Raw genomic sequence first — 56,654 nt, forward strand, 5'->3', positions numbered from 1 at the left:
GCGCGCAGGATCTCGTCCAGCGCGGCACCGTAGTTCTCCACCAGCTTGGTGTCGTCGAAGGACGCCTTGCCGATGACGAAATGCAGGTTGGCCTGCTTGTCGACCCGGAAGTTGATCTTGCCGCCCTTGATGTCGTTGACGGCCTTGGTCACGTCGGTGGTGACCGTGCCCGTCTTCGGGTTCGGCATCAGACCGCGCGGGCCGAGGACCCGCGCGATGCGACCGACCTTGGCCATCTGGTCCGGGGTGGCGATCGCGGCGTCGAAGTCCAGCCAGCCGCCCTGGATCCGCTCGATCAGGTCCTCGGCGCCGACGGCATCGGCGCCGGCCGCCTCGGCCTCGGCGGCCTTCTCGCCCGCGGCGAACACGATGACACGGGCGGTCTTACCGGTGCCGTGCGGCAGGTTGACGGTGCCGCGAACCATCTGGTCGGCCTTGCGGGGATCCACACCGAGACGCACGGCGACCTCGACGGTCGCGTCGGTCTTGGCAGTGGCGGTCTCCTTCGCCAGGCGCGTGGCGGCCAGCGGGGAGTAGAGCTTCGTGCGATCGACCTTCTCGGCCGCGGCAAGATATGCCTTGCTTCGTTTTGCCATGATTCTCTGTCCTTGTTCGATTGCGGTGCTCCCGGGGCTCTCCGTGGTCACCCAGGCTTGCGCCTGCGAGCCCTTCGTTCGCACCGCAGTGTTGGTGGTTCAGACGTGGTTATCGGGCCTGGCCGGCCCTCCCACCAGGGAGCGAGCACGCTCAGCCTTCGACGGTGATGCCCATCGAACGCGCGGTACCCGCGATGATCTTCGCCGCCTGATCGATGTCGTTGGCGTTCAGATCTTCCTGCTTGGTCTTGGCGATCTCGCGCACCTGGTCCATGGTCACCTTGGCGACCTTGTTGCGGTGCGGCTCGGCCGAGCCCTTCTGCACACCCGCGGCCTTGAGCAGCAGCTTGGCGGCCGGCGGGGTCTTCAGCTTGAAGTCGAAGGACCGGTCCTCGTACACCGAGATCTCGACCGGGATGACGTTGCCACGCTGCGACTCGGTCGCGGCGTTGTACGCCTTGCAGAACTCCATGATGTTGACGCCGTGCTGACCGAGCGCGGGGCCGACCGGAGGGGCCGGGTTCGCCTGGCCGGCCTGGATCTGAAGCTTGATGATCCCGGCGAGCTTCTTCTTCTTGGGGGGCATCTTTCGTTCCTAGGTGTTTGTTGTCCTTGCTCTTTGCAAGTCGTATGTTGCGATCCTCGACCGGGCGGATTCACCCCCCCGGAGCTGAGGCCGGTCTAGATCTTCGCCACCTGGGTGAACGCCAGCTCGACCGGGGTCTCACGGCCGAAGATCGACACGAGCACCTTCAGCTTCTGCTGCTCGGCGTTGACCTCGGAGATGCTGGCGGGCAGCGTGGCGAACGGACCGTCCATCACCGTCACCGACTCGCCGACCTCGAAGTCGACCTCGATGACCGGCTTCGGCGCGACCTCGCCGCCCGCGGCCTCGGCGGTCGCCGTGGCGGCCGCGGCGGGCTTCTTCTGCTGCTGCGCGGCCGGGACCAGGAACTTCACCACGTCGTTGATGGACAGCGGCGACGGGCGGGACGTGGCGCCGACAAATCCGGTGACGCCGGGGGTGTTGCGCACCGCGCCCCATGACTCGTCGTTGAGCTCCATCCGGACCAGGATGTAGCCGGGCAGCACCTTCCGGTTGACGTGCTTGCGCTGCCCGTTCTTGATCTCGGTGACCTCTTCGGTGGGCACCTCCACCTGGAAGATGTAGTCCTCCAGGTCCAGGTTCTGCACGCGGGTCTCGAGATTGGCCTTCACCTTGTTCTCGTAGCCGGCGTAGGAGTGGATCACATACCACTCGCCGGGGGCGCGCCGCAGCGCGGCCTTCATCTCGGCGACGGGATCGGCGTCCTCGGCGTCGACAGGGGCGGCGGGAGCGGGCTCAGCGGGCTCCGATTCCTCGACCGGGGACTCGTCGGTCGCGAACTCCTCGACGGAGTCGGTGGGCTCGGCCACCGCGTCGTCGGCCGGGAACTTGTCTTGTGTGCCGTTCTCCGGGGTGCTCACTGGGGCACTCGCTTCCTGTGTCGTCACGTACATCCTCTGCGTGCCGGGCCGGGCGCGCGGCGAAATCCTTTCGCCGCTGTCCGCCCGGGATCGGCTACCGGCGTCGGCGTCGTTCAGCTAGCCGAACAGCCAGCTGACACCCTTGATGAACGCCAGATCCAACCCGCTGATGAACGCGACCATGAAGATCACGAACACCAGAACAACGCTCGTATAGGTGACCATCTGCTTCCGGTTGGGCCAGATCACCTTGCGCAGTTCCGCGATGACTTCGCGCAGGAACTTGATCAAACGCTTGAACGGATTGCCCGGCTTGCGTTCGGCCCGATCGGTCTTGGCTGCCTTCCGCGACGGACGGTCGAGCGTGGCGATCGCGCCCGTATCGGTCTGCGAGGACGAGGCAGCGCGAGTACGCCGGGCGGACCGCTTGCCGCTCGGCCGAGTCACTGCGGCGGTGTCATCGCCTTCGTCGGCATGCGCACCGCGGCGAGTGTCCCGCTCGTCCACGTCGATCCTCTCTCGTCGCTGGCATCCAGGGCAGGGGCGACAGGACTTGAACCTGCAACCTGCGGTTTTGGAGACCGCTGCTCTGCCAGTTGAGCTACGCCCCTTCGGTCGGACGGTGTGGGCTGTCCAACCACTCTTCGATATTCAGTTGTGTCCTGCGGTCACACAACACGCGCGCCACTCCGGCAGTTGCCGGCCCCGTCGGCGATCCTCGCAGACCGCGTGGAACCAGCCCTACAGAGCAGCGCGCAGCGGCTGGTGACCCCAGAAACCTGAGTGTACGTTACTGTGCGCGCCATTAGCCAATCAGGGTCGAGGCGACCAGGTCAGGCCAGTTGTACCGTCGCGGTCGCGCGGCCGAAGATCTTCTTTCCCGCCGACTTCGCGACGATGGCCACAACCGCGGTCTTGGCCTCCGGATCGACCGACTTCACCTTACCGCTGTACTCGATCTCGGCGGCCTCGTCGGCGCCCACATAGACCGGGCTGGTGAAGCGAACGTTGTACTCCTTCACCGCGCCGGGATCACCCAGCCAAGAGGTGATGAAACCACCGCCGAGGCCCATGGTGAGCATGCCGTGCGCGACCACGTCGTCCAGGCCGACCAGCTTCACCACCTCGTCGCTCCAGTGAATCGGGTTGGCGTCACCGGAGACGCCCGCGTAGTTCACCAGATCGCCGCGGGTGAGCCGGACCGTACGCGAAGGCAGCTCCGCACCGACCGAGACGTCCTCGAAGCGGAGGCCGTGCTTGGTGCCTACCCCCTCGGGGGCCGGCGAGACCGGAGCGGGCGCCTGGCTCGCGGAGTCCGAGCTGCGCGGGCGGTGTTCCGGCGCCTCCTCGCCGATGCCGTGCATGAGCACGTTGCGGACGGCCGCGGCGAAATTCGGGTCGATATCGCCGCCGCTGCGGCCGACGAGCGTGGTGTACGTGGTGAGCACCAGTTCGTCGTGCTGCGCGGTGACGATGTTCTTGGTCACGATGATGTCGCCGCCGAAGGCCTGCCGGAACGAATGCAGGTGGACGTCGCAGGTGAGCTGGTCACCGACCCTGATCGGGCGGTGGAATTCCAGGATCTGGTCGGTTTGCATGATCTGGCTGAGGTCGTAGCCGGTGACGATCTGTTCGAACAGCTTGCGCTGGGCCAGGATCCCGACCAAGGAGATGAACGTGACCGGCGCGAGCAGGTTGTCGTGGCCGTACTCCTGGGCCGCGTCCTCGTCCCAGTGCACCGGGTGGTAGTCCTGCACGGCGCGGGCGTACTCCCGCACCTTTTCGCGGCCGACTTCGTAATAGTCGTCGACGCGGTAGTGGTGACCGACCATCGCCGCGGCGTGCGTCGCCGGGTCTGTCGCCTCGCCCGCCTGGACCGCTTCGTCTGTACCGGTGTTGATTGTCACGGGAGGACTGTACCTATCTGACCCCGATGCCCGGAGTCGGTGGAGCGCTCACCACCGCACCCACACCGTGAAAATGCGTCAGGGCCGGACTAATGTCCGGCCCTCGCGGTTGTCACGGCCCGAGATACCGGGATGTGACTCGCGGCGCCATTCCACGCGGCAGTTCACGCGTGGAGAAACTAGCGGGATTCGCGGTGCGCCCGGTGGGTGCCACAATTCGGGCAGAACTTCTTCAGCTCCAGCCGATCCGGATCGTTACGCCGGTTCTTCTTGGTGATGTAGTTGCGGTGCTTGCACTGCTCGCAGGCCAAGGTGATCTTTGGCCGGACATCGGTGGACTTCGCGGCCACGATATGCCTTCTTTCCGGTACCTGATGGGCTTGATCGGTTGTGGTAGCGATGGCCGGACTTGAACCGGCGACACAACGATTATGAGTCGTTTGCTCTACCGACTGAGCTACACCGCCACGGCGTCGCATTGCGATGGTGCCGAGCCCAACCCGCCAACTACGGGAGCGATGCCGAGTCGGTCACCACCGGCAATCCGGCGAGCCCCCTAACGGAATCGAACCGTTGACCTTTTCCTTACCATGGAAACGCTCTGCCGACTGAGCTAAGGGGGCATGACTGCTTCCGCACCGAGACCCGAGTACTCGACCTCAGCGCGGTGAAGTCTTGAACGAGGTTACACACTTACCGCCCTCACCACCAAACCGCGTGGTCAGAGCTGCATTTTCGGCCGCGCCCGGCGAACCGCGCAAACGCAACCAACAATGCCCCTGGCATACCAACAACCCGGATACACGGCCGACTAACGCAAGCACTGGAAGCGAAGCCCGGCCGGGCAGGGTGTGGGGGTTGCACCCCGCAAGACAAGACGAAGCGAGCCCTGTACGCATTTTCTGCGTACAGGGCTCGCCTGGTGAACGGCGGTGGCAGGTGTAGGATTCGAACCTACGTAGGCTTTCACCGACAGATTTACAGTCTGCTCCCATTGGCCGCTCGGGCAACCTGCCGTTCGCGCATTGTTTGTGCGCGGTGAGCAGAATACATCGAACCCGCACCCTGAATGCAAACCGGCTGGCTATCGGCCATGCGGCGCGACTAATCTCGAGCGGGCCGGGTAGAACTGACCGGGGGGCTGGACCCTCGTTCGGATGCCCCGATCGGACCGTCAGGACAGGAGCGCAGCGTGGCTGATTCGTCTTTCGATGTGGTGAGCAAGGTCGACCGGCAGGAGGTCGACAACGCCCTGCATCAGGCGGAGAAGGAGCTCAACACCCGCTACGACTTCCGTGGCACCGGCGCGTCCATCGAATGGTCCGGCGAGGACAAGATCGTGCTGACCGCGGAGGCCGAGGAGCGGGTCAAGGCCGCGCTGGAGGTGTTCAAGGAGAAGCTGATTCGCCGTGACATCTCGCTGAAGGCGTTCGACGCGGGCGATCCGGTCTCCTCCGGCAAGGTGTACAAGATCACCGGCTCATTGGTGCAGGGCATCGATACCGAGCATGGAAAGAAGATCTCGAAGAAGATCCGCGACGAAGGCCCCAAGGGTGTGAAGGCGCAGATTCAGGGGGACGAGCTGCGAGTGAGCAGCAAGAAGCGCGACGATCTGCAGGCCGTTATCGCCCTGCTGAAGGGGGAGGATTTCGGCATCGCGCTGCAGTTCGTCAATTACCGCTGAGTCCCGGCCGCAGCTCGGCCCGGTCGCTGGCGACTGCCCGGATCACCTCGGCTCAGTACCGGCGGGGGCCGCCGGCCATCTCCTCGAGCCGTTCGACGCGTTCGGCGATCGGCGGGTGCGTGGAAAACCAGCGTGCGGCCCGCTCACCGGGGCGGAACGGGTTGGCGATCATCAGGTGCGACTGCGCCGCCAGCTTGGGCTCCGGCGGCAGCGGGGCGCTCTGGACGCCGCGCTCGATTTTGCGCAGGGCGCCGGCGAGCGCCAGGGGGTCGCCGGTGAGTTCTGCGCCGGATTGGTCGGCCTGATACTCGCGGGAACGGGAGACCGCCAGCTTGATCAGGGTGGCGGCGATCGGGCCGAGCAGCGACACCAGCAGCACGCCCAGGATGTTCGGGCCCTGACCGTTGCGGTTGCCGCCGAACGCGGAGGCGAAGAAGGCCAGATTGGCCAGACCGGAGATGACCGCCGCGAGCGCGCCCGCGACCGACGAGATCAGAATGTCACGGTTGTACACGTGCGAGAGTTCATGGCCGAGCACGGCGCGCAGTTCTCGCTCGTCGAGAATCTGCAGAATGCCGCTGGTGCAGCAGACCGCGGCATGCCGAGGGCTGCGTCCGGTGGCGAACGCGTTCGGCGCATTCGTCGGACTGATGTACAGCCGCGGCATCGGCTGGCGGGCGGTGGTGGCCAGCTCGCGCACAATGCGGTACACGACCGGCGCTTCCAGCTCACTGACCGGCTGGGCGTGCATCGCCTTCAACGCGATCTTGTCGCTGTTGAAGTAGGCATAGGCGTTCATGCCGACCGCCAACAGGATCGCGATGACCAGGATCGCCGGACTGCGGAACATCGCGCCCGCGAACACGATCAAGGCCGAAAGACCCACCATCAGCCCGAAAGTCTTCAGCCCGTTCGCATACCCGTGCATGTGCTCTCCCGCCACTCCGCGTCTTTAGGCCGTACCAGTCGGGTGACGCGGGGTTTGCGTTCAGGTCCTGCGTTGGGTACCGCTCGAGTTCTGGGCGTACCCGGCGAGTTACCCATGTACTCATGAAATCAGCTGTCGCGTCGGCCTCGACTCTGTACCGCGTTGCACAAGGTCAACGATCGGAGGCCGGATAAAGGTTCCTGACCGTTGGGAAGGTTTGCTGTGGTGTGTCGCATGCCACGAACGCAGCGCCACGCGACATCAGGCCGTGCACGGTGACCGTGTCCCCGCACAGTGGAGCCTCGTCGTCTCGCAACGCACCGGCCCAACTCCAGCTTTCGAGCGCCGCGAGACCGAGCATCCCCCGTTCGCGGCCCGGCTCGCGTCCGAGCGGCCGCCGCGTTCGCGACGAAGTCGCCAGCGGTGGTCGCTCGGACGCGAGCCATAAGGGGCCGCGAACCCGCCGCGCGAAGGCACGGCAAATCAAACTCAGCCCACGCGTTCGATCGTGTAGCGGACCAGTCGCTCGAGTGCCTCGTTGGCAGGACCGTCGGGCAGTGCGGAGAGTTCGGTGTGCGCGAGGTCGGCGTAGCCGTGGAGTTTCTCCTTGGCCAGCACCATGCCGCGGGAGCGGGACAGCAGGTCGAGCGCCTCCGCCACCTCGTCGTCGGTCTCCAGCGGGCGGGCGAGCAGCTTGCGCAGGCGGTCGCTGTCGGCGCCCTCTTCGCGCAGCGCGTACAGCACCGGCAGGGTGTGCACGCCTTCACGCAGGTCGGTGCCGGGTGTTTTGCCGGACTGCTCGGAAGCAGAGGAAATGTCGATGATGTCATCGGAGATCTGGAACGCGGTGCCGACCGCGTCGCCGAGCCGGGCGAGGCGCTCGACATGCTCGGGGCCGGCGCCGGAGAACGTGCCGCCGAAGCGTCCGGCGGCGGCGATGAGCGAACCCGTTTTCTCCCACACCACGCGCAGGTAGTGCTCGACCGGATCGTGGGATTCGCGGGCGCCCATGGTCTCGCGCATCTGACCGGTGACGAGTTCGGCGAAGGTCTCGGCGATGATGCGAACGGCGTCCGGGCCGAGGGTGGAGGTGAGGCGTGAGGCGTGCGCGAACAAGTAGTCCCCGGCGAGGATGGCGATGTTGTTGCCCCACCTCGAGTTCACGCTGGGCGCGCCGCGCCGGATCGGGGCCTCGTCCATCACATCGTCGTGGTACAGGGTGGCCAGATGAACCAGCTCGACCACGGTGCCCGCGGTGATCAGGTCGGGATCGGTCGGCCGGGGCCCGAGCTGTCCGGTGAGGATGGTGAACAGCGGCCGGAACCGCTTGCCGCCCGCCTTGGCCAGATGCAACGCGGCTTCCTGGAGGAATTCCGCACCGTCGGACAGCTCCTCGACCAGGAGCTTTTCGACCTTCTCCAGGCCATCGCGGACCGTCGCGGCGAGTTCGTCCGCACCGAGATCGACCCCCGCCACCACCGTGCTCGCGGTGCCGCCGACACCCTCGCGCGCGTTGATGCTTGGCTCGCTGCGCTCACTCATGGCCGATCTGCTCATTTCTTCTCCCAGCGATGCGTCCGACCCCACGGTAGAGAACCTAGCGTGTCCCCGGCCGATGGCCCATGAACACCGTCACTCCGCGGCGGATCTGTCCTGCCGCCGTTCGTCGTCGTGGCCGCCCGAGCGACGGACGACGGGCCGGCGCGACCGCTTCGACGGCGCCGGGACGGCCCTGCGAGTATGGAGCGCATGGGTTCACCAGAAGCGACTCCCACGGGCGACGAGAACGCGTTGCCCAGCCGGGCCGAGGTGCTGGTCGTCGGTGCGGGTCCCGCGGGCTCGGCGTCCGCCGCTTGGGCGGCCAGAGCGGGACGGGACGTGGTGCTCCTCGATTCCGCCGTGTTCCCCAGGGACAAGACCTGCGGCGACGGCCTGACCCCGCGTGCGACCGCGGAGCTGGAGCAGCTCGGCCTCGGCGCGTGGGTGCGCGCCCACATCGTCAACCACGGTCTGCGGATGACCGGCTTCGGCCACGAGGTCCTGCTGAGCTGGCCCGGCGGTGGTTTCCCGGCCTACGGAAGCGCCGTACCGCGAACCGAACTCGATGACAAGCTGCGCGAGACAGCGGTGCGGTCCGGAGCGCGCATGGTGGACGGAACCAAGGTTGTCGACGTCATCCGGGAGGGCGATCGGGTCACCGGCGTGACGGTGCGCACAGGCGAGGGTGTGCACACGATCGCCTGCCGGACGCTGGTGGTCGCCGACGGCGTGCGGTCACCGATCGGACGGCTGCTCGGCCGCGCCTGGCACCGGCAGTACGCCTACGGCACCGCGGCGCGGGCCTACATCAAGTCCGGCCGCAGCGACGATCCGTGGATCACCTCGCACATGGAGTTGCGCGACGCCTCCGGTGGGCTGATTCCCGGCTATGGCTGGGTGTTCCCGCTCGGAAACGGCGAGGTGAACATCGGCGTCGGTTCGCTGGCGACGGAGCGCAGGCCCGCGCATATCGCGCTGAAACCGCTGCTGGCGCAGTACACCGCGGCGCGCAAGGAGGAATGGCAATTCGAGGGCGAACTGCGTGCGGTGGCCTCGGCCCTGCTGCCGATGGGCGGCGCGGTCTCGAACGTCGCCGGCCGCAACTGGGCGCTGGTCGGTGACGCCGCGGGCTGTGTGAATCCGCTCAACGGCGAAGGCATCGACTACGGCCTCGAAGGTGGCCATATGCTGGCCGACCTGCTGGATGAGCCCGACCTCAGCACGATCTGGCCGCGGCTGCTGCGCACACGCTACGGGCGCACCTTCTCGGTCGCGCGCCGGATCGCCGGCCTGGCGACCCATCCGCGCGTGGTTGCGCTGGGCGGCCCTCCGGTGATGCGCTCGAAGTTTCTCCAGCGCACAGCGGTTCGTGTGATGGGCAACCTGGTCACCGAGGAGGACGTGGATTTGACCGCGCGGGCGTGGCGAACCGCGGGCCGGACGTCGATGCGCTTCGACGAACGACAGCCGTTCGCCTAGCAGTGGCAGCACCGGGCGATCGGGACGTGCCCCGGCGCGCGCTGGGGCACCGGGCGGGTTCGTCAGTCGGTCGGTTCGGTGACCAGCCACTGCTCGATGAAGTTGCGCTCGCCGTCCAGCACGCGATGGTGCAGTTGTTCGGCGAGCGGCTCGATGGCGCCACCGACCAACGCCACCTTCACCTGCACCGCGCCGGCCACCTCGAGCTCGGAACCTTCCGCGGTGGAACGAATTTCGTAGGTCCCGGACATGGCGGTGTTGATACCGCCGGTGCTGACTTCGAAGGTGCCTTTGCCGACCTCGCCGACGAGCGGCTGCCAGTTGTCGGTGCGGGCGAAAGTGAGCTCGCTCTTGAGCACTTTGCGCACCAGCGCGGGGACCTTGTCCGTCGCGGCCTTTTCGGTCATGTGGATGCGGATGGTGCCCGCGCCATCGGGATGCGACAACTGCACTGTCGCGGTCGACGACTCGGCGAAGCGGGCATGCCAGACGTCATCGGTGGTGAGTGCCCGGTGGAGATCTTCAACCGGGACGGTGTAGGGCACGGTGAAGCTGAATTTTCGGGACATGACCGCCACCGTAGCCGAGCCGATCGGTAGCCTGTGGCGGTGTCGGAAACCAGCCAGTCCAGCAGGCGGACGATCCGCCTGCGACGGGCCAGGATCGGCGTGCTGATCGCCGCGACCGCCATCAGCGTGCTCGTCGCGCTACTGGTGCTCGCCGCATGGCGCAACGACTACCTGATCAGCTCCGACAAGGGCAGCACCACGGCAGAGGTGCTCTCGGCCGGACGGCTGCGCTCGGCTGTCATGTACGTCACCCCGGATGGGGAGACGCACAATCCCAAGGTCGGCGTGCTGTATCCGACCAACCTCACCGCGGGTGAGCGCATCCGCGTGGAATACCGTCGCAGCGACCCCGATCTGGTGCGGGTGGAGGGCCGCGACGTGCGTGTCGCGATTCCCCCCGCGTTGTCGGTCATCGTGGTGGTCTGGCTGCTCGCGCTGCCGGCGTTGTGGCTGCTTGCCCGCGTGCGCAAGCGCAGGCTCGAGCCGGTGAACTGACGCCGCCGGTACCGCGAGGTCCTGATAGTTCGCCCGAACTTTCCGTTCGCTTCACTTCGGCGTGGCGGCGCGGCGCGATGTAGCGGTCAGGCTGGGAGCGTGCGAGTAGCGATCATCGCGGAGTCGTTTCTGCCGAATATGAACGGCGTCGTCAATTCCGTGCTGCGGGTACTGGAGTACCTGGACCGGCACGGACACGACGCACTGATCATCGCGCCGGACACCCCGCGCGGGCTACCCGCCGCAGCGCGCAGCTACGAGCGGTTCCCGGTCCACCGGGTACCCGCGGTCATGGTCCCCAAGATCAGTTCGCTCCCGGTCGGGCTGCCGCAACCCGGCATCGTCTCGGCCATCGCCGACTTCGACGCCGACGTGGTCCATCTGGCCTCGCCGTTCCTGCTCGGGGCAGGCGGACTCGGCGCCGCGCTGCGCCTGGACCTGCCGACCGTCGCGGTGTACCAGACCGACGTCGCGGGGTTCGCCAAGAGTTACGGGCTCGGACTGGCCGGCCGCGCCGCCTGGAGCTGGACCCGACGCATCCACGAGGGCGCCACCCGCACCCTGGCCCCTTCTCGGGCAGCGGCGGAGGACCTGGCCCGGCACGGCATCCCGCGGGTGCACCGGTGGGGCCGCGGGGTCGATATCGCACGGTTCACACCGAGCGCCCGATCCGCCGCGCTGCGCGAGGCCTGGCTGTCCGGACGGGACCGGATGCTGGTCGGTTTCGTGGGGCGACTCGCGCCGGAGAAGCACGTCGAGCGGCTCGCGGTGCTGGCCGACGACCCGGACATCCAGCTGGTGATCGTCGGTGCCGGGCCGCAGCGCCAGCGGCTGGCGCGGATGATGCCGAACGCGGTGTTCACCGGCGAGCTCGGCGGCGAGGAGCTGGCCCAGGCCTACGCCGCCCTGGACGTGATGGTGCACGCGGGCGAGCACGAGACGTTCTGCCAGGGCGTGCAGGAGGCGCTCGCGTCCGGAGTACCGGTCATCGGCCCCGACGCGGGCGGTCCGCGCGATCTGATCGCACACTGCCGCAACGGCTACCTCCTTCCGGTGGACCGGTTCTGCGAACTGCTGCCCAGTGCTGTTGCGGCATTGCACGATCCGGCGCTGCGAGCCCGGTTCGCGGGAGCGGCCCGCAAATCGGTGCTGTCGCGTACCTGGCCGGCCATTTGCGGTCAATTGATGGGACACTACGCCGAGGTGACCGGGACGCAGATCCGCTTGCCCCATACGGCTTGAGACCGAGATCGGACGTGACCGACGTATCGTCGCGCCACGCTCGGTCCGGCCGCGGCCGGAAGCTAGGGTCGTGGCGTGGCGAAAACGCAATCCAACCGGGCTTCCTTGGACAAACAGCCGCGTGAAGTCGCGTCTATGTTCGACGGCGTCGCCCGGCGATACGACCTGACCAACACGGTGATCTCCGCGGGGCAGGATCGCTACTGGCGTTGGGCGACCCGCAGAGCGCTCGCGCCGCGACCGGGTGAACGGTTGCTCGATCTCGCGGCCGGCACCGGCGTGTCCACCCGGGAGCTGCAGAAATCCGGCGCCTGGTGCCTGGCCGCCGACTTCTCCCAGGGCATGCTCACCGCGGGCCGCTTCCGCAAGGTGCCCATGGTGGCGGCCGATGCGATGGCGCTGCCGTTCGCCGACAACTCCTTCGACGCGGTGACCATCTCGTTCGGGCTGCGCAACGTCGCGGACACCGACCTCGCGCTGCGTGAGATGCTGCGCGTGACCAAACCGGGCGGGCGACTGGTGGTTTGCGAGTTCTCCATCCCCGTCGCGCGGGTGTTCCGCACGCTGTACCTGGAGTACCTGATGAAGGCGCTGCCCAAGGTGGCGCGCATGGTGAGCAGCAATCCCGACGCATACGTCTACCTCGCCGAATCCATCTCGCAGTGGCCGAATCAGCGCAGGCTGGCGATGCGGATCGCGGCCAATGGGTGGTCGGCGGTGAAGTGGCGTAACCTCACCGGCGGCGTCGTCGCCCTGCATCGCGCGTACAAACTCGGCTGAGCCGCCCGACCGCGATCCTCACCGCCGGATCTCGGCGCGATGAGGAGGATTGTCACCTACCGATAACACTAGGTAAATTCGGCGCAATCGGCGGTCCGCATGATCGAAGGCATGTCTGACGCAGTGACCGGCCGCGGCGACGGCACCGCCCGAACGGCGTGCTCGTACTGCGGCGTCGGCTGCGGGATAACGGTGCAGACCAGCTCCGGCGCCGCGGGCAAGCCGGTAATCGCCAAGGTCAGCGGCGACAAGCTGCATCCGGCGAACGCGGGGCGGCTGTGCACCAAAGGCGCGACGCACGCGGAGTTGATGCACACCCCCGGCCGGATGGAGACCGCATACCGGCGTTCGGAGCGGGGCCAGGTCCCCGTGCCGTTCCCGGTCGACGAGGCTGTGCACGAGGCGGCCACCCGGTTGCGGGCGATCCTGGACGAGCATGGTCCGGACGCGATCGCGCTGTATGTCTCCGGGCAGATGTCGCTGGAGTCGCAGTACCTCGCGACGAAGCTCGCCAAGGGTTACCTGCGCACCGTGCACCTCGAGGCGAATTCGCGACTGTGCATGGCCAGTGCCGGGACCGGGTACAAACAGTCGCTCGGCGCGGACGGGCCGCCCGGCTCCTACGACGATTTCGAGCACGCCGATCTGTTCTTCGTGGTCGGCGCGAACATGGCCGACTGCCACCCCATCCTGTTCCTGCGCATGGCCGACCGGCTCAAAGCGGGTGCGAAGCTCATCGTGGTCGACCCGCGCCGCACCGAGACCGCCGCGCGGGCCGACCTGTTCCTCCAGATCGCGCCGGGCACTGATCTCGCGCTGCTGAACGGGCTGCTGCACCTGCTCATCGAGAACGACGATATCGACGCGGAGTTCATCGCCGAGCACACCGAGGGCTGGGACGCGATGCCGGAGTTCCTGGCCGACTATCCGCCGCGACGGGTGGCCGAGATCACCGGACTCGCCGAGGCCGACATCCGCACGGCCGCGCAGTGGATCGGCGCGGCGGGTGAGTGGATGTCGCTATGGACGATGGGACTCAACCAGTCCACGCACGGCACCTGGAACACCAATGCCCTGTGCAACCTGCACTTGGCCACCGGCGCCATCTGCCGCCCCGGCAGCGGGCCCTTTTCGCTCACCGGACAACCGAACGCGATGGGCGGACGCGAGATGGGCTATATGGGCCCCGGGCTACCCGGTCAGCGCAGCCTGCTCTCCGCCGAGGACCGCGCGTTCGTGGAAGGCCAGTGGGGTCTGGAACCGGGCACACTGCGCACCGAGGCCGGCCCGGGCACGGTGGAGATGTTCCGCGAGCTTGCCGAGGGCACGATCAAGGCGGCGTGGATCATCTGCACCAATCCCGTCGCCACCGTGTCGAACCGGAAAACGGTGATCGCGGGCCTCGAGGCGGCCGAACTGGTGATCGCCCAGGACGCCTACACCGAAACGGCGACCAACGCCTACGCCGATCTACTGCTGCCCGCCACGCTGTGGGCGGAAGCCGATGCGGTGATGGTCAATTCCGAACGCCAACTCACCTTGCTCCGGCAGTCGGTCCCGCCGACCGGCGACGCGCGGCCGGATTGGCGGCTGATCGCCGACATCGCCACCGCGATGGGGTTCCCCGGCTTCGACTTCGCCTCCAGTGCCGAGATCCTCGAAGAGATCAAGCGATTCACGAACCCGGCAACCGGCTACGACCTGCGTGGGGTGAGCTACGACGCGCTGCGCGACGGCCCGATGCAGTGGCCCTGCGCGCAGCCCGAGCGCAGGCGCAATCCGATCCGGTACCGCAATGACGGCGTCAGCCAGACGTTGTTCGTCGACGACAACGGCCATCAGCCCAGGCTCGCCTTCGCCACCCCGAGTCGCCGCGCGGTGTTCTGGCCGCGGCCGCACCTGCTGCCGCAGGAGATGCCGGACGACGACTACCCGTTCCTGCTCAACACCGGCCGCTTGCAGCATCAGTGGCACACGATGACCAAGACCGGCAAAATCGACAAGCTGACCAGGCTGAACGGCACGCCGTTCGTCGAGGTGCACCCGGCCGATGCCGAGCGCCTCGACCTGCGCAAAGATGATCAGCTCGAGATCGCCTCGCGTCGGGGGCGGGCGGTGCTGCCGGTGCAGATCAGCAACCGGGTTCGGCCCGGCGATTGCTTCGTGCCGTTCCATTGGAACGACGAGCAGGGTGAGTATCTGACCATCAACGCGGTCACCAACGACGCGGTCGACCCGGCGTCACTGCAACCGGAGTTCAAGGCGTGCGCGGTGGCCCTGCGCCGGGTCGCCGCCGTGCCGCAGCCGGAGACTTCCGCCGCGCTGCCGACGGTGGCGCCGGCGCACCCGCTGGCGACGGTGCTCGGCCTCGACAGCGGCACCGCACCCGCGCTCAGCGAGACCGAGCGGATCTACCTCAGCGGCTATCTGGCCGCACTGCAAGCGGTTCCGGTGACTGCACAGCCGGTGCTTCCGCAGTCGGCGCCGATGTCCACGCACAGCAGACTGTGGGTCGACGGTCTGCTCGCCGGCATGTATTCGCGCGACACGGCAGTGCCGGCGACCGCGCCGAGCACCAGCGCGACCGCGCGCGCGATCACTGTGCTGTGGGCTTCCCAGACCGGTACCGCGCAGGAGTTCGCCGCCGAAGCCGCCACGCGCCTGGCCGAGGGCGGTTTCGCGCCGCGGCTGCTGGATCTGGATTCCTGTGACCTGGGCGCGATCAGCGGCGACGTGTTGGTGATCAGCAGCACGTTCGGTGACGGCGGGCCGCCGGACAACGGAGCCGATTTCTGGGATCGGCTGACCGGGAGCGTCGTGCGGCTGACCGGTGTGCGGTACGCGGTGTTCGCGCTGGGCGACTCGTCCTACGACGACTTCTGCGGCTACGGCCGCAAACTCGACCAGAAACTGGCCGACCTGGGCGCGACGCGACTGCTCCCGCGCGTCGACAGCGAACCCGACTATCAAGACGCCGGCGAACGCTGGCTCGATGACGTGCTCGCCGCGCTCGGCGACGGTACGGCCGACCCGTCCGACGCTCCCGGCTCCTCCGTCGATCTTCCGGTGCGCGGCTCGAACGGCTCCAGGCACCCGGTAACCCGCCGCGGCGGGGTCGCCACGATCGACCTGCCGGCCGCCACCCCCGCCGCCAACCCCGCGCCCGGCCGCACCCGCGCCGCGCCCACCCCGTTCACCCGCAGCGCCCCGCTGCGCGCCCAACTGATGCGCAACGAGTTGCTGTCGGCCGGCGATTCGCCCAAAGAAGTCCGGCGGTTCGGGTTCGACCTGCACGGTCTCGAAGCCGGATACGAAGTGGGCGATTCGCTGGGTGTCTGGCCGGTGAACGACGCCGCGCTGGTCACCGAGTGGCTGACCGCCACCGGTATGGACGGTCGCCGCCTGGTCGAAGTCGACGAGCGAGAACTACCGCTGTCCGAGGCGCTGCGCAGGCACTACGACATCACCAAGGTCGGCCACGACCTGCTCGGCTTCCTCGCCGAACGCAACCACAGCGGCAGGCTCGCCAAGCTGCTGCGCAGGGATAATCGCCATGAGCTGGCCAACTACCTGTGGGACCGGCAAGCCGTCGACGTGCTGCGCGATTTTCCGGTGCGGGCGGATCTGGTCGAGTGGCTCGGCACGCTGAAGAAGCTGCAACCGCGGCAGTATTCGATCTCGTCGAGCCCGCTGGTCAGCCCGGATGAGGTGGAGCTGACCGTCGGCATCGTCCGCTACGGCGAACCCGCGGCCACCGGTTCGTCCGCGCGGCGTGGCGGCGTGTGCTCGACCTTCCTGGCCGACCGGGCGGGTACCGAGTTCGCCGATCCGGCGGTGCCGATCTTCTTGCAGCGTGCGCCGCATTTCCGTCCGCCCGCCGACCCGGCGGCACCGATGATCATGGTGGGACCGGGCACCGGCATCGCGCCGTTCCGCGGGTTCCTGCAGGAGCGCCGGGCCCTCGGCTGCACCGGGCGCAACTGGTTGTTTTTCGGTGACCAGCACGCGGCACACAACTTCTACTACCGCGCCGAACTGGAGGACATGTTCCGCTCCGGCTTCCTGTCCCGGCTCGACCTGGCTTTCTCCCGCGACCAGCGCGAGCGGATATACGTGCAGCACCGCATGATCGAACACGGCGCCGAGCTGTGGTCCTGGCTGCGTGACGGCGCCCACTTCTACGTCTGCGGCGACGCCAGCCGCATGGCCAAGGACGTCGACGATGCGCTGCTGCGGATCGCCCGCGTCCACGGCAAGCTCGATGAGGACGGCGCGCTGGCGTTCAAGAAGCAGCTGGTCGCCGAAAAGCGCTACATTCGGGACGTTTACTGACTGTTCATGTCCCGTTCTTCGACTAGGCGTCCTCGAGGGCTTCGCCGATCTCATGGGCGACGCGATTGTGCTGGTTCTGTACCAGCCAGTGACCGGCCGCGAGGACCAGCGCCACGGGCCAATCGATGATCTCCGCCGCGGCCAACGCGCCGAGCGCACCGTAGTACGCCAATTGCTCGGGCCGCGGGATGCGGACCCGGCCTGCCACCGGCAGGTCTACCGCGAAACCCTGCGCAGCCAGGACCCGGTCGACGGCGTTCCGATGGCTGGTGGACGAATTTTCGGCCATTTGTTGCCTCCGGGTCATGGTGTATTCGCGAATTCGACGTCTGCGGTCCGCACCCTGTCTGGTGTGATCAAAACTGTCGTAGGCGTCGGCTCGGATTCGTTGACGGGCGCGCTGACGGAGGTGCTGACCGTGCCGCTGCGCGAGCTGTACGCGGTGCTGTGGCGCCTTGGGGTCATCGAGATCGTCGGCTGATCTTCCTGTTGCCGACCGCCCGCGCCGAGCAGACGCGGAGCGATGGCCGCGACGGCGGTCGCGACGGCGGCCGTCGACAATGCCTGCAACCAGCCGACCGGGCCGAGCGGCGTGCTGCCGACCAGTTGGCTCACTCCCGGCGTGCTGATCAGCGCGCCCATTACCAACAGTGATCCGGCCGCGGTGGCGACAACCAGCGGGCTGTGTGAGTCGATGAGCGTCTGACCCAACTGCGTCGCGACCAACGCCACCAGCGCCACCGTCGACGCGCGCTGCCCTCGACCCGTCAACCTCGCCCACGCCCACGCGGCTGTCGCGGCGGAGGCGGTGGTCGCACCGCGCACCGCCACGGTGCGCCACAGCGCCGCGCGGTCGGGCCCACGGCCGGTGTATCGCCGGTCGGCACTCGGCGGGCTGACCGCGAGGGCTGCGGCCGGCAGCGCATCGGTGAGGATGTTGACCAGCAGGAATTGGCGGGTGTTCAGTGGCGCCCGGCCGGTGAGCGCGGTGCCGGCGATCGCGAAAACCACCTCGCCCGCGTTGCCGCCGAGCAGCACGGCTACGGCCGCCTGCACCCGCCGCCACAGTTGCCGGCCTTCGTCGAGCGCGTCCAGCAGCGCGCGAATCCGCCCGTCGAGCAGCATGACGTCCGCCGCGGTGCGGGCCGGGTCGCTGCCGCGGGCAGCCACGCCGATGCCGACGGTGGCGGCACGGATGGCGGCCGCGTCGTTGGAGCCGTCGCCGACCATGGCGCACACGTGCCCCAACCGCTGGATCGTCTCGACGATCTGCACCTTGTGCTCGGGTGACATCCGGGCGAACACCTGCCGGCTCTGCACCGCCTGCTCTTGTTCGCGCCGCGACAGCGCCTCCCATTCAGGTCCACTGATCACCTGATCTTCGTCGACGGGCAGGCCCACCTCGGCGGCGATCGCGGTAGCCGTCACCGGGTGGTCACCGGTGATCAGACGCACCCCGATGCCGCGCTCGGCGAGCTCCCCCAGCACCTCGGCCGCATCCGCGCGGGGGGTGTCCGCAAGGCCGAGCAGACCCGCGAACCGCAGCTCCTCACCGCACAGGTCGGCGAGGGCGTCGGCGTCGTCACGGACCGATCGGGCCTGCGCTGCCGAAAGCTGCCGTGTGGCGACGGAAATCACCCGCAACCCGTCGGCGGCCATCTTGCGCACTTGCCGCTGCACCGCCTCGTCAGCGTCCACGCACGCCGCGAGCACCACCTCCGGCGCCCCCTTGATCGACAACTGTTCGCCGTGCACGGACGCCGAGAACGGGCGACCGGACCGGAACGGCAAATGCGCCGCCGACTCGCCGCAGTCCAGCCGCTGCCCGGCCTCGGCGACCGCGCGGTCGGTCGCATGTTCGTGCGGCTCGCCGTTGGCCAGTGGTGTGGCCCGGACGGCGTGGCGGAGCACATCGTCATCGGACAATCCGCTCGCGGCGCGCACCATGGTGACCCGCAACCGGTTTTCGCTGAGCGTCCCGGTCTTGTCGAAGCACACCACGTCGACCCGGCCGAGCGCCTCGACCGACCGCGGACTGCGGACCAGCGCGCCCGTGCGGGTCAGTCGTCGCGCCGACGCCTGTTGCGCCAGCGTCGCGACCAGCGGCAGCCCCTCCGGAACAGCGGCCACGCTGACGGCCACACCGCTGCTGACAGCCTGTCGCAGGCCCGTGCGCCACAACAGCCCGAGCGCGGTGACCAATCCCCCGCCGACCAGGCTGAACGGCCACGACTGGTTCGTCAGATCTTTGAGCTGGGACTGCAAGCCCGCGGCCGAGCCGTCGGTGTGGGGGGTCGCGGCGGCCCGGCGCGCCTGAGTCTGCGCGCCGACGCCGGTGACTATCGCCACCGCCGTGCCCGCGACCACTGTCGTGGTGGCGAAGAGCATGCACGCCCGCTCCGCGACCGGCGCGGCCGGTGTGGCGTCGACCTGTTTGGTGACCGGCAGCGACTCTCCGGTCAACGACGACTCGTCGACTTCCACGTCGAGCGCGTGGATGAGCCGCGCGTCGGCGGGCACCACCTCACCAGGCCGCACCTCGATGACGTCGCCGGGGCGCAAGCGGGCGGCGTCCACCGTCGCGTAGCAATCGGCGCCGACCACCTTGCGGGCCGGTGGGTCCTGCGCCGCCAACAGTCGCCGCAGCAGCCGCTCGGCCCGGATCCGCTGGGTCGCCGCCAAGGCCGCGTTCCCGGCGAGCACTGAACCGACCAGGATCGCGTCGATGGGCGAGCCCAGCACCGCGCTGGCCGCCGATCCCACCGCCAACACCGGGATCAACGGGTCGGATAGCTCGGTGCGTATCGCGCCGGCGAAATCCTGCACCACCCGGCGCACCGGATCGACGACCGCGCGCGCCGGGCGGGCAGCAGACGCCAATCGTGACGGTTCGGGCACCGGTGCGGATTGCGGCGACTGCAGCACGCGACACACCTGGTCAACGGACATCGCGTGCCACTCGCGCACGCTCACGGCAGGCGGCGTCGGCACCCGCAGCGCTGCGCTGGCGAGCCGGTATCCCGTCCAAGCGCCGGCGGCGGCGCCGGCGGTGACCGGAGCCAAGCCACCGCCCCGCACCCCCGGAATCATCAGCAACCCACCTAAAAGGGAAGCGCCGGTGGCGATTTCGACGCCACGTTCACTGGCTCGGCGGGCCGCGGGCAGCGCGTGCACGATCCGCCACACGCTGTCCAGACCGTCGACGAGCAGGTCCGCGTGCCAGGGTGTCGGCCCGCCCACGGCAAAACCTATCGCAATGTCGGCGTCGGCCAGCGCCTGCGCCGCGGAACTCGACACCAGCGCGACCGTGCGGCCTTCCCACTGCAACCGGTGCACCGCGTGGACAAGCGCTTCGTCCAGGGACCCGTTCACCGGCTCGAGGTCGTCGAACGATGAGCGCAGCTCATCGAGCGTGTCGACATCGACGGACACCGCATCGGCACCACTACGGCGCACTTCGCCGAGCAACGCCGACGCCAGCGGATGATGCGCGTATCGCACCAGCACCGCGCTGCCACGTCCATTGCCGGACACCGACCGCGCCACCGGCTGCCATCCAGGCTGCAGTGCACCGCGATCCAATTGGTCCTGCGCCCACTGCCACACCGCCGTCCGGTTGTGCTCGGGCACGTCGCGGATGCGCGCCACCCGCAATTCGTCGCCGCACAAAGCCCGAGGGTCGAGTACCACGGCGTCGACCCGGTCGAGGCGCCGGAATACCTGCGGCCGCAAGGACAGCGCGCCGTGCCGGGCGGCCAGGCCACGGGCAAATGTCGTGGCGAACGACTCCCGGCTGGTCCGGGCCGCTTTGGGCGCGGCGACCGTGACGGCGGTGGCGGCGGCGTCGAGGTCGGCGGTGAGCATGCCGATCGCCGGTGCGGCGACCGCCTGCGCCAGTCCGCTGCGGTCCCCGTTCCGCTCGACCGGCCCCGGCGGCAGCGGCCTCGGTCGGTGTGCGGGCCGGACACCGTCGACACACGTCGCGTGCTGCGCGAGCGCCGGCTCGCGGCGTTCCCAGATGGTGGCCGCCGCGCGGGTCTCGGCGGCCTTCGCGAGGTGGATGAACAGGTCGACGCCCAGTGATGCCGGTAATTGGGTGACGGTGTACGCCGAGGCCGCGGCAAGCGCGATCGCGGTATCAGCGGCATTCGTGCCGAGGCGCTGTTCGACCGCGCGACGCAGCCGCGGCTGGTAATCGACGAGCGCGACAACGGCATTGAGACCCGCCGGCAGCCGCCGTAAACCCACCACCCGACCGGCCAACGCGATACCGATGCCGACAGCGTCCACCGCCGCCGAGGCCATGGTGCCGGCCAGCACGATACCGTCGGCAGGCAGGTCGACGGGCCGGCGACCGGAATCGGGATGCCGATTCTCGGCTGCGGTGACCACCTCGCACAGTTCGTCGACAGTTGTCGTTTCCCGCACCTCGACGATGACACGCGACAGCGGGTGGTTGAGGGTCGCCGAGATGACACCACGATGCGCACGCAGCGCGGCGAGTACCGCGGAGCCCACATCGTCGTCCGGCTCGCGCTCGGCGAGGCCGCGCACTTCGATCCAGCAGCGGTTCCCGCCGCGCCAACGGCGCCGGGCCGGCTTGCCGCCGAGCAGTTCCGTCGCGGCCTCGGTGAGCGCCTCGACCACGCGGCCGGTAGCCATGGTGCGCACCGGCAGACTCGCGAGATCCATGCCCGCGGCGGCGACAGCCGCAGCGGACCGCACGCCCATATCGAGGCCGCGCAGCGGCAGTGACACGGAGGTCCGTACCAGTCGGGTCAGGTCCACCGTCCGCGACTAACTCTTGCTCGGCGACCGCGGCGCGCTCTTACGAGCGGGGGTCACGCCTTCATCGCCTCCGCCGGCCGTTCGGTCGTCTTCCGCGGGCTGTTCGGCGACTTCAGCGTGCCCCGCGGGCGCCGCCTGTTTACCCGACCGATGGCTGAGCTCCCGGACCACCAGGGCTGTGCCACCGACGCCCAGCAGCACCGGCCACTCCACCAAACCCGCGGCGCCGATCGCCGCCAACGTCAGCGCCGCAGCCGGCGCCGAGTGGCTGCCTTTGCTCAGTCCGCTCTTCACACCGGTCGCGACACCCTGCATGCCGCCGAGCACACCGTTGACGGCGGCGCCGCCGACGGCGCCGGCCGTGGCCGTCGTGACATCAGCCGTCCAGGTGACAACTCCTACCGCGCCTTCGGAAATTTTCATATTCACTCCGTCGCGTTAACCGTTCGGACACCAGGGAGCAAACCGGAGTTTACTCCGGAGACCGAGTCATGTCGTTTGCGGCGCCGAAGCAGGACCCACCAACTCCGCGCACTTCTACTGCGGCACCGCCCATGGCCATACGACGCAATACCCAGACGTTCGCTGCATAATCAGGTCCCGAATTGCCGCCGGATGGAGCAGTTCGCGGTCCGTCGTTCGACGACGCTCAACCGGGTCGGCAGATTCCTGGCAACCGTCCAGGCAACGCGCAGCACGCTCTTCGAGAACCTGGCACCCGCTCCGGAATTGATCGAATTCCGGACTCGATCCGGGATCGTCAGCGACCGTTCGTCCAACCGGCCAGCAGGTATTCGCGGAGTTTGGCGCGGTCGGGCTTGCCCGGGCCACGCAGCGGGATCTCCTCGAGCACGGCCAGCTCGCGCGGGGCGGCGATGGCGTCGAGTTCGTCGAGCACGTACTCGCGCAGTTCGGCCAGGGTCGGGGTCGCACCCGCGGTGGGCACCACGGCGACGGCGACGCGCTGTCCGAGTCGTTCGTCCGGCACCCCGAGTACCACCACCTCGCGGATCGCGGGATGCGAGCTGAGCACCGCCTCGACCACCTGCGGCAGGACGAGCAGGCCGCCGGTCGAGATCGCATCGTCGAGCCGCCCGGTGATGGTGAGCAGGCCGTCGTCGAACGTGCCCGCGTCCTCCGTGCGGAACCAGCCCGGTTCGGCGAAGGCGGGATGGTCGGGCTGATTGCGGTAGCCGCGGGCGATCATCGCGCCGCCGATCAGCACACGGCCGTTCTCGATACGCACCTTCGTGCCGTCCAACGGCACGCCGTCGTACACGCAACCACCACAGGTTTCGCTCATGCCATAGGTGCGCACCACCCGGATACCCGCGGCTCGTGCGCGCTCGTACACCGGAAGCGGGGTGGCCGCGCCGCCGACGAGTACGCCGTCGAGCTCGGCCAGCGCCGCGGCGGCGACCGGCGCGTCGAGCGCCTTGATCAGCTGGGTGGGGACCAAGGACGTGTACCTGCGTTCGCCACGCATGCCCGCGATGGCGCCCGCGAGCGCCTCGGGGAGAAATCCGCCGGACACATCCAGCACCGTGGGCTCGGTGCCGGCCAGGATGCTGCGCAGCAGCACTTGGATGCCCGCGATGTGATGGGCGGGCAGGGCCAGCAACCAGTTGCCCGGCCCGCCGAGCCGATCGTGGGTCGCGGTGCCGCTGGCGCGCAGGGCCGCCGCGCTGAGCATCGCGCCTTTCGGCATCCCGGTGGTGCCGGAAGTGGTCACCACCAAGGCGACCTCATCATCGATCGGTTCGCCGGGCGAGAGCGCGTCGCTCAGGCGCCTCGTCTCACGCCGGTCGCTGGTCGGGATCGGCAACCACGCGGCTGCGTTCCCTTCCAGCGCGTGCCGCAGGTGCGGCATGACTTCGCCGAGAGCAGATCCGGTCGGCATCGGCAGGGTTCGCAGTGGCTTACTCATGCCCCGCCTCGCCGCACGCCTGGATCGGTCCTGCCCAGAGCCGCTGTGCCCATGGATAGCTCGCTGCGCACCCTCACGGCAGCGATCGTGTCATGCCCGCGTCGCCGCACGCGGGACGGGTCGAATTGCTGGAGTGGCGCGGAAGCGGAGCGGAAACCCGAACGGATCGGGGCGCGCGTACGACTGGCATCTGAACTGCGATTCACTCGTCGGAAAGGCCGCGCCTACGGCTGGCCCGGACACGGCTGGCCCGGACATCGGCGGTCGGGTGCCATCTGAGCGTTATCGTCCTCGCCGGTTGTCCCGTTGGCAACTCGGCACCGCCTGCCGAACCGCCGGATCGAACCGACCTCACGTTGGTGACCAGCGGGAATCACGCCTGATCGGATGCGTGGGCGGGACCTCGACGAAGACGATCGGCACACCGTCGGGATCGCGCAGCCACATCTCGACCAGCCCCCACGGTTCCTCGACGGGGCCGCGGTCGATCGCGATGCCCTTGAGTGCGAGCTCCGCGGCGGCATCGGACAGATCCCGGACCTGAAGCCAGATGGCGCCCCGGAACGACGAGCTGTCCGAGCCGCCATGCGCCGCCAGCTCGATCAGTGACTGCCCAGCGAAGAAGACCGTTCCACCCGGGTACTCCCGCGCGATGGCCAGCCCCAGTCCGTCGCGGTAGAACGCGAGCGTGGCCGCGTAGTCGGCGGGACGCAGGATGATCCGGCTGCTGAGGATGTCCATATCAGAAGTGCCAGGGATAGGGGGTCCAGTCCGGATCGCGCTTCTCCAGGAACGCGTCGCGGCCTTCGACGGCTTCGTCGGTCATGTACGCCATCCTGGTCGCCTCGCCCGCGAACAGTTGCTGGCCGACCAACCCGTCATCGAGCAAATTGAACGCGTACTTCAGCATGCGTTGCGCCTGCGGGGATTTGCCGTTGATGTCGGCCGCCCACTCCAGCGCCACGTCTTCCAGCTCGGCATGGTCGACGACCTTGTTCACCGCCCCCATCTGGTGCATCTCCTCGGCGGTGTAGGGGCGGCCGAGGAAGAAGATCTCGCGGGCGAACTTCTGCCCGACCAGCTTGGCCAGGTACGCGCTGCCGTAGCCGCCGTCGAAGCTGCCCACGTCGGCGTCGGTCTGCTTGAAGCGGGCGTGCTCGCGACTGGCCAGGGTGAGATCGCAGACCACGTGCAGGCTGTGGCCGCCGCCCGCCGCCCACCCGTTCACCAGCGCGATCACCACCTTCGGCATGAAACGGATCAACCGCTGCACCTCGAGAATGTGCAGCCGGCCCGCCCGGGCCCGGTCGACCGTGTCCGCGGTATCGCCGCTGGCGTACTGGTAGCCGCTGCGGCCGCGGATGCGCTGGTCACCGCCCGAGCAGAAGGCCCAGCCGCCGTCCTTCGGGCTCGGGCCGTTCCCGGTGATCAACACCGCGCCGACATCCGGCGTCATCCTGGCGTGGTCGAGTGCGCGATAGAGCTCGTCGACCGTATGCGGCCGGAACGCATTGCGCACCTCCGGCCGGTCGAACGCAACCCGCACCGTGCCCTGCTCGAGATGCCGGTGATAGGTGATGTCGGTCAGGTTCTCGAATCCCGGAACGGGCCGCCACAGCTTCGGATTGAACGTCACGCCTGTGATTATTGCTGTGTTGGATTTGCCGCGCCCGCGGCGCTGCGGGTTCGCGGCTGTGTCGGTTTTTCCAGCGCCTGCGGCGCTGGGTGTTCATCGCCGCCGAATTACTCGATGAGCAGGGCAATCTGCCGCCCGACCGCGAAGCGCCGGTGGTGCAGTTGCCGCCCCGGCAGCCGTAGCCGGGTGAACGCTGGCTCGGGTGCGTATAGTTGCCCTCGCTCGTTCATCAACACTGATCCGGAGGAACCTGAAAGTGGTTGCAGCACTGTCTGAATCCCTGCTCGACGACGCGAAGCGCCCGGCTTTCCTTGCCGATGCCGTCGAGGTTCTCGACGCCGAGGTCTCGGACAAGGGTGGTGCGTCCGGCCTGGCTGTGAAGGGTGGTTACGCGGCGGTCAAGAAGATCAGCCCGTCCATCGTGTCCGATGCGCTGGAGTCGTTGGCGCCCAAGCTCGTCGCACAGTTGGAGCCGTTCTGGCAGGAGTACGCCGCGTCGGGCTCCGGCACGTTCGCCGATCTGCTCGTCGCCAAGTCCGACGAGGTCGCCGAGGCATTGCTCTCGGTTACCGACGCACGGGCCGACGCCTCCACCCGGCCGGCGCTGAAGAAGGTCTACTCCTCGATGCGCTCGTCGGCGAAGAAGAACGTCATCGAGGCGCTGCCGCGGGTCGGCAACCTGGTCCAGAAGCACGCCAACTGACGTGCGAGGTCGCACATCGGGGCGCGTCGGCTGCCCGGCCCTCGATGTGCGACATACGCGCGACTCGAACTCGGCCACACCGCGAAACGTGGCCTAACAGACACTGAGACATCCCCCTCCCGGCGGCGGCGCAGGCGCAACGGTCTGCCAGTCTGGAGGCGTGAACCCGTCTACAGCACAAGCGGCGGTCGTCGTCGACGAGCTCGTGCGCGGGGGCGTACAGGATGTCGTCCTGTGCCCCGGCTCCCGGAACGCTCCGCTGGCCTTCGCTCTGCAAGCCGCCGACGCGGCCGGGCGGCTACGGCTGCACATGCGGATCGACGAACGAACGGCGGGCTTCCTCGCCGTCGGACTCGCGCTCGCGAGCAGGCTCCCGGTGCCGGTCGTGATGACCTCGGGCACCGCGGTGGCCAACCTCGGCCCCGCCGTGCTGGAGGCCAACTACGCCAGGGTCCCGCTGGTGGTGCTCAGCGCCAACCGGCCCTACGAACTGCTCGGTTCCGGCGCCAACCAGACCGTCGAGCAATCCGGCCTGTTCGGCAGCCAGGTCCGGGCCGCCATTTCGCTCGGCCTGGCGGAGCAGGAGGCGGGCGACGCCGACCATCCGCCCTACGGCCAGCAGAACAGTCAGTGGCGCTCGGCGGTCTGCCGAGTGCTCGCGGCGGCGCGCGGCACCCGCTCCGGCAATGCGGGACCGGTGCACTTCGACGTCCCGCTGCGCGAGCCCCTCGTCCCCGACCGGGCGCCGAACGAGGCGGCTCCCGCGGGTCGCGCGGGCGAGTGCGCCTGGACCGAGACCCAGTACGCGACGCTGGACGTGCCGCTCGATCTCGATCTTTCGCCCGACACCGTGGTGATCTCCGGACACGGCGCCGGGCTGCGGCCGGAATTGGCTGCGGTGCCCACCGTCGCCGAACCCACCGCGCCCATGCACGGCCCCGCGCTGCATCCGCTGGCGCTGCCACTGCTGCGGCCCAAGCAGGCGATCATCACCGGACGACCCACGCTGCACCGTCAGGTGTCGAAGGTGCTCGCCGACCCGGATGTCCGCGTGTACGCGCTCACTACGGGTCCACGCTGGCCCGACGTGTCCGGCAACGTGATCGGCACCGGCACTCGCGCGGTGGGCGTCGGCGCGCCGAGCGCCGCGTGGCTGAATCAGTGCCACGAACTGAACGCGAAGGCCGGCCACGCGGTCCGCACCGAACTCGCACGACACCCCAAGCCGACCGGACTGCACGTCGCCGCGGTCGTGATGGACGCGCTACGTGACGGCGACCAACTGCTGCTCGGCGCGTCGAACCCGGTACGCGACGCGGCACTGGTCGCCCACCCCCGCCCACGGATCAAGGTGCTGTCGAATCGAGGCGTTGCCGGTATCGACGGCACGGTGTCGACAGCGGTCGGCGCCGCGCTGCACCACCCGGGCCGCACCATCGCGCTGATCGGCGACCTGACATTCCTGCACGACGCTTCCGGCCTGCTCATCGGCCCCGGGGAACCGCGGCCCGCCGATTTGACCATCGTGGTGGCCAACGACGACGGCGGCGGCATCTTCGAGTTGCTCGAGCAGGGCGATCCGCACTACGCGGGCGTGTTCGAGCGGGTTTTCGGCACCCCACACGGCATGGATTTGGCCGCGCTGTGCGCCGCGTACCGCATCCCGCACCGACAGGTCGATCCAGCGCAGCTGGCCGTCGAGCTGACCGGGCACGCGCACGGCATGCGGGTCCTGGAGGTCGCCACCGAGCGGTCGAGCCTGCGGGAACTGCACGCGTCGGTGCGGGCGAAGATCCAGCCTTGACCGGCGGCGACATCCGAACGGGTCAGTAGCCTTCGTCCTCGAGCTCGTCGTCCAGCGGAACCGAGATGGACTGCTCGACCACGTCCGCCGGATTGGCGTTCCAGATGTCGCGCTCGATGACCACCCGCTCGACGCCTTCTTCCGACTCCGATACGTCATCGGGTAACACCGGCTCCTGGGGATACGCCGGGATGGACTGCTCCGCGAGATCGGCCTCGGGAACCGCGTCAGCAAGGGGATCTGTCATCGTGCGCTCCTCTCCACGTGGGCCCCACGATCGGCATACCCCACATGGCACACCGCAATCAAGGCGTACGAACACTGGACAAAGCCGGCGCCACCACCCCCTATCCCTACTACCGGCCTGCCGGATTTCACCCGCCTGAATCCGCCCGCGGGGTGAGCGGACGCGCGGTCATCGCCTGATCGGCGAGACCGTGCTCGCCGGTCGCGATGACGCGAGCCATCGACGACAGAGCCGTGCAAGGGTGGTGCAAGCGGAGCCCGGCACTGTCATCGGCATGACTTCTTTCGCACCACATTCAGCGCTCGCCGTAGAGGCGAACAGCCTGGTCAAGGTGTTCGGGGAACAGCGCGCCGTCGACGGTGTGAGCCTGGCGGTGCCGCGGGGCTCGGTGTACGGCGTGCTCGGACCGAACGGCGCGGGCAAGACCACGACCATTCGCATGCTGGCGACGCTCTTGCGGCCGGATGGCGGCAGCGCCCGGATCTTCGGCCACGACGTGGTCGCCGAGCCAACGGCGGTCCGCTCGCTGCTCGGCGTCACCGGACAGTACGCCTCGGTCGACGAGGACTTGACCGCCACCGAGAACCTGATCGTCTTCTCCCGACTGCTCGGCCTGAGCCGGATCGACGCCCAGCGCAGGACAGCCGAACTGCTGGAGGAATTCGACCTCGTCGAGGCGGCGACCAAACCGCTGCGCAACTTCTCCGGCGGCATGCGGCGCAGACTCGATCTGGCGGCCAGCCTGATCGCGACGCCGCCGCTGCTGTTCCTGGACGAACCGACCACCGGCCTCGACCCGCGGACCCGCGCCCAGATGTGGGAGACCATCCGCCGCCTCGTGCGCGAGGGCGCCACGGTGCTGCTCACCACGCAGTATCTGGACGAGGCCGATCAGCTGGCCGACCGGATCGCGGTGATCGACCGCGGCAAGGTGATCGCCGACGGCACGGCCGACGAACTCAAAGCGTCGGTGGGCGGCTCCTCCCTGCACTTGACCCTGGTCGATCGCGGCCAGTTGGACGAGGCGCGCCGCATCATCGGCGATTTCCTCGGCATCGAAATTCAAATCACCCCGGAGGTGGGACGGCTCACCGCACCACTGCCCGACGCCGGTGTCGCCGCCGATCTGTTGATCCGCCTGCGCGAGTGGGAGATCAACGTCGACGAGTTCACCGTGAACAAGCCGAGCCTGGACGAAGTCTTCCTCAGCATCACCGGCCACCCGGCCGACGACACCACCGACGAGTCCGACAGGAGCGCGGCATGAGCGGTCAGGCCCGGAGGAGGCAGCACAGCGTAACCACGCAGGGCCCCGCTCATGCCGACACAGGACACAGCATGAGCGGTCAGGCCAGCAGGCGGCAGCACAGCGTAACCACGCAGAGCCCCGCTCATGCCGACACAGGACACAGCATGAGCGGTCAGGCCCGCAGGCGGCAGCACAGCGTAACCACGCAGGGCCCCGCTCACGCCGACAAAGGACACAGCATGAGCGGTCAGGCCCGCAGGCGGCAGCTTGCGTGACCACGGAGGGCCCACACATGCCGACAGAGGACCGCTGAACGGACCGATAGAAGGACACAGCATGACCACCATCACCCCGACCGAAACCGCGGCGCACCATGCCGCGCCGACCCCGCTTCCCGAAGTGAGCAACCGGATTCCGATCGCGCAGGCGGTGGCGAACTCGTTCACCATGGCCTACCGCGGCCTGCTGAAGATCAAGCACAAGCCCGAGCAGCTGTTCGACGTCACCATTCAGCCGATCCTGTTCACCGCCTTGTTCGCCTACATCTTCGGCGGCGCCATCGGCGGCAGTGTGCGGGACTACCTGCCGATCCTGATTCCCGGCATCCTGGTGCAGACCGTGGTGCTCACGTCGGTCGTCACCGGCACCCAGTTGCGCGAGGACATGGACAAGGGCGTCTTCGATCGGTTCAAATCCCTTCCGATCGCCCGTATCTCGCCCCTGGCCGGGGCATTGATCGCGGACATGGTGCGCTACATCATCGCGACCGTGCTGACCATCATCGTCGGACTTTGCATCGGCTATCGGCCCGAAGGCGGCGTGTTCGGTGTCGCCGCGGCGAGTCTGGTCATCGTGGTCTGCTCGTTTGCGATCAGCTGGATCTGGGCGCTGGTCGGGGTCACCGGTAAGAGCGCGGCGGGGGTGCAAGGCATCTCGATGATGATCATGTTTCCGCTGACGTTCATGTCCGGCGCATTCGCGCTGGTGCGCACCATGCCGGGCTGGATGCAGGGGCTCAACCACGCGAATCCCGTGTACTACATGGTGAACGCCTGCCGCGAGTTGATGAACGGCGGCGCGTACGGCGGCGACCTGGCTTGGTCGCTGATCGGCTCGCTGGTCGTGATCGCGATCTTCGCCCCCCTCACCGTCAAGGCGTACATGCGCCGGGCCTGAAGCGCGCGAAGATCTGCACGCCGGGTGACGACCAGTTGCCCGGCGTGCCGTCACGTGTGCAAGCTCTCGGAGTTTGCCACTGCGCCGCGCCGATATATGGCCGCCCAACCATCGCGGGAACGCGCAGAGTGCACCGCCATTCCGTCGCAGTGCACCGAGCAGGGCCCCGATTTCCCGAGACCGACGAAAGGCACCGAGGCGATCGGCATGACACTCGGCCCGATCGTGCGGGGGAAGCGACGTCGACACCGACCTGTCGCCGAAAGCGCCGAGTCGGCCGTCGCGTGGTCTGGCCTGCTCGCTGCGGGTGGGGCCGTCACCATCGATCCCGCCGCCGCGAACACCGTGCGGATCAGCGAGCGTCGTTCAGTTCCTGGATCATCCGCATGATCCGGTCGGCCGAGTCCCTGCGGCGCAGGTGGCCGACCCGGTCGCGTTCCGCCCCGACTCGCTCGGCGCCGAGTATCGTGGCTGCGGCGGCCAGGTGCCGATCCCAGCGCATCGTGGGAAAGTCCTGGCGGCAGAACACATTCGGAGCCAGAACGAGCAGCTCGAGACCACGCGAAACGTGCTGGCCGACAGCCATGAGGTACGAGCCGATCGCACAGGCGACGGCGCCGATCTGCGGCAAGTCCTGGTACTGCGTCATCAGCGGCACCGTGAGCTCGGCCAGTTCCGCGGCCAGGGTCGCGGCGGTATCGGCCGCACCGTAGAGCACCTTCGCGTCGAGCGCCGCCGCGGCGAGCATCAGCGCACCCGGCCCCGGTCCGAGCGCGTGGCCCGGCCAGCCGAGCAGTTCCAGTGCGCGGTGATAGCGAACAAAACCCTCCGCGGTATCGCCCGCCGCGAACGCCACTTCCGCCGAACTCTGCATGACAGTGGACAGCAACCGATTCCGCCCGCCGGTCGAGGTGTCCAGATCCATTGTGCCGAACGCCAGCTCGAGTTCCCGCTCGGCCTGCGTCAGCTCGCCGATGCCCACCAGCGAAGCAACCAGCATGCTGCGGGTCTCCACGGTGTCCTCGTAAGCGCCGAGCCGCTGCAGCAGCTCCAACGAACGGCGGTAGTAGGTCACCGATTCGGCGTACTGGGCGATCTGGCCGCATACCTGGCCGAGGTGGCGGCACACCATGGCCACGCTCCAGACGTTGTCGTGCCCGAAGATCTCCAGCGCCCTGATCGCATCGACGGTCGAGCCACGCACATCGCCGAGGTTCTCCCGGACGTTGGCGCGCAGCAGCAGCGCCGTAGCCCTGGTCTCCGGATCGGTCGAGCGCAGAGCTTCGGCGATCAGTCTGCCGAGTCCGCGTCCGTCGAACCTGGTGAGCACGACCCGGCCGATGAAGCGGTTGTTCTCGGTGAGATCGGCGGCGCGGTGGCGCAGCAGTCGGCGCGCCCGCAGGCGCAGCCGGGCGAGCTCGCGGGCGCTGCCGCCGCTGTAAGCGAGGTGCAGGAACATCATCTCGTAGGTGACGAGCACGAGGTCGGGGCTCGGGGCGTCCGGACCGAAGGCGATCGGGTCCAGCTCGACGACGCGCTGTGCCCACGCGACGACCTCCATGTGCGAACCGCGGATCACCCACAGTGTCCCGACCACCGGGAAGACCGTGTACGCCGTCGAGGTGTCTCGTCGTTCCAGCGCGCAGCGCAGCGCCGCGAGCAGATTGTCCAGCTCCGCCGCCACCGACAGCGCGAGCCGGAACTGATCGCCGGTCAGATGTCGGCGCGCCACGTCGTCGGCATAGTTCTTGGCCCACCGCATCATTCGGGTGTCGACCGTTTCCGCCTCGCCCGCGATCCCGGTCAATCGCTCTTCGCCGAATTCGCGCACCGTCTCCAGCATCCGGTAGCGGATACCGAGTACCTCGTCATCCAGCACGGTGAGCAGCGACTGATCGACCAGTCCGTCGACGGCCGCGGCGACGTCCACCAGATCGGCGCCGCCCGCCACCGCTTCGGCGGCCGACAGCGTGAATCCAGCCGGGAACCGGCATAATCGGCGCAGCGCCACCTGCTGTGCGGTGTCGAGCAGGTTCCAGCTCCAGTCGATCACCGCGTGCAGGGTGCGGTGCCGCTCGGGCGAGCTGCGGTCACCGTGGCGCAACAGCGCGAAACGGTCGGCCAGCCGTTCGTTGATCTCCTCGACGCTCATCACCCGCACCCGGGCGGCGGCCAGCTCGATGGCCAGCGGCAGCCCGTCGAGGGTCTGGCAGAGCTGCGCGACGACGTCCGGGGCGAGCCGCACGGTCGGCCGTACCGCCCTGGCGCGCGCGGCGAACAGCTCCGTCGCCGGCGAGCCCGCCGGGTCGATGGTCAAGGGCGGCAACGGATACACGGTCTCCGCGGTGATCGACAGCGGCGACCGGCTCGTGGTGAGCACGGTGAGCCGGTTCGCGATGCCGATCAGGTCGGCGACCACCACGGCGACGGCGTCGATCAGGTGCTCGCAGTTGTCCAGGATGAGCAGCATGGAGCGTGCCGACACAGCATCGTGCAACCGTCGGCGAGCGTCGATAGCCTGTCCGGAGCGCAGTGCGGCTGGGTCGAAGGTGACATCGCTGAGCCCGAGCGTCGCGGCGATCGCCGCCTCGATCTCGACTCTGGCGTCGGCGGCCTCGGCGCGCACCGAGGCGAGCTCGACCAGCACCACCGGACGCGAGCCTGCCGCGCGGGTGCCGATTTCGTTGGCGACCCTGGTCTTTCCCACACCGCCCGGGCCGAGCACAGTCACCACGCGCGAATCGCACAGCAGGTCGGCGAGCACGGCGAGCTCGGCCGCACGGCCGAACAGCGCGTTGGGCGCGGCGCGCAGGCCGATGGCGGCGGGCGGCGGTTCCGCGACGAGCTCGGCCGCGTGTGACGGTCCTCGCGATGGGTCCGCCGCGCTACCGGCCACAGCCGTCGAGGCGGGCGCGAAACCGCTCCGGAAGCCGCCGGCCTCCGCGGACACACCAGTAGAGCCCCGCTGCGCCGCCGCGCGGCCCACCCCCTCCCCCCGCAGGATCGCCGTGTGCAACGCGGCAAGCGCCGGTCCCGGGTCGGCGCCGAGCTGCTCGACCAGCCGGGAACGGAAGGCCGCGAAAGATTCCAACGCCTCATTGGCCCGCCCCGCCGCGGCCAGCAGACGCATCAAGGTCTGCTGCGCGTCCTCGTCCAGTGCATCGGCGGCGACGCGGCGGCGGGCCAGACGCAGAGCGCCGTCGATATCGCCGCCGCCCTCCCGCGCGGTCAGCTCGAGGTCGTCGAGTTCGGCGAGCAGATGCCCGGCCGTGGCGCGCAGGTCATCGGCGATATCACCGGGGGGCAGGTCGGCGCCGGGTTCGCCACGCCACAGCGCCCGCGCCTGCCCGATCGCCGCGAGGCACGCGGCTGGATCGCCCGCGGTGTAGTAGCGGCGAGCCGCTCGCAACCTTTCGCCGGCCGAGGTCACATCGACTTGCCCGCCACCGAACGTCAGCCGGTAGCCCGCGGGGCCGATCTCCAGCGCGCCTTCCGGCAGCGCGGCACGCAGCCGAGAGACCTGGGTGTGCAGCGCGTTCATCGGCGACCGCGGCGGCTGTTCGCCCCAGACGTCATCGATCAGGGCCTGCGCGCTGCGGCTGCGGCCCGGCCGCAGCGCCAGCGCCGCGAGCAGGAGCCGGGAACGCGCACCGGGCAGCGGCGTCAGCGCACCGTCACGGCGCAGCGACACCTCGCCCAGCAGGGCCACCACGACCGATTCGCCTGCGGGCGTTGTCACTGCTCGACGGTGGCCGTGCGGGCCGTTGTGCTCCGGAAACATCCCGCGGTCATCGTAGGCGAGCGGCCCGGCCGAGCCGACACGATTCTGTTGCCGCCGCTGCGAGTCATCGCCTCGCATAGGCTGATCTCATGGCTGAGTTCGAGGTGGTCCGGTCGGCTGTGATCACGGCCGAGCCCGCGCGAGTGCACGCGCTGATCAACGATTTTCACGAGTGGGTCCAGTGGTCGCCCTGGGAGGACCTCGACCCGCAGTTGCAGCGCAGTTATTCCGGCGCGGACTCCGGCGTGGGCGCCCGCTACGCTTGGAGCGGCAACCGCAAGGCGGGCGCGGGCGGCATGGAGATCACCGCCAGCAGCGAGCGGCAGATCGGGGTGCGCCTCGAATTCCGGAAACCGATGAAGGCCACCAATCAGGTGACCTTCACGCTGGACCCGGTCGAGACCGGCACCGAGGTGATCTGGCGGATGACCGGACAACAGACCGGCCTGATGGGCCTCATCGGCAAACTCATCCCGATGGACAAATTCGTCGGCCGGGACTTCGAGAAGGGACTCGCCCGCTTGCAGCAGGCAGCGACGGCCTGATCCCCGCACGCAGGCTGAGGACGGACTACGTCCGACTGCGCGCATTATGCTGCGGATATGGCTACTGCAGCGCAATGGATCGAGGGCGCGCGACCGCGTACCCTGCCGAATGCGATCGCTCCCGTGCTCGCCGGGACCGGCGCCGCCGCGTCCATCGACGGCGCGGTGTGGTGGAAGGCTGTTCTCGCGCTGCTGGTTTCGCTGGCGCTGATCATCGGCGTCAACTACGCCAACGACTACTCCGACGGCATCCGTGGCACCGACGACGACCGGGTCGGTCCCGTGCGCTTGGTCGGGCAGCGACTGGCTTCCCCCGCCGCCGTGAAGAACGCCGCCATCGCCAGCCTCGCCATCGGCGCGGTCTTCGGCCTGATTCTCGTCGTCACCAGCGCGTGGTGGCTACTGCTGATCGGCGCGGTCTGCCTGGCCGGGGCCTGGTACTACACCGGGGGCAGCAAGCCCTACGGGTACAGCGGATTCGGCGAGCTGGCGGTGTTCGTCTTCTTCGGCCTGATCGGCGTGCTCGGCACCCAGTTCGTGCAGGCGAACCGAATCGACTGGGTGGGTGCGCTGCTCGCGATCTCGGTGGGCGCGTTTTCCAGCGCCGTGCTCGTCGCGAACAACCTGCGCGACATCCCCACCGACACCGACTCCGGGAAGGTCACCCTCGCGGTGAAACTCGGCGCCACCCGTACCCGCACCCTGCATCTCGTGCTGCTCACGGTGCCGTTCATCGTGACGTTGATCCTGGTCGTTCGTACGCCGTTGGCGCTGGCCGGGCTGATCGCCATTCCGCTGGCGGTGCGCGCCAACGCGCCGGTGCGCGCCGGCAAAAGCGGGCCGGAACTGATCCCCGCGCTGCGCGATTCCGGCTTAGCGCTGCTGGCCTGGTCGGCGGTGATCGCACTGGCGGTGGGTCTCGGTTAGTGGAGCGTGGTTGCTCCCGACAGCAACCGCCGCGGCCGCACTCTCACTTCGACCGAAGCGATCGAGCATTCGCCGTTCGCGGTCCGGCTCCGGTCCGAGTGTCCGGGTCGGCGACGAAGTCGCCGGCCGGGGCTCGCCGGGACACGAGCCGGACCGCGAAGCCGCGAAAACACAGCGTCGCAGGCGATCAGTCCTCGTCGGGAACCAGGATGCCGAGCACCCAGTTCACCAGCGAGACGATGATGCCACCGAACACGGCCGCCCAGAAACCCTCCACGCGCAGGCCGTAGTCGGTGAAGGCGTCGGTGATCTCGGCGGTCAGCCAGAGCATGAGCGCGTTGATCAGCAGCAGGAACAGGCCGAGGGTGACGATCACCAGCGGCAGCGACAGCAGCTTGACGATCGGTTTGACCAGTGCGTTGACTGCCGTGAACACCGCGGCCACCGCGAGCACGACGGCGATCTTGGCGCCGGTGCCCCCTTCCGGGGCGAGGATGTCGATTTTGTCGACCCAGACGGCGGCCAGCCAGATGGCGACCGCGTTGATGACCAACCGAATCACAAGCTGCATGGGCCAATGCTAGGCCCGAGGTGGGGACACGCGCCGCCGGAAGCACGAACTCCGACAGCGCATCTCCGCTCGGCTGTGTTGCTCGTTCGCTCGCTCAGGCCGCACGATCGAGCAGGGCGTGCACCTTGGGACGCAACTCGTGGATCGCCGCGAGGCCGCCGAACAGGCGCTCGGTGGTCTCGTTCGGCGCCCGAAGGATGCCGAGCACGATATGCCCGGATTCGATGGTCTTGTCCTTACGCGCCAGCGCCTCACGCAGGGAGAGTTCGAGCACCTTCTTCGCCTGCCGGGTGAACGGAATATGCCCGTACCCGCCGCGCGGCCAGGCGCGCGGCCCCCGCTGGTCCGGCGCCGCGCGGTCCAGCGCGTCCTCGCCGAAGTGCGCCTCCAGCGATTCCCGGACGGCATCCAGATCGATGCCGATCGATCGCAAGGCCTCGGCGTCCTCTGGACCGAGCGGTTCGTCCTTGTCCGGCTCGGCCAGTGCGCGGCGGACGCCCTCGCGAGTGAGTCCCGCGTGCGCGAGCAGCGCCGTCAACTCCTGCTCGGTGTGCGCGAGCAGGCCGAGCAGCACATGCTCCACCTCGATATTCGACGCGCCGAGTTCGCGGGCGTCCTCCTGGGCGGCGACGATCGCCGTGCGCGCCGACCTGCTGAACCGTTCGAACATCAGCGGCCCCTGCCTTTCCGGTTGTACTTCTGGTGGACTGCCTGCTTGCTGACCTCGAGCGCTTCCGCGATCGCCTGCCACGACCAGCCCTGGGCACGGGCATTGGCCACCTGGATCGCTTCGAGACGTTCGAGCAGCCTGCGCAGCGCGAGCACCGCGCGCAGCCCGACCCTCGGGTCGGGGCTGCCCGCGGCGGCCGCCAATGTGGTTGCTTCCGTCATGTGTCAATTTTGATTGACATCGTCGAGTGATGTCAACAAAAATTGACAACGGAGAACGCCGAGGAGCCCGACTCTGCTATCGGCGAACTGTGGCTACCGGCCGCTTCGGCAATCCCGCGGCCGCGAGAACTCGCGACGGCTTCGAACCGCTCAACCGCCCCAGATACCGGTTGCCAGGAACTTGTCCAAGATCATGGTCGGCTCGGCGAGGCTCAAACCCTGCGACGCGACCCACCCGTCATCGAAATATGTTCCCGCATAACGATCGCCACCATCACAGAGCAGTGTGACCACGCTGCCGCTGCTCCCCTCGGCGATCATTTCCGCAATGAGGGCGAACACACCCCACAGATTGGTGCCGGTCGATCCGCCCACCCGGCGCCCGAGCCGTGCGCTCGCATGCCGCGCGGCCGCGATCGAGGCAGCGTCCGGCACCTCGAACATCCGGTCCACCACCTGCCCGACGAACGACGGCTCCACCCTGGGTCGGCCGATCCCCTCGATGCGCGAGGGCATGCCGGTCTGGTAAGCCGAGTCGCCGGTCTGGTACCCGCCGTAGAACGCGGAATTCTCCGGGTCGACCACGGCCAATTTCGTTGCGTGCCGGCGATACCGGATATAGCGACCGATGGTGGCGCTGGTGCCTCCAGTGCCGGCGCCGACCACGATCCACTTCGGCACCGGATGGGTCTCCAACGTCATCTGATCGAAGATCGATTCGGCGATGTTGTTGTTGCCGCGCCAGTCGGTGGCCCGCTCGGCGTGGGTGAACTGATCCATGTAGTGACCGCCGCATTCGGCCGCCAAGCGCGCCGCCTCGGTGTACATGTCCGGCGGACGCCGCACGAAATGACAGCGGCCCCCCTGCGCCTCGATCAGCGCGACCTTCTGCGGGGAGGTGCTCGCGGGCATCACCGCGACGAAGTCGAGGCCAAGGAGTTTCGCGAAGTAGGCCTCGCTGATCGCGGTCGACCCAGAAGATGCCTCCACCACGGTGGTGCCCGCGGTGACCCAGCCGTTGCAGATCGCGTACAGGAACAGCGAGCGGGCCAGGCGATGTTTGAGACTGCCGGTGATGTGGGTCGACTCGTCTTTGAGATACAACTGCACGTTCCACTGCGCGGGCAACGGGTAGCGCAGCAGATGAGTGTCGGCGCTGCGCTGGGCGTCGGCGTCGATCAGCCGCACCGCGTTGTCGACCCAATCGCGCGGGGCGGCGTGGTCGCAGGACCTCACGCAGTCGTCCCCGAGTCCGGGGGATCGCGCGGATCCTCGCCGCGCAGCCGCGCTCGCAGCTGAGCTTTGTCGCGGCGTCTGCGCTCGTCGACCAGGGCGATGTCCTCGTTGACCCTGGCGCGCAGCCGCTTGAACAGGGTCAGCGACAGCGGCATCGCGATGATCAAGGCGAACAACGCGGCGACCACCAGCGGTATGTCCACCGACGCCACTTTGGCGGCCAGCACGATCACCGCGGTGAGCACTACCACGAGACCCAACCTCGCGACCGTATACAGTGCAAGATTCCGGGCCAGCCGACGACCTGCGCCAGCGGTTTGCTGTCCGGAAGCCTTTTCTGGTGGAGTTGCGTCACGCACATACGCCAGCCTATGCGAAGCTGTTGCCCGCACCCGGTGCACGCCCCATAGCCGGGAGTGAGGCGCACATCCTTTTTGTCTATTACCTCCCCTTTACCAACAGTAGGTAGTTCGAGTACTTAGGGGTTTCAGTGCGACGATGGCGCCATCTGATGAGGGAACTGTCGAGAACGGAGAGGTTTGCTATGACTGCGATCACCGTCGGCGGCCAGGACACCCTGCTGACTCCGGGCCAGGTTGCTGCCCTGTTCCACGTCGACCCCAAGACCGTGACGCGCTGGGCCCACGCCGGGCGTCTCGGGTCGCTGCGCACACCGGGCGGACATCGCCGGTTCCGCGAAGCGGAAGTACTCCAGCTGCTCGAGTCGCTGACCACCGAGGCGACTGCACGCTGATCGCAGGGAGCGCGGGCCCCTCGTCGCTCGGGCCCGCGCTCACCCGCAGGCGGATACAGCGTCTGCGGTGTGCTGAAGTCACGACCGCGACTACCCTCGTAACCAGGAGGTGAGCGACGTGACGTTCCTATTGGCACTCATCGCAGTGGTGGCAATCGCGGTGTTGTGCTGGAAGGCGTTCGGCCCCAACCGGACCGGACCTACTCTCCCGCAAACGCGTTCACCACGGCGCAAGCGCATCATCGGGCCCGACGACGACCCGGAGTTCCTCTGGCGGCTGTCCCGCCAGCACCGTGACGGCGAGTCCGGTTCCGCCGAGCGCTGACGCGATTCGCCGGGTACACCCAGCGCGATCAGGCGTGGATTCCCCTCGTTCCGCGCCGCGCGTTTCACTGTGACGTCGTCCCAGCGGGGTAGCCCCTCGTCCCGCCGGGACGCACGGATATCGGCAATTCGGTCCGAGCTCGGCAGGCGCGCTGCGGTGCGCCTGCCGCACCGACCCATGCGCCGATCAGGGCTCGCCGCGGACAACCGCCAGCAACGCGTCCGTGAAGGGCTGGCCACCCTGGATGGCGCCGCCCGCGATCGCGCCGACGACCAGGCCGACCGGGCCGGTGATGATGCTGAAGAAGCCCAGGCCGATCAGTGCTCCGATCAGACCGCCGAGCACGGCGCCACCGACCACGCCGACGACGTTCTTGTTCAATTCGGCGATCAGGCGATTCATCGAGCTGATCGGCTGCATCTCGCCGATCTGCTTCGCATCCGCCACCGGCGTGAGCGCCAGATGCCGTCCGTTGTCGCTGATCTCGTGTGCGACCGCCAGCTTGCTTCCGGAAACGTGGAAGCTCACTGGCACCTCGGCGACCACCGCACCGGTGTCGGAAGTCAGTTCGATCTTGGTACCGTCGTCGACGACCGCGAAGCTGCCGTGCTCGACATCGGTGGTGATAGCACCGGTTTCGCGGGAGACCGTGGTGCGGTAGTCGACGCCCTGCTCGACGCCGACCGTCACCGTCTCCTTATCCGCGTGCACGGGTTGCGCGTTCGCGGCCCCCGCCGTGATACCCACGGCGGCAACCGCACTGAGCGTGATGGCGGCAATAGTGCCGAACTTCATTCTGGAACCCTTCTCACCGAGACCACCGGCACCCGAGACCGGATGGCGTGCGACTTGTAAGCGCCGGTAGCTTGTTGCCCGACTCGGCGATCGGCACACGTCCCGCCGAAGGTTCGTTACACAACTGTGATCAGTCCGTCCGACCAGGACGACAAGCAGATTGACGCCGAGGGCAAATCCTGTGCCTGGAGACAAAACTCGACGCGATCGCGGGCTGTGGTGTAAGCATGGCGTGGTCTTCAATCCGCAAAATTCACAACTTCGGGTCGGCTCAGGCGTGGGTTCGAAGGTAACCGCTGTGGAGGACATGACGTGTCGCGCCAACGAATTCGTGCCGGTCTCAACCTATTTGCGTTCATGGCCGGGACCGCTCTCGCGGCAGGCTTCGTCGTCGTCGCGGCAGTGTCGATGTCGGATCCTGTGGAGAAACCGGCCAATGCGGCTCAGACCGACAATGTGGCAATGACATCGGCGCCACCGGCCACCACTGACGAACCGCCGACCACCACCGAAGAGCTGCCGACCACACCGGCAATGCGCGGGGCGGCGAACAAAGAAGCCACGAGTTTGCAGGTGAACATCGGCGACTGCGTGTACCTCGGCGGCTCCGCTGGCATCGACAAGGCCGCCTGCGGCACCGCGAACTCGATCTACAAGGTCTTCGAGAAGGCCCCGGCAAACAGCCAGTGTCCCACCGACGCCGACCACACCTACAACGAAACCCTGCAGGGTGCGATGCAAGCTGCGCTATGCCTGGACATCGACTGGGCGGTCGGCGGCTGTATGGACCTGGTTCCCGGCAGCCCCCAACGCCTGGACTGTGCCACCCGCACCCCGAACGCCGTACACGTGATCGACATCAAACAAAACACCGTCGACGTCAACGCCTGCGGCTCCGCCGACAGCGGAATCGTCTACCAGCAGCGACATTACGTGGTCTGCGTCATGCGACTCTGATCACGTGCGCGAGGAGCCACGTCGCCCACTCCTCCGCTGCCGCGACACTATCTGACCGAGGCGGCACACGCGGAGTTATCCGACGATGCACGATCACTCAGCCGTGGCTCGGTCGAGTTCTTCCGGAACGATCTCCTTCGCCCGTTCGTAGTTCCGCTGAACCCCACCGCAGACCGCCGAGTCGGCGGGCTCTTCTACCCCGGTGGCGCTTGCTCCTCGACCAGGGACAGGCCACCGGCCTGCCCCTTAACACCCGCTCTTCGCGTGTAGAGGCTCCAACGTCAAGTGTGGCCGCAGGCAAGGGCGCCGACATCAAGACCGTGCCGGCCCGTGTCCGGCACGGGAGCCCGCGACCACCTTGCTCTACCACGCCCCCTGTGACCTCATGCCGACGAGACGACGCGAGCCGCGGTCAGCGGCGTACTCCAGGCCCGACTCCAGACTACTGCGCACTCACCGCGCACCGACGATTCAAGCGACGCCAGCGAGTAGTCCAAATTCCTCCTGGCCTAAGCGGGCACGAGTTCGCTTTCCCGGTACAGCCCGGCTACCGGTTCGTCGGTGCCGTCGATGTCGAGCGCGACATGAATACGGCCACCGTCCACGCTGGTCACAGTGCCTTCAACGATGCGATGCCCGAACCGTACACGGACACGGTCCCCGGGCCGCAGCATGTGGTCCTCGCCCTTACGCATCGTTCACCCGCTTTCCTACAACGTTTCCCATCCGGCATCGGCCGTCTTCTGCGAGTATGCCTCGACCACTCTATCCAGGCCAGATGCAGCACCGTCGAGAGATCGCCGCCACCTCTTGAACGCGGCAAGGTTGAGCGGCTGTTTCTGGTCTCGCGCCACTTCACCCCGCGAGACGCATACGCTGCATGGATATCGGGCCACAGCGTCATTCCCAGGATTGCGAAGTCATTGCCGAGGTTGCCCGGGTTTGCGTTCCCCTTGTCGAGATTCCTGTTGCGGACCAGCGCGTTGCGAACGACAGAAATCCGTGGATCGCTGCCCAGGTCCAGACTGCACCTATTAATTGAGGCCCGCGTACGAGTGCAGCCCGCTGATCACCATGTTGATGATGAACAGGTTGAACAGCATGGCGACGAACGCGGCGATGTTGATCCAGGCGGCCCTCAGGTCGCGCCAGCCGGAGGTGGCGCGGGCGTGCAGGTAGGCGGCGTAGAGGACCCAGGCGATGAAGGAGCAGGTTTCCTTGGGATCCCAGCCCCAGAAGCGGCCCCAGGCGGCCTCGGCCCAGATCGCGCCGAGGATGACGCCCGCGCCGAACAGCGGGAAGCCGATGATGGTGGCCTTGTAAGCGAGCCGATCCAAGGTGCGGGCGTCCGGCAGACGACGGGCGATCGCGCCGAGGACGTTGTTCGACTCCTGGCCGTCGGGCTGGCGCAGGCGGTACAGGAACAGCATGCTCGCCACGCCCGCGAACAGGAATACACCGCTGCCGACACTGACGATGGTGACGTGCACGGGCAGCCAGAACGATTTCAGCGCGGGCACCACGGGTGCAGCATCGGCGTAGAGCACAGTGCCCGCGAGGAACAGCAGAATCAGCACCGGCACCAAGAGGAATGCCCACATCGCACGGTAGCGCTGCTCGCGCAGAAACAGCAGTCCCACCAGCACGGCGGCCGCCGTCGCCATGGTGACGAACTCGTACATGTTGCCCAGCGGAAAGCGGTGGGTCGCGAAGCCACGCAACACGATCGAGCCCAGGTGCAACGCGATCGCGACCATCAGCACCGAGAACGCCATGTTGCCGAGCCGCTCCGACAGCGGCGTCCGCGACGGCTCGACGACGCGGCCCGGCCCCTGCGGCGTCGCGCCACCACCCACCGTGACGAGTTCGCGCTCGGCGACCATGCGGCTGCGCGCCGTCGCGTACTGCCAGATCAGCAGAACCAGCACCAGCGCGTACACCACGATCGCCGTTTTGAACGCGAAATCGCTATATCTTGCGATGGTCTCGTCGATCGTCATGATCACTCTCCCGTGGTCTCGGCGCCACGCGCCGCAGTAGTCTCCGCGCCACGCGCCGCAGTAGTCTCCGCGCCACGCGCCGCAGTAGTCTCCGCGCCACGCGCCGCAGCGGTCCCGGCGTCGGGCTGCTCGTCGAGCAGGCGCGTGCGCAGTCGGTCGAACTCGCTGCCCCAGCCGGCCTGATCGGTCCTGGCGAGCCCGCCCATCTCTACTACAGTGCGTCGTTGGTCAACGGTACCGGCTCCGTCATCGGCCGGGTAGACCCGCACCCAGATCCGCCTGCGCTTGATCAGCAGCGAGACCAGCAGCCCGGCCATCATCAGCAGCGCGCTCACCAGCACCCACTGCTGGGCCGGATCGTGCGAGACCTGCAAATTGACGAACTCCTGCGCGCCGTCGAAGGTGACCTTGGTGCCGTTCGGCAGCGCGGTCGACTCGCCGGGGCGCAGATTGACCCTGGCCTCCTTGGTCAGCCTGCCCTGCTTGACCTGTTCGGGATCCAGCGCGAACAGCGACTGCGGCTTCCCGGTGTCCAGCCCGGTGTCACCGCGATAGATGTCGACCGCGACGGCCGGGTCCTTCATCTCGGGAAACGCCGAGGTCAGCAGCGACCCATGGAACATGGCCGTGGGGGCGAACAGGCCCTCGATCGCGATCTGGTTCTTGCGGCGTTCGTCGTCGGTGGCATACATACCGCCGGGCGGGTCGATCCTCAGCACGCCGCTGGACAGGAACGTCGACGCGTCATCCGGACGCCACTGGATGGACTCGGTGCGCGTCTGACCATTGGGAAAGGTAACCGTGAAGGTCGGCGCGTAGCCGTGGCCCTGCAGGTAGAGCCGGTCGCCGACGACGCGCAGCGGGTGATTGACCTGCACCTGGGTGTCGTGCCAGGTATTCGTCCGGAGGTCCTCGCCGGCCTGGTAGGCCAGGTCCGCGGTGAACATCTCGGCTTGTCCGTTGGCCAGATAGTCGGCCCGGAAGTTCTTGACCCGCACGCAGACCGGGGTCATGCCGGTGCCGTCGTTGACGTTGCCCGCCTTGAAGGAGTCGAATACCGCAGGCGAGGTGGTGCAGAACCCAGGTCCGTTGTTCGCCAGGACGATGACGCTGCCCTCGTAGCCGAACAGCTTGCCCACCGCGATCGCGATCAGCAGCCCGACCAGCGCGAGATGAAATACCAGATTGCCGAGTTCACGGGTGTAGCCCTTTTCCGCCGAGAGCGCCAGTTCGCCATCGCGGTCGCCGGGCCGGACCTCGGTGCGCCAGCCGCGCAGCTGGGACCGCGCGTGGTCGATCACCTCGCCGGGCGACTGCGCGACGCGGCCCGAGTAGTGGTGCGGCAGCCTGGTCAGGTTCCGCGGCGCCCGCACCGGCGGCGTGCGCAGGGCGCGGTAGTGATCGAACGTGCGCGGGAGGATGCAACCGACCAGCGAGATGAACAACAGTGCGTAGATCGCGGTGAACCAGAAGCTGGAGAACACATCGAACAGCTCGAAGCGGTCCATCCACGGACCGAGCGTGGGCCGGTCGGCGATGTACTTGGCGACCTTTTGCTCGTTGAGATTTCGCTGCGGCAGCAGCGCGCCGGGAATTGCGGCCAGCGCGAGCAGGAACAGAAGTACCAGGGCGGTGCGCATGCTGGTGAGTCCGCGCCAAGTGTTGCGGACCAGCGCCCAGGCCCGTCCGGCCGGCGATCGGTGCGGCGGCCGCGCCGAGTTCGCGGTCGTCGGCCGGTGGGTCGCGGTCATTTGGGTCACGGTCGGAGGAGGCACGGTCATATCGGCAGGGTCACCTCGGAGACGAACGCGTCGCGCACCCAAGCGACGAACTGGTCCCATGCTCCGGTGACCAGCGCGGCACCGACCGCGACGAGCAGCATGCCCCCGATGATCTGGATGGTGCGCGAGTTACGGCGCAGCCAGCCGACCCCGCGCAGAGCGCTCGCCGACCCGAAAGCGAGCACGACGAACGGCAAGCCGAGGCCCAGGCAGTAGGCGACGATCAGCGTGACGCCGCGCACGGCCGTGGTCCCGTCGGTACCCGCCGCCACCGCCATGACGCCGGACAGCGTCGGGCCGAGACATGGCGTCCACCCGAGCGCGAAAACCCCGCCGAGCAGCGGCGCACCCAGGATGCTGGAGAGCCTGCGCGGTTGCATCCTGGTATCGCGCTGCAACGCGGGCACCAGACCGATGAAGACCAGACCCATCAGGATCGTCACCACGCCGCCGACCCGTTGCAGCAGTTCCCGGTTCAGGTTGAGCGTCTGGATGACCCCGAACACGGTGGCGGTGGCAAGCACGAACACGACGGTGAACCCGGTGACGAACAACCCGGCCGCGCCGGCGACCCGGATCCGTCCCGAGCGATCCGGTGGCGCAACGACGGCCGACCCCGACCGCGGCGCACTGGCCTGCGCGACAGTGGCCGGCGGCGCCTCCGCGCCGACCAGCCCGGCCAGATACGACAGATACCCGGGGACGAGCGGCACCACGCATGGCGAGGCGAACGACACCAAACCCGCGAGCAGGCACGCGCCGAGCGCCAGCAGCAGCGGCCCGGAGGCCGCCGTTTGCTGGAACGATTCACCGATTCCGGCAAGCACCATCAGATGACCTCCCGGGCTCGCGGCGCGAGGCGCTCAGGTCTCACACCGATTCCTCCCGCGTATCCTCTGGCGACCGTTCCGTGCCGCGGCGCAAGGACACCTTTCGCTCGGTGGCGGCCGGCTCTTCGGCCACCTCGAACACGGCGAAGTCCAGCAGCGAGTCGGCGGCGACGCTGCGCGGCACGGTGGCGATCCCCGCCCACCGGTCATCGACGGCCCATCCGCCGCCGATGCGTCGAGCGCCCTGCCGTGGCCGGCAGGCACGCAGGTGGCGGGTACGACGGTCACGGTTCACTGTGATTCCTCCGCGGCGAGAGTTTCGACCACCGGCTGCAGGTCCTCGGCGAGCAGGGACCGCAGGTATACCGCGGCGACCCGGTGTTGCCGGTCGAGGACGAGGGTGGTGGGGATGACACTGGTAGGGAAATTCCCGCCGAGCGCAAGCAGAGTACGCATCGACGGGTCGTAGATGGACGGGTAGCCGACCTTGTTGTCGACCACGAAATCTTGGGCTTTGTCCTGCTGTGGATCGCGCACGTTGATGCCGAGGAAGGCAACGCCTTTGTCCTTGGTCGCCTCGTAGACCTTCTCCAGGGCAGGCGCCTCCGCACGACACGGACCGCACCACTGGCCCCACAGATTGAGCACCACGACCTTGCCCGGATAGTCCTCGACCGAGATGGTCTTGCCGGCCGTGATCAGGTCCGGACCGGCCAGCTTGCCGATGGTACCGCGCGCGGCGGGCGGATCGTAGCGGATGGCGGTCTGTCCGCCGGGCGAGACGAATTCGAAGGTGCCGCCCGAGGACACCGCGTCCGATCCGGTCGAACAGCCCGTGAGCGCGGCGACCAGCGCCACGCACGCGAGCAGAACCGGCAGCATCCGCCCGGTGTGTTTCGGGGGCGCAGTGACGGACCCGGTGTAGCGAATCATGCGCCGTGTACCGAGGGGTCCGAGCCACCGGCCGGCTCGGAGTAGACGATGTCGACGAGCGTGTCGCCGTGGTAGACCAGCGAGGTCAGCGATGCGAGTGCGCACTGCCGGTGCCGCGGGTCGTGCCAGAGCCGCTGTCCTTGCAGGAATCGGCGCAGCGTCCACACGGGGAGCTGGTGCGACACCAGCACCGCCTCGCGCCCGGCTGCTTCCACCCGTGCCTTGTTCACCGCGGCCAGCATGCGGTGCGCGATCTGCAGATAAGGCTCGCCCCAGGACGGGGTGAACGGGTCGCGCAGCTTCCACCAGTGCCGCGGCTTGCGCAGCGCGCCGTCGCCGACCGAGACGCGCAGACCTTCGAACGTGTTACCGGCCTCGATGAGGTTCTCGTCGGTCCGCACCAGCAGGTCGTGCTGCCCGGCGATCGCCTCGGCGGTCTCCTGTGCCCGCTGCAGCGGCGAGGCGATCACCAACGCGATGTCGTGATCGGCCAGCGCCCGGGCGACCGCGCCGGCCTGCGCGCGGCCCGCCACCGACAGACTGAATCCGGGCAGGCGTCCGTAGAGGATGCCGTTCGGGTTGTGCACCTCGCCGTGCCGCAGCACGTGCACGATCGTCTCCATCGCTGCGGTCGCTGCGGCGGGCGCCCGCTCGGGAGCCGGTTCCTCGGCGGGCTCGGTCGAATCAGCCGGGACCTCGTCGGCCGCCGGAGCCGTCTTCCCTGCTTGACGGGCAGCGGCGGACGCCACCGCAGGCGCCGCGGCCGCGGCGAAGTGGGCGCCCGCGTCGACCACACTCGATTCGGCGGACCCGGCCTCGGCCGTCGCGGACTCGGTGGCGGCACTCGCGGCCGCGAACTGCTCACCCGCGTCGATCACGGTCGCTTCCGAAACGGGATCGATGATCGGCACGGCCGCGGCGGACCCGTCGCCCGTCGCTGGAGCGGCCGAATCGGCGGACTCGATTCCGGCATCGACGGCAGTAGGCTCGGCGGGCTCGCGCCGGTCGGTATCGGGTTGATCGAGATCGGAGCTCACGCGCGGGGTCCTTCGGGGGTGGCGGCCGCCGCCGCGTGCGCGGCGGCGGGCAGGGCGGCAGCGATACGGTCGAATGCGTTCTCGTCGAGCGCCGCGGAGACGAACCATGCTTCGAACGCACTCGGCGGCGCGTACACGCCACCATCGAGCAGGGCGTGGAAGAACGCTGGGTAACGCCACGTCTCGCTCGCCTTGGCGGCGGCGTAATCGGTGACCGGGCGTTCGGCGAAGAACACGCTCACCATATTGCCTGCGAATTGAACCTGGTGCCCGACACCCGCCGCGGTCAGCGCGCCGCTGAACAAATCACCGAGCCGCTCGGCGTTGCGGTCCAGCGCGGCGTAGACCTCGTCGTCGGCCGCGCGCAGGGTAGCCAGACCCGCGGCCACCGCGACCGGGTTACCGGATAGCGTGCCCGCCTGGTAGACGGGCCCCAGCGGGGCGAGATGATTCATGATCTCGGCGCGCCCGCCGAACGCGGCGGCCGGCAGCCCTCCGCTCATCACCTTCCCGAAGGTGTACAGGTCACCGGCGACGCCTTCGCGGCCGAACCAACCCGCACTGCTGACCCGGAAGCCGGTCATCACCTCGTCCATGATCAGCAGCGCGCCGTGCTCGGCGGTCAGTGCGCGCAGACCCGCGTTGAACCCGGGCACCGGTGCGACCGCGCCCATATTGCCCGCCGCCGCCTCGGTGATCACACACGCGATCTCGCCGGGATTCGCCGCGAACGCGGCGGCTACGGCGTCGAGGTCGTTGTAGGGCAGCACGATGGTGTCGGCCGCCTGGGCGCCGGTGACGCCGGGCGAGGTGGGCAGGCCCAAGGTGGCGACGCCGGATCCGGCGTCGGCGAGCAGCGCGTCGACGTGACCGTGGTAGCAGCCGGCGAACTTGATGATCTTGGTGCGCCCGGTGTAGCCGCGCGCCAGCCGGACCGCGCTCATGGTGGCCTCGGTGCCGGAGTTCACCAGCCGAACCCGTTCCACCGGCGCGACCCGCCGCACGATCGCCTCGGCCAGCTCGATCTCCGCCTCGGTCGGCGCGCCGAACGATAGCCCGCTCGATGCCGCACGCCGCACCGCCTCGACGACCGCGGGGTGCGCGTGGCCGAGAATCATCGGACCCCAGGAGCAGACCAGGTCGACGTACTCGTTACCGTCGGCGTCCACGAGCGTGTAGCCGTCGGCCGAGGCGATGAATCGAGGTGTGCCGCCAACGGATCGGAACGCCCGCACCGGCGAGTTGACGCCCCCTGGAATCACCGAACTCGCCCGGTCGAAGAGCTGAGCGGAGACCGGCACCGTCGCACTGGTCACACGCGGAGAAGAACTCACGTGCTCCAGTCTCTCAGCTTCGCTGAAACGGCTCGACGACAGGGTGTAGTGCGGTGACGCAGGCCGCAGACCACCGGCAACACGCCGAGACCAGGTTCGCGCGAATTTCGATCGCTGAAGGGTTGCCGATGCGTAGTGTCGGGAGGCCATCGTCTACCGGTCGGGAGGGTCTGCATGCGGATTGCCATCGTCAGCGCGGGTGTACTCACCGCGGTCGCCTGCGCCACTGCGGCGCTGGGCGCCGGTTCCGCCGGCGCGGAACCGCTCGATCAGCCCGACCCAGCGCGCATCGGCATCCACCTGGACCATGCGGCGACCACGACCCTGGCCGGCGGGCCGATTCCCGCCGTGGTCACCATGGTCGTCCCGCCCAATCGCATCGGCGCCGGCCTGAAGAGCGACTCCGAGATCTACCGCGACCAGCACGGCCGGGTGTACGCCTCACTGCGCCAAGTGATGATGGAGGCGGCCGAGCATCCGGACGGGACGATCACCGTCTATCTCAATGCCCCCGGTACCCGCGACGGCCGCCTGCTGGACATCTACCAGCACTGGAACTGAGGTCGCCACGGGCTCGCTGTCAGGCGTACATGCAGGGCGCCTGCGCCGATATGGTGTGCAGGACGCACATGAACGAGTTGTAGGGCCCTGCGGACCCCGAATCCGGCACCAAGATCGGCGCGTCGACCGCGGTCGCGTCTTCCAGCGGCAGACCCGGGCTCGCGCCGGACGGCGCGGCCCCGAATCCGAGGGCGGCGGCCACGGCAAACGCGGCACAGATCTTCACGGCGAACCGGTTCATCAAACACTTTCCTTCATCGACACGCATTCCGAAATACAGCCGAAATACTAACGGCCACAGGGACATTCCTGGCAAAGCGCGCGGTCTTCGGGTGTCCCGCCGAACACCACGCGCTTGCACGGTAGCCCAGCCGCGCGCTGTTCGCAGCAGCTCCCAGGCAAGCCACGGCTAAGTGATGCCGAGACGGAAAACAGCGAATCCGGTGGTCGCCGGACACGCCAGCGGCGCGGGAAGCACGTGCAGCAACGGTGCGAGCGCCGTGGCCGGGAATGCCGGGCGCACCGGAATCAGCGGTGCGGTAACAGTTTCGGCAACCGCGGCCGCCGGCGTCGAACGGCCGCGCATGCCCGATCAGTGGCCGATTCGGGCCGGACCGCGGATGCCGCGAACGAGTCGGGCCGCCGCGTCGATCGCGAGCACTCCGGCCACCGCGACGAGCACCGCGGCCAGCACCTGCCAGGGCGCGACGTATCGGGTCGCGGTGAATTCCGGCGCGTCGCCGAACGGCGCGAAGTCGAGGGTGCGCACACTGTTGCGCCAGCTGAGCACCGCCGCCACCAGCGCGAGCACCATCACGTCGAGTTCGACGAGCACCGCGATGATCCAGCGCCTCATCCGTCCGCTCCGTTCTCGCCGCGCCGCACCGCCGCGGTCAACGCCGCCCGCAACGCTTGATGGTCCTTGGCCCAAGCCTGCACCAGCGTAGCGTCGGCCAGTCGCAGCCCGATGCCGGTGCGGCGACGCGGCACGCCGGTCAATTCCCCGAGCGCCCTCGCCGACTCCCACAGCTCGTCGTCAAAGGATTGCTCGTCACGTTCGGGAAGCACCTGCGCGATCGAGGTCAGCGGCAGCGACTCCGTGCCCGAGCGCAGTGTCGCGGGGGTCAGCTCCACGCTGACGTGCCGCTTGCCGGCGAACACTTGCAGCGCGACGAAACCCGCGATCAGCGCCGAACAGAACAGCAAGGCGAACCAGTGCACAGAGCTACCCGTGACGAATTCGAGAACCAGAATGGCCAGGCACAGGATCGGCCCATAGGACACCACACGCCAGCGGGCGCCCGGTTCAGCGAACAAGACGGTCGCGGCGGTCACACCGAGCCCAGCCCGGCGGCGCGCGGCGACACGACGGAAAGCGGGACCGATCAGCGAGTCAGGCCGGGCAGCAACAGCACGGCGACGGTCAGCACGGCGAACAGAATCAGCAGGCTCAGTATGGCCAGATCCCGTCGAATGCTGTGCGGCTGCTGGATCACCACTCGCATCGCTGCCTCCGATCCTCCGATGTCATCAACGGAACTCCTGCACGCAATGCACGAGAGTGCGGGGCAGACGACCACCGGCTCCATGTCCACTGTGACAACCCTCACCATACCTGCAGCTTCGTCTCGGACAAACTGGCAACGTGTTGCATCGATCGATCGCTCACTGTCTGCCGGGCTGGAAGTACGCGTTGGACTCCGGGCGGTGCGACAGATAGATGGCTCCGATCGCGAGCACGGCCTGCACGATCGCGGCTGCGCCCGCCACCAGCGAAGCCGTCCCGGTCACCGCGTCGATCGCCAGCAGCACACCGACGCCGAGCAGAACGACCCACGCGCCGAGCACCGTCAGCACAGTACGCGCCCAGAGCTTGCCGCGCCCGAACTGGTGCACCACCACCAGCGTGAGCGCCGCGGCGCCCAGCCCGATCAGCACCACGAGCACGTACACCAGTGACACCATGAGTTCGACGCCGGCCATGGTTACCTGCGGGTCCTGCGCACTGGCCTGCTGGTAGACCTCCTCGGCGAAGGCGCGCCGACGCTCCAGCGCGGCGATGACCGACGCGACCAGCTGCACGATGCCCAATCCGACGGCACCCCACCACAGTTGCCGTGCGGTGCCGACATCCTCCGGCATCGGGATCCGGGCCGGTCGAACGCCGAACGGCCGCGCCATGTTCGTCACGACAGCCAGTGCGCGGCCTCGGTCGCCCAGTAGGTGAGCACGATGTCCGCACCCGCCCGGCGGATACCGAGCAACGACTCGAGAATGGCGCCGCGGCGATCGATCCACCCGCGCTCGGCGGCGGCCGTGATCATCGCGTACTCACCGGAGATCTGGTAGGCGGCGACCGGGACGGTCGAGCGGTCCGCGACATCGCGCAGGATGTCCAGATACGACATGGCCGGCTTCACCATGACGATGTCCGCGCCCTCGGCGAGGTCCAACTCCACTTCGCGGATCGCCTCGCGGCGATTGGCCGGGTCCTGCTGGTAGGTGCGCCGGTCGCCTTGCAGCGACGAACCCACCGCCTCACGGAACGGGCCGTAGAACGCCGAGGCGTACTTCGCGGAGTAGGCCAGAATGCCGGTATCGGTGCGCCCGGCCGCGTCCAGTCCGTGCCGGATCGCGCCGACCTGACCGTCCATCATGCCGCTGGTGCCGAGCAGGTCGGCACCGGCTTCGGCCTGAGCGAGTGCCATCTCGACGTAGCGGCCCAGCGTGGCGTCGTTGTCGACGGTGCCGTCGGCCGCGACCACCCCGCAGTGGCCGTGGTCGGTGAACTCGTCCAGGCAGGTGTCGGCCATGACTACGGTCGAATCCCCCACCTCGTCGGCGAGCGCGCGCAGACCTCGGTTGAGGATGCCTTGCGGATCGTCGGCCTGACTGCCGACGGCGTCTTTGTCTTCGGGACGGGGCACGCCGAACAACATGATCCCGCCGACGCCTGCCGTGACCGCCTCGACGGCGGCCTTGCGTAGCGAGTCCAGCGAATGTTGCACCACTCCCGGCATCGAGCCGATCGCGCGCGGTTCCACCAGCCCGTCGGCGACGAACATAGGCAGCACCAATTGCCGTGGTTCCAGTGTGGTTTCGGCCACGAGACGACGCAAAGCCGGGGTACGGCGCAACCGCCGCGGGCGGTCCATTCCGGTCATGAATCGCACGATACGCCCGGTCCGATCCGCTGTCGCGAGCGCCCGGGAGCCCAGGGACCGGCCGGCCCCTGGGCGCAGCGCACGACACCGCGCTGTGCGAGCAGCTGCCGGTGGTGCGGGACACGTCTTCGCGGCGACCTGTCATCCGAGAGGTAACGGTGTGCGAAATCACATATGAGACCTCATCCCGAGGCGCATACTCCGACTGAGCGAGACCCGCTGGGGGACTGCGATGACCGATCCACACAACGACATCTCGCTGGCCAGAGCCGCCGACTTCGAATCATGGGCGGCGGTGCTGCTGTCGGACTGGTGGCCGGTGCTGACCGGCGGCCTGCCCCCGCCTGCGACCACGCTGCGCGCCTGGCGTGCCACCGACGCCACCGCGCAGAACGTCTACGTCGAGTTCGTCGCGCGGCAGTGGGCCGATCCGCGGCTCATGCCCAGCGCGCACACCGCTTGCACCACCCTCGGCATCCGCCTCGACGAGCCCGAATGGCGGCGCAGCCGCGGCACCCACCTGGCCGGCCGTACCGCGGACGCGACCGTCGGGCTGCGGTACTCCGACACCGCGCGTACGCTCTTCCTCCGCCTGCAGAGCATGCCGTGCCCGGTGACGGCGGGGGCGGGCCGACAGCTACTCACCGGGACCGAGGCGAATCTGCCGTTCCCGGACACCGCCGCCGGGCCGCTGGATGTGCGGGTGGCCCGTAACAGCGCACGGCACCTGCTCGCGATGCACAGCGCCCAGTACAGCACGCCGGCCGACCCCTTACAGCTGGGGCCGCCGGAGCGGGTCTGTGACATCGGCTGGGCCTTCATCTTTCCGTGGTCGACCACGTCCTGGTATACCGACGGCGCGATGCCCACGCTCCCCCCGGGCACCCGAGGACCGATCGTGGTCGTCAAGGACACTGGACACGCCTGGCTACTGAACAGCCTCAGCAGCTATGACGCGCAGCTGATCGCGTATGCGCGCGAGCATGGCTACCCGGCCCCGCTCGGGCAGCGGCGATGATCGGCATACCGGCCGCCGACTCCGCCCGAGCAGGCGCGCCGACCCGACCGAGCCGCCGAGCGGGATCGAACCGTTGCGGACCGTCGCTGCGATCGCGAGCGGTCGCACGCCGGCCCAGCAGGAGTCCGGACCGTGACTCGAACGCGCCACCGCCCTCCCCCGGCCCGCCGCAGTCGCTGCGGCTGCTGCACAATCTGTGCACCATTCCATGAAAACCCTTGTGGCCAGCGGAGTTTGTCGGTACCACGCGGTAGAATCGAAGATATGTTCGAGGGGGCTCGCCCCCGATCGCCACGGGAGGGACGCCAGTGCGCACACCGCAAACCGTTCTCATCGATCGCCCCTACACGCCGTTGCCGAAGCGCCCGCTGCCACCGGGCCGCCCCCGGGCGTGGTACGTCCTGCACAACCGGCGCCTGAAAGCGATGCGCCTGGCAATCGCCCTGCTCGACTCGGGCGTCTACGCACCGAGTTACGCCACCAACAAGCGGATCAGGCATACCGCCGAGGTGATCGGCATCCGACCGCCCTCCGACGCCACCTGCACCATGGTCCGCACCCTGATGCGCAGGCGGTACTGAAACCGCTGGGCGAGGCTCGCCGTCGCAGACCGCCCGAAGCCCGAATCGAGCGCAACGCTTCGGCACCGAACGAAGCATCTGCCGTGTTCGCGGCGCCGCAGGCGCTGCGAATCGAACACAGCTCAGCGGCTGCGGCGGCTCTTCTTGCGCGGCGGCGGCAGCAATCCCTCGGCGCGCAGGCGGGCGGCATGCTCCGCCAGTGCCTCGACCAGCGGACCGACCTGAGCCACCTCGGGCTGCACGTCCACACGCAGACCGAACTCGACGGCGGTTTCGGCGGTCTTCGGGCCGATGCACGCCACGATCGTGCGCGCGTGCGGCTTGCCCGCGATGCCGACCAGATTGCGCACTGTGGAGGACGAGGTGAACAGGACCGCGTCGAAACCGCCGGTCTTGATCATCTCGCGGGTCTCCGCGGGCGGCGGCGAGGCGCGCACCGTGCGGTAGGCCGTAACGTCGTCGATCTCCCACCCACGATCGCGCAGACCCTCGGCCAGCGTCTCGGTGGCGATGTCCGCACGCGGCAGGAGCACCCGGTTCACCGGGTCGAAAACGTCGTCGTAGGGCGGGAAGTCGGCAAGCAGCCCCTCCGAGGATTGCTCACCGCTCGGCACCAACTCCGGGTTGATACCGAACGCGCGCACCTTGTCCGCAGTGGCCTCACCGACACAGGCGATCTTCACACCGGAGAACGCCCGTGCGTCCAAACCGAATTCGGCGAACTTCTCCCAGACCGCGCGCACCGCGTTGGTGGAGGTGAACACCACCCACTGGTAGCGCCCGTCGACCAAACCCTTGACCGCGCGCTCCATCTGCGCCGGGCTGCGCGGCGGCTCGACCGCGATGGTCGGCACCTCCATCGGGATGGCACCGTGGGTGACGAGCCGATCGCTCATCTCGGATGCCTGCTCCTTGGTGCGCGGCACCAGCACGGTCCAGCCGTACAGCGCGCGCGATTCCCACCAGGACATCTTCGAGCGGTGCGCGACCGCCTTACCGATCGTCACCACCAGCGGACCGACCAGCTCCGAGGCCGCGCTGTTCAGCGTGGCCAAGGTCGCCTCGATGGTGCGCTGCTGACGGGTGGTGCCGCGCACCGTGACCGCCACCGGGGTCTGCGGCGCCATGCCGTGCTCGACCAGGGCACTCGCGGTTTCGGCGAGATGCCCGGAGGTCGCGTGCAGCACGAGCGGGCCAGGTGCGGCGGCCAGCGCGGCCCAGTCGACCTCACCGCGCACATCGGCCTCGGTGTGCCCCGAGCCGAGCGCTATGCCCGCGTAACTGGGCACCGCCGAGCCATTGGGCAGACCGGGCAGCACCTCGAAGACCATGTGCGACCGGGTGACGGCGTTGACCTCGGCGATCACCGAGTCCGCGGTCAGTGGGTCGCCCGCGACCACGCGCACCACGTCGTGCCCGGTCCGTGCCTCGGCGATCAGCGTCTTGGCCACTTCGGCGGGTTCGCCCAGCGCGGGTCGCACGTCGACGGGGCGTTCGCCATCAGGTCCCGGCTCGACCTCCGTGCCGATCAAGGCCAGCACGCCCTTGTCGACGTCCGGATCGGTGAAAGCCAGCGTCGCCCGTCCGATCACTGCACGGGCCCGCACGGTGAGCAGGGCCGGGTCGCCGGGACCGGATCCGACGAAAAGGATCCGACCGGGGTGCTTCTTCGTGCCTCGGCTCATGCCTGCACCTCGCTTACGCTCGGCTCCGGCGTGCCCGAAGGCAAGGCGCCTACGATTCGGTCGCTCATCGGCTGTTCTCCATTGGGCTGGGGTTGGGCAAGTCTGGGGCGGGCGGACTCACCGCCCGGGTGAGTGAACCGTCATCTGGCTCGGTGGCCAGCAGCTCGCGCGCGCCCATATCGAGCAACTCGCGGGCCAACGCACGGCCGAGCTGCGCCGCGTCCGCCGGGGCGCCGACCACCGACGCCCGCAACACGTCGGCCCCGTCGACGGCCGCCGCGCATGCGCGCAGCGATAGTTCCTCCACGATCCGTCCGTCGTCATCGAGCGACTCGACCACCTCGGCGAGCGCTCCGATCGGCGCGGTACAGCCGGCCTCCAGCTCGGCCAACAGTGACCG

The 56,654-nt window shown here is 68.5% G+C and carries 55 protein-coding genes, 4 tRNA genes and 1 pseudogene (2 of these 60 running past the window's edge); 19 read left to right on the forward strand and 41 right to left on the reverse strand.

From position 1 onward, the window contains the following. The 10 genes from rplA to ACT86A_RS02995 all read right to left on the reverse strand — a co-directional run. Positions 1-596, reverse strand: the 5' portion of a protein-coding gene (rplA, locus tag ACT86A_RS02950; RefSeq protein WP_445090418.1) for a 50S ribosomal protein L1. It extends 118 nt beyond the left edge of the window; the window shows 596 of its 714 coding nt (coding positions 1-596); it begins with the start codon at positions 594-596; its stop codon lies off the left edge, out of view. A 151-nt stretch (positions 597-747) separates the two neighbouring features. Continuing rightward, entirely contained in the window at positions 748-1,182 is a 435-nt protein-coding gene (gene rplK, locus ACT86A_RS02955; protein WP_014988496.1) for a 50S ribosomal protein L11, read from the reverse strand. Between the two features lie 95 nt (positions 1,183-1,277). Next, positions 1,278-2,063, reverse strand: a complete 786-nt coding sequence (nusG, locus tag ACT86A_RS02960; RefSeq protein WP_445090665.1) for a transcription termination/antitermination protein NusG — start codon at positions 2,061-2,063, stop codon at positions 1,278-1,280. Between the two features lie 117 nt (positions 2,064-2,180). Continuing rightward, positions 2,181-2,570, reverse strand: a complete 390-nt coding sequence (gene secE, locus ACT86A_RS02965; protein ID WP_445090419.1) for a preprotein translocase subunit SecE — start codon at positions 2,568-2,570, stop codon at positions 2,181-2,183. Between the two features lie 31 nt (positions 2,571-2,601). Further along, a tRNA-Trp gene (locus tag ACT86A_RS02970) sits at positions 2,602-2,674 on the reverse strand. A 222-nt stretch (positions 2,675-2,896) separates the two neighbouring features. Further along, a complete protein-coding gene (locus ACT86A_RS02975) occupies positions 2,897-3,964 on the reverse strand; it encodes a fused (3R)-hydroxyacyl-ACP dehydratase subunits HadA/HadB (RefSeq protein ID WP_445090666.1) in 1,068 nt (355 codons plus the stop codon). 185 nt (positions 3,965-4,149) lie between these two features. Then, positions 4,150-4,320: a 50S ribosomal protein L33 gene (gene rpmG / locus ACT86A_RS02980; protein ID WP_011211653.1), complete on the reverse strand. Its 171-nt coding sequence runs from the start codon at positions 4,318-4,320 to the stop codon at positions 4,150-4,152. Between the two features lie 41 nt (positions 4,321-4,361). Next, a tRNA-Met gene (locus tag ACT86A_RS02985) sits at positions 4,362-4,437 on the reverse strand. Positions 4,438-4,520: 83 nt separating this feature from the next. Then, positions 4,521-4,593: transfer RNA gene (locus ACT86A_RS02990), tRNA-Thr, on the reverse strand. Positions 4,594-4,903: 310 nt separating this feature from the next. After that, positions 4,904-4,986 (reverse strand) — tRNA-Tyr (locus ACT86A_RS02995). Between the two features lie 176 nt (positions 4,987-5,162). On the opposite strand from ACT86A_RS02995, the gene ACT86A_RS03000 reads away from it, so the two are divergent. Beyond that, positions 5,163-5,654 (forward strand): YajQ family cyclic di-GMP-binding protein, encoded by a 492-nt coding sequence (locus ACT86A_RS03000; RefSeq protein WP_445090420.1) that lies wholly within the window; start codon positions 5,163-5,165, stop codon positions 5,652-5,654. A gap of 52 nt (positions 5,655-5,706) precedes the next feature. Here ACT86A_RS03000 and htpX read toward each other — a convergent pair whose 3' ends face one another. Next, positions 5,707-6,582 carry a zinc metalloprotease HtpX gene (gene htpX, locus ACT86A_RS03005; protein WP_445090667.1) on the reverse strand — a complete coding sequence of 292 codons (876 nt, stop codon included), beginning with the start codon at positions 6,580-6,582 and terminating at the stop codon, positions 5,707-5,709. 489 nt (positions 6,583-7,071) lie between these two features. Further along, positions 7,072-8,124, reverse strand: coding sequence for a polyprenyl synthetase family protein (locus tag ACT86A_RS03010; RefSeq protein ID WP_445090421.1), 1,053 nt, complete (start codon positions 8,122-8,124; stop codon positions 7,072-7,074). A gap of 207 nt (positions 8,125-8,331) precedes the next feature. On the opposite strand from ACT86A_RS03010, the gene ACT86A_RS03015 reads away from it, so the two are divergent. Beyond that, positions 8,332-9,600: a geranylgeranyl reductase family protein gene (locus ACT86A_RS03015; RefSeq protein WP_445090422.1), complete on the forward strand. Its 1,269-nt coding sequence runs from the start codon at positions 8,332-8,334 to the stop codon at positions 9,598-9,600. 62 nt (positions 9,601-9,662) lie between these two features. On the opposite strand, the gene ACT86A_RS03020 is transcribed toward ACT86A_RS03015, so the two are convergent. Beyond that, complete coding sequence (locus ACT86A_RS03020; RefSeq protein ID WP_445090423.1) at positions 9,663-10,169, reverse strand: DUF2505 domain-containing protein; 507 nt, start codon at positions 10,167-10,169, stop codon at positions 9,663-9,665. A 39-nt stretch (positions 10,170-10,208) separates the two neighbouring features. Here ACT86A_RS03020 and ACT86A_RS03025 point away from each other — a divergent pair, with 39 nt between their 5' ends. The 4 genes from ACT86A_RS03025 to ACT86A_RS03040 all read left to right on the forward strand — a co-directional run bounded on the left by ACT86A_RS03025 (position 10,209) and on the right by ACT86A_RS03040 (position 17,018). Beyond that, positions 10,209-10,664 (forward strand): DUF3592 domain-containing protein, encoded by a 456-nt coding sequence (locus tag ACT86A_RS03025; RefSeq protein ID WP_445090424.1) that lies wholly within the window; start codon positions 10,209-10,211, stop codon positions 10,662-10,664. A 99-nt stretch (positions 10,665-10,763) separates the two neighbouring features. Then, positions 10,764-11,906, forward strand: coding sequence for a glycosyltransferase family 4 protein (locus tag ACT86A_RS03030; RefSeq protein WP_445090425.1), 1,143 nt, complete (start codon positions 10,764-10,766; stop codon positions 11,904-11,906). 75 nt (positions 11,907-11,981) lie between these two features. Beyond that, positions 11,982-12,686 (forward strand): demethylmenaquinone methyltransferase, encoded by a 705-nt coding sequence (locus ACT86A_RS03035; protein ID WP_445090426.1) that lies wholly within the window; start codon positions 11,982-11,984, stop codon positions 12,684-12,686. A 111-nt stretch (positions 12,687-12,797) separates the two neighbouring features. After that, positions 12,798-17,018, forward strand: a complete 4,221-nt coding sequence (locus ACT86A_RS03040) for a bifunctional nitrate reductase/sulfite reductase flavoprotein subunit alpha (RefSeq protein WP_445090427.1) — start codon at positions 12,798-12,800, stop codon at positions 17,016-17,018. A gap of 22 nt (positions 17,019-17,040) precedes the next feature. Here the strand turns inward: ACT86A_RS03040 and ACT86A_RS03045 are convergent, their stop codons facing one another. Further along, complete coding sequence (locus tag ACT86A_RS03045) at positions 17,041-17,307, reverse strand: hypothetical protein (RefSeq protein ID WP_445090428.1); 267 nt, start codon at positions 17,305-17,307, stop codon at positions 17,041-17,043. Here ACT86A_RS03045 and ACT86A_RS03050 point away from each other — a divergent pair. Then, positions 17,281-17,499 carry an Rv1535 domain-containing protein gene (locus tag ACT86A_RS03050; protein ID WP_445090429.1) on the forward strand — a complete coding sequence of 73 codons (219 nt, stop codon included), beginning with the start codon at positions 17,281-17,283 and terminating at the stop codon, positions 17,497-17,499. The genes ACT86A_RS03045 and ACT86A_RS03050 overlap by 27 nt on opposite strands. Here ACT86A_RS03050 and ACT86A_RS03055 read toward each other — a convergent pair. The 5 genes and pseudogenes from ACT86A_RS03055 to ACT86A_RS03075 form a co-directional block, all read right to left on the reverse strand. After that, positions 17,493-21,749 (reverse strand): annotated as a pseudogene (locus tag ACT86A_RS03055) (cation-translocating P-type ATPase); the annotation flags it as partial. The gene ACT86A_RS03050 and the pseudogene ACT86A_RS03055 sit on opposite strands and share 7 nt — an antisense overlap. Before the next feature lie 66 nt (positions 21,750-21,815). Next, positions 21,816-22,229 carry a hypothetical protein gene (locus tag ACT86A_RS03060; protein ID WP_445090430.1) on the reverse strand — a complete coding sequence of 138 codons (414 nt, stop codon included), beginning with the start codon at positions 22,227-22,229 and terminating at the stop codon, positions 21,816-21,818. Between the two features lie 337 nt (positions 22,230-22,566). Then, the gene (gene menE / locus ACT86A_RS03065; protein ID WP_445090431.1) at positions 22,567-23,733 is read right to left on the reverse strand and encodes an o-succinylbenzoate--CoA ligase; all 1,167 of its coding nucleotides are present in this window, start codon (positions 23,731-23,733) and stop codon (positions 22,567-22,569) included. 351 nt (positions 23,734-24,084) lie between these two features. Then, positions 24,085-24,474 carry a VOC family protein gene (locus ACT86A_RS03070; RefSeq protein ID WP_445090432.1) on the reverse strand — a complete coding sequence of 130 codons (390 nt, stop codon included), beginning with the start codon at positions 24,472-24,474 and terminating at the stop codon, positions 24,085-24,087. A gap of 1 nt (position 24,475) precedes the next feature. Next, positions 24,476-25,369, reverse strand: coding sequence for a 1,4-dihydroxy-2-naphthoyl-CoA synthase (locus tag ACT86A_RS03075; RefSeq protein ID WP_445090433.1), 894 nt, complete (start codon positions 25,367-25,369; stop codon positions 24,476-24,478). Between the two features lie 256 nt (positions 25,370-25,625). On the opposite strand from ACT86A_RS03075, the gene ACT86A_RS03080 reads away from it, so the two are divergent. Both ACT86A_RS03080 and menD read left to right on the forward strand, forming a co-directional pair. Further along, positions 25,626-26,072, forward strand: a complete 447-nt coding sequence (locus ACT86A_RS03080) for a DUF6918 family protein (protein WP_445090434.1) — start codon at positions 25,626-25,628, stop codon at positions 26,070-26,072. Positions 26,073-26,232: 160 nt separating this feature from the next. After that, on the forward strand, positions 26,233-27,876 hold the full coding sequence (gene menD, locus ACT86A_RS03085; RefSeq protein WP_445090435.1) for a 2-succinyl-5-enolpyruvyl-6-hydroxy-3-cyclohexene-1-carboxylic-acid synthase: 1,644 nt from the start codon (positions 26,233-26,235) through the stop codon (positions 27,874-27,876). A gap of 22 nt (positions 27,877-27,898) precedes the next feature. Here the strand turns inward: menD and ACT86A_RS03090 are convergent, their stop codons facing one another. Next, positions 27,899-28,123: an Rv3202a family protein gene (locus tag ACT86A_RS03090; protein ID WP_445090436.1), complete on the reverse strand. Its 225-nt coding sequence runs from the start codon at positions 28,121-28,123 to the stop codon at positions 27,899-27,901. 274 nt (positions 28,124-28,397) lie between these two features. Between ACT86A_RS03090 and ACT86A_RS03095 the strand changes: the two genes are divergently transcribed. Continuing rightward, positions 28,398-29,390, forward strand: a complete 993-nt coding sequence (locus ACT86A_RS03095; protein ID WP_445090437.1) for an ATP-binding cassette domain-containing protein — start codon at positions 28,398-28,400, stop codon at positions 29,388-29,390. A gap of 327 nt (positions 29,391-29,717) precedes the next feature. Beyond that, positions 29,718-30,548, forward strand: a complete 831-nt coding sequence (locus tag ACT86A_RS03100; protein ID WP_445090668.1) for an ABC transporter permease — start codon at positions 29,718-29,720, stop codon at positions 30,546-30,548. 352 nt (positions 30,549-30,900) lie between these two features. Here ACT86A_RS03100 and ACT86A_RS03105 read toward each other — a convergent pair whose 3' ends face one another. Further along, positions 30,901-34,287, reverse strand: coding sequence for an AfsR/SARP family transcriptional regulator (locus ACT86A_RS03105; RefSeq protein WP_445090438.1), 3,387 nt, complete (start codon positions 34,285-34,287; stop codon positions 30,901-30,903). Positions 34,288-34,418: 131 nt separating this feature from the next. Here ACT86A_RS03105 and ACT86A_RS03110 point away from each other — a divergent pair, with 131 nt between their 5' ends. Both ACT86A_RS03110 and ACT86A_RS03115 read left to right on the forward strand, forming a co-directional pair. Next, positions 34,419-34,874, forward strand: a complete 456-nt coding sequence (locus ACT86A_RS03110) for an SRPBCC family protein (protein ID WP_445090439.1) — start codon at positions 34,419-34,421, stop codon at positions 34,872-34,874. A gap of 57 nt (positions 34,875-34,931) precedes the next feature. Further along, complete coding sequence (locus ACT86A_RS03115; RefSeq protein WP_445090440.1) at positions 34,932-35,801, forward strand: 1,4-dihydroxy-2-naphthoate polyprenyltransferase; 870 nt, start codon at positions 34,932-34,934, stop codon at positions 35,799-35,801. Positions 35,802-35,988: 187 nt separating this feature from the next. On the opposite strand, the gene ACT86A_RS03120 is transcribed toward ACT86A_RS03115, so the two are convergent. The 5 genes from ACT86A_RS03120 to ACT86A_RS03140 all read right to left on the reverse strand — a co-directional run bounded on the left by ACT86A_RS03120 (position 35,989) and on the right by ACT86A_RS03140 (position 38,795). After that, complete coding sequence (locus tag ACT86A_RS03120; RefSeq protein WP_067468876.1) at positions 35,989-36,372, reverse strand: phage holin family protein; 384 nt, start codon at positions 36,370-36,372, stop codon at positions 35,989-35,991. A 94-nt stretch (positions 36,373-36,466) separates the two neighbouring features. Next, positions 36,467-37,042, reverse strand: coding sequence for a Clp protease N-terminal domain-containing protein (locus ACT86A_RS03125; protein ID WP_445090441.1), 576 nt, complete (start codon positions 37,040-37,042; stop codon positions 36,467-36,469). Beyond that, positions 37,042-37,263 carry a helix-turn-helix domain-containing protein gene (locus ACT86A_RS03130; RefSeq protein ID WP_445090442.1) on the reverse strand — a complete coding sequence of 74 codons (222 nt, stop codon included), beginning with the start codon at positions 37,261-37,263 and terminating at the stop codon, positions 37,042-37,044. Before ACT86A_RS03130 ends, ACT86A_RS03125 begins: the two co-directional genes overlap by 1 nt. Before the next feature lie 150 nt (positions 37,264-37,413). Further along, positions 37,414-38,499 carry an L-cysteine desulfhydrase Cds1 gene (cds1, locus tag ACT86A_RS03135; RefSeq protein WP_445090443.1) on the reverse strand — a complete coding sequence of 362 codons (1,086 nt, stop codon included), beginning with the start codon at positions 38,497-38,499 and terminating at the stop codon, positions 37,414-37,416. Beyond that, complete coding sequence (locus ACT86A_RS03140; RefSeq protein ID WP_445090669.1) at positions 38,496-38,795, reverse strand: DUF4229 domain-containing protein; 300 nt, start codon at positions 38,793-38,795, stop codon at positions 38,496-38,498. Before ACT86A_RS03140 ends, cds1 begins: the two co-directional genes overlap by 4 nt. A gap of 248 nt (positions 38,796-39,043) precedes the next feature. Here ACT86A_RS03140 and ACT86A_RS03145 point away from each other — a divergent pair, with 248 nt between their 5' ends. Together ACT86A_RS03145 and ACT86A_RS03150 are read left to right on the forward strand one after the other, a co-directional pair. Continuing rightward, positions 39,044-39,253, forward strand: coding sequence for a BldC family transcriptional regulator (locus tag ACT86A_RS03145; RefSeq protein WP_445090444.1), 210 nt, complete (start codon positions 39,044-39,046; stop codon positions 39,251-39,253). 118 nt (positions 39,254-39,371) lie between these two features. Further along, on the forward strand, positions 39,372-39,578 hold the full coding sequence (locus ACT86A_RS03150) for a hypothetical protein (protein ID WP_445090445.1): 207 nt from the start codon (positions 39,372-39,374) through the stop codon (positions 39,576-39,578). A gap of 186 nt (positions 39,579-39,764) precedes the next feature. On the opposite strand, the gene ACT86A_RS03155 is transcribed toward ACT86A_RS03150, so the two are convergent. Beyond that, positions 39,765-40,373, reverse strand: coding sequence for a DUF8020 domain-containing protein (locus tag ACT86A_RS03155; RefSeq protein ID WP_445090446.1), 609 nt, complete (start codon positions 40,371-40,373; stop codon positions 39,765-39,767). A gap of 357 nt (positions 40,374-40,730) precedes the next feature. Here ACT86A_RS03155 and lppU point away from each other — a divergent pair, with 357 nt between their 5' ends. Next, the gene (gene lppU / locus ACT86A_RS03160) at positions 40,731-41,330 is read left to right on the forward strand and encodes an LppU family putative lipoprotein (protein ID WP_445090447.1); all 600 of its coding nucleotides are present in this window, start codon (positions 40,731-40,733) and stop codon (positions 41,328-41,330) included. Positions 41,331-42,364: 1,034 nt separating this feature from the next. Here the strand turns inward: lppU and ccsB are convergent. The 7 genes from ccsB to hemL all read right to left on the reverse strand — a co-directional run bounded on the left by ccsB (position 42,365) and on the right by hemL (position 49,245). Further along, positions 42,365-43,330 carry a c-type cytochrome biogenesis protein CcsB gene (gene ccsB / locus ACT86A_RS03165; RefSeq protein ID WP_445090448.1) on the reverse strand — a complete coding sequence of 322 codons (966 nt, stop codon included), beginning with the start codon at positions 43,328-43,330 and terminating at the stop codon, positions 42,365-42,367. Positions 43,331-43,332: 2 nt separating this feature from the next. After that, entirely contained in the window at positions 43,333-45,081 is a 1,749-nt protein-coding gene (gene resB / locus ACT86A_RS03170) for a cytochrome c biogenesis protein ResB (RefSeq protein WP_445090449.1), read from the reverse strand. Between the two features lie 26 nt (positions 45,082-45,107). Then, a complete protein-coding gene (locus ACT86A_RS03175; protein ID WP_445090450.1) occupies positions 45,108-45,941 on the reverse strand; it encodes a cytochrome c biogenesis CcdA family protein in 834 nt (277 codons plus the stop codon). Between the two features lie 40 nt (positions 45,942-45,981). Then, complete coding sequence (locus ACT86A_RS03180) at positions 45,982-46,236, reverse strand: hypothetical protein (RefSeq protein ID WP_445090451.1); 255 nt, start codon at positions 46,234-46,236, stop codon at positions 45,982-45,984. Then, positions 46,233-46,823: a TlpA disulfide reductase family protein gene (locus tag ACT86A_RS03185; RefSeq protein WP_445090670.1), complete on the reverse strand. Its 591-nt coding sequence runs from the start codon at positions 46,821-46,823 to the stop codon at positions 46,233-46,235. Before ACT86A_RS03185 ends, ACT86A_RS03180 begins: the two co-directional genes overlap by 4 nt. Positions 46,824-46,870: 47 nt before the next feature. After that, the gene (locus ACT86A_RS03190; protein WP_445090671.1) at positions 46,871-47,497 is read right to left on the reverse strand and encodes a histidine phosphatase family protein; all 627 of its coding nucleotides are present in this window, start codon (positions 47,495-47,497) and stop codon (positions 46,871-46,873) included. A 410-nt stretch (positions 47,498-47,907) separates the two neighbouring features. After that, positions 47,908-49,245, reverse strand: coding sequence for a glutamate-1-semialdehyde 2,1-aminomutase (gene hemL / locus ACT86A_RS03195; RefSeq protein WP_445090452.1), 1,338 nt, complete (start codon positions 49,243-49,245; stop codon positions 47,908-47,910). A 174-nt stretch (positions 49,246-49,419) separates the two neighbouring features. Between hemL and ACT86A_RS03200 the strand changes: the two genes are divergently transcribed. Beyond that, complete coding sequence (locus tag ACT86A_RS03200; protein WP_445090453.1) at positions 49,420-49,806, forward strand: hypothetical protein; 387 nt, start codon at positions 49,420-49,422, stop codon at positions 49,804-49,806. A 19-nt stretch (positions 49,807-49,825) separates the two neighbouring features. On the opposite strand, the gene ACT86A_RS03205 is transcribed toward ACT86A_RS03200, so the two are convergent. From ACT86A_RS03205 to hemB, 5 genes are all read right to left on the reverse strand, one after another. Further along, on the reverse strand, positions 49,826-50,047 hold the full coding sequence (locus ACT86A_RS03205) for a hypothetical protein (protein ID WP_445090454.1): 222 nt from the start codon (positions 50,045-50,047) through the stop codon (positions 49,826-49,828). A 351-nt stretch (positions 50,048-50,398) separates the two neighbouring features. Next, positions 50,399-50,662 carry a hypothetical protein gene (locus tag ACT86A_RS03210; protein WP_445090455.1) on the reverse strand — a complete coding sequence of 88 codons (264 nt, stop codon included), beginning with the start codon at positions 50,660-50,662 and terminating at the stop codon, positions 50,399-50,401. Beyond that, a complete protein-coding gene (gene mce1N, locus ACT86A_RS03215) occupies positions 50,659-51,141 on the reverse strand; it encodes a transport-regulating membrane protein Mce1N (protein ID WP_445090456.1) in 483 nt (160 codons plus the stop codon). The genes ACT86A_RS03210 and mce1N overlap by 4 nt, the downstream gene beginning before the upstream one ends. Before the next feature lie 330 nt (positions 51,142-51,471). Next, the gene (locus tag ACT86A_RS03220) at positions 51,472-51,948 is read right to left on the reverse strand and encodes a hypothetical protein (protein ID WP_445090457.1); all 477 of its coding nucleotides are present in this window, start codon (positions 51,946-51,948) and stop codon (positions 51,472-51,474) included. Between the two features lie 44 nt (positions 51,949-51,992). Further along, complete coding sequence (hemB, locus tag ACT86A_RS03225) at positions 51,993-52,970, reverse strand: porphobilinogen synthase (protein WP_445090458.1); 978 nt, start codon at positions 52,968-52,970, stop codon at positions 51,993-51,995. A 232-nt stretch (positions 52,971-53,202) separates the two neighbouring features. On the opposite strand from hemB, the gene ACT86A_RS03230 reads away from it, so the two are divergent. Further along, positions 53,203-53,988 (forward strand): hypothetical protein, encoded by a 786-nt coding sequence (locus ACT86A_RS03230; RefSeq protein WP_445090459.1) that lies wholly within the window; start codon positions 53,203-53,205, stop codon positions 53,986-53,988. A gap of 308 nt (positions 53,989-54,296) precedes the next feature. Then, entirely contained in the window at positions 54,297-54,569 is a 273-nt protein-coding gene (locus ACT86A_RS03235; protein WP_445090460.1) for a hypothetical protein, read from the forward strand. Between the two features lie 122 nt (positions 54,570-54,691). Here ACT86A_RS03235 and ACT86A_RS03240 read toward each other — a convergent pair whose 3' ends face one another. Further along, positions 54,692-56,254 (reverse strand): bifunctional uroporphyrinogen-III C-methyltransferase/uroporphyrinogen-III synthase, encoded by a 1,563-nt coding sequence (locus tag ACT86A_RS03240; protein ID WP_445090461.1) that lies wholly within the window; start codon positions 56,252-56,254, stop codon positions 54,692-54,694. Positions 56,255-56,318: 64 nt separating this feature from the next. Continuing rightward, positions 56,319-56,654 carry the 3' portion of a hydroxymethylbilane synthase gene (gene hemC, locus ACT86A_RS03245; RefSeq protein ID WP_445090462.1) on the reverse strand. Its footprint extends 720 nt past the window's final position, so only the last 336 of its 1,056 coding nucleotides appear in the window; the start codon falls outside the window, past its right edge; its stop codon occupies positions 56,319-56,321.

The sequence above is a fragment of the Nocardia glycosmidis genome (genome assembly GCF_052545115.1).

Coding starts and splice junctions, on each gene's coding strand:
- rplK (WP_014988496.1), bottom strand. CDS start 1,182: ATGCCCCCCAAGAAGAAGAAGCTCGCCGGGATCATCAAGCTTCAGATC.
- htpX (WP_445090667.1), bottom strand. CDS start 6,582: ATGCACGGGTATGCGAACGGGCTGAAGACTTTCGGGCTGATGGTGGGT.
- ACT86A_RS03010 (WP_445090421.1), bottom strand. CDS start 8,124: ATGAGTGAGCGCAGCGAGCCAAGCATCAACGCGCGCGAGGGTGTCGGC.
- ACT86A_RS03015 (WP_445090422.1), top strand. CDS start 8,332: ATGGGTTCACCAGAAGCGACTCCCACGGGCGACGAGAACGCGTTGCCC.
- ACT86A_RS03020 (WP_445090423.1), bottom strand. CDS start 10,169: ATGTCCCGAAAATTCAGCTTCACCGTGCCCTACACCGTCCCGGTTGAA.
- ACT86A_RS03040 (WP_445090427.1), top strand. CDS start 12,798: ATGTCTGACGCAGTGACCGGCCGCGGCGACGGCACCGCCCGAACGGCG.
- ACT86A_RS03050 (WP_445090429.1), top strand. CDS start 17,281: ATGGCTGGTGGACGAATTTTCGGCCATTTGTTGCCTCCGGGTCATGGT.
- ACT86A_RS03045 (WP_445090428.1), bottom strand. CDS start 17,307: ATGGCCGAAAATTCGTCCACCAGCCATCGGAACGCCGTCGACCGGGTC.
- ACT86A_RS03060 (WP_445090430.1), bottom strand. CDS start 22,229: ATGAAAATTTCCGAAGGCGCGGTAGGAGTTGTCACCTGGACGGCTGAT.
- menE (WP_445090431.1), bottom strand. CDS start 23,733: ATGAGTAAGCCACTGCGAACCCTGCCGATGCCGACCGGATCTGCTCTC.
- ACT86A_RS03070 (WP_445090432.1), bottom strand. CDS start 24,474: ATGGACATCCTCAGCAGCCGGATCATCCTGCGTCCCGCCGACTACGCG.
- ACT86A_RS03090 (WP_445090436.1), bottom strand. CDS start 28,123: ATGACAGATCCCCTTGCTGACGCGGTTCCCGAGGCCGATCTCGCGGAG.
- ACT86A_RS03095 (WP_445090437.1), top strand. CDS start 28,398: ATGACTTCTTTCGCACCACATTCAGCGCTCGCCGTAGAGGCGAACAGC.
- ACT86A_RS03110 (WP_445090439.1), top strand. CDS start 34,419: ATGGCTGAGTTCGAGGTGGTCCGGTCGGCTGTGATCACGGCCGAGCCC.
- ACT86A_RS03115 (WP_445090440.1), top strand. CDS start 34,932: ATGGCTACTGCAGCGCAATGGATCGAGGGCGCGCGACCGCGTACCCTG.
- ACT86A_RS03120 (WP_067468876.1), bottom strand. CDS start 36,372: ATGCAGCTTGTGATTCGGTTGGTCATCAACGCGGTCGCCATCTGGCTG.
- ACT86A_RS03125 (WP_445090441.1), bottom strand. CDS start 37,042: ATGTTCGAACGGTTCAGCAGGTCGGCGCGCACGGCGATCGTCGCCGCC.
- ACT86A_RS03130 (WP_445090442.1), bottom strand. CDS start 37,263: ATGACGGAAGCAACCACATTGGCGGCCGCCGCGGGCAGCCCCGACCCG.
- ACT86A_RS03145 (WP_445090444.1), top strand. CDS start 39,044: ATGACTGCGATCACCGTCGGCGGCCAGGACACCCTGCTGACTCCGGGC.
- ACT86A_RS03155 (WP_445090446.1), bottom strand. CDS start 40,373: ATGAAGTTCGGCACTATTGCCGCCATCACGCTCAGTGCGGTTGCCGCC.
- lppU (WP_445090447.1), top strand. CDS start 40,731: ATGGCCGGGACCGCTCTCGCGGCAGGCTTCGTCGTCGTCGCGGCAGTG.
- ccsB (WP_445090448.1), bottom strand. CDS start 43,330: ATGACGATCGACGAGACCATCGCAAGATATAGCGATTTCGCGTTCAAA.
- resB (WP_445090449.1), bottom strand. CDS start 45,081: ATGACCGCGACCCACCGGCCGACGACCGCGAACTCGGCGCGGCCGCCG.
- ACT86A_RS03175 (WP_445090450.1), bottom strand. CDS start 45,941: ATGGTGCTTGCCGGAATCGGTGAATCGTTCCAGCAAACGGCGGCCTCC.
- ACT86A_RS03185 (WP_445090670.1), bottom strand. CDS start 46,823: ATGCTGCCGGTTCTGCTCGCGTGCGTGGCGCTGGTCGCCGCGCTCACG.
- ACT86A_RS03190 (WP_445090671.1), bottom strand. CDS start 47,497: ATGGAGACGATCGTGCACGTGCTGCGGCACGGCGAGGTGCACAACCCG.
- ACT86A_RS03200 (WP_445090453.1), top strand. CDS start 49,420: ATGCGGATTGCCATCGTCAGCGCGGGTGTACTCACCGCGGTCGCCTGC.
- ACT86A_RS03205 (WP_445090454.1), bottom strand. CDS start 50,047: ATGAACCGGTTCGCCGTGAAGATCTGTGCCGCGTTTGCCGTGGCCGCC.
- ACT86A_RS03210 (WP_445090455.1), bottom strand. CDS start 50,662: ATGAGGCGCTGGATCATCGCGGTGCTCGTCGAACTCGACGTGATGGTG.
- ACT86A_RS03220 (WP_445090457.1), bottom strand. CDS start 51,948: ATGCCGGAGGATGTCGGCACCGCACGGCAACTGTGGTGGGGTGCCGTC.
- hemB (WP_445090458.1), bottom strand. CDS start 52,970: ATGACCGGAATGGACCGCCCGCGGCGGTTGCGCCGTACCCCGGCTTTG.
- ACT86A_RS03230 (WP_445090459.1), top strand. CDS start 53,203: ATGACCGATCCACACAACGACATCTCGCTGGCCAGAGCCGCCGACTTC.
- ACT86A_RS03240 (WP_445090461.1), bottom strand. CDS start 56,254: ATGAGCCGAGGCACGAAGAAGCACCCCGGTCGGATCCTTTTCGTCGGA.